Origin of the sequence: Nitrospirillum bahiense, assembly GCF_007828025.1 — a bacterium.
In the GTDB taxonomy this organism is placed as follows: Bacteria; Pseudomonadota; Alphaproteobacteria; order Azospirillales; family Azospirillaceae; genus Nitrospirillum; species Nitrospirillum amazonense.
In genome coordinates, this window is sequence record NZ_VITO01000011.1 from 135,129 (window position 1) to 191,295 (window position 56,167).

Below are 56,167 nucleotides of genomic sequence, written 5' to 3' on the forward strand. Positions count from 1 at the left end.
ATAGGCGACCAGGCCGTTGGAGGTGACGGCCTTGCCACTGGCGTTCAGCACGTTCAGCAGCGCGCCGTCCTTGCCGTTGACCGTCTCCAGATAGGTGTTCCAGTGCCAGTCCATGTCGATGTTCTGGCGGGCCTTGTAATAACCGAAGGAGACGGCGCCCGTGCCCAGGGGCAAAGTGTCCAGCGTCCTGGTGACCTTCAGGTCGTTGGTGTAGGTGCCCAGGTCGTTGAGCTTGACGTTGAACAGGGCGATGCGGGATGCCAGCCCGTTGCCGCCCACGCTGGCGGCGCCGACCGTCTGGCCGGCGTTGGGGCCGCTGGCGTATTGCAGGGTGGCGCCGGTGCCGCCGATTTCCGTCGCCAGGACGGAGGCGCGGTCCACTTCCTGCGGGTAGGGGCCGACGAAGTCGCCGGTGTTGTCGGCCACGCGGAACTTGTCGTCCAGCGTCCAGCCGGGCGCCACCTCGAACGAGGCCTCGCCGCCGAATGCCGTGCTGACCGGGTGATAGCCGTCGCCGATGTTGGTGGTCAGGCGGTTGCCGTTGGCATCTATCGCCAGGTCCTTGCGGAAGTAGGGTGATTGGAAGGCGCCGCTCAGCGCGTCGAATCCGGGCAGGGAGGAGATGTGCGGGTTGCTGCCGCTGCCGGAAATGGCCAGCGGCACCGGGAGGTAAACGGGCGAGCGGTCGTTCAGATACTTGAAGTCCAGGCGGATGAAGCCCTTTTCCATGTCGTGGGTGACGTTGGCCTTCACCTGGCCGCCGTTCATGGCGTCGTCATAGCCGACGGAACGCGGGCCCTCGCCGGTGTGGTAATAACCGCCGACATGGAAGCGCCAGCCGGGGGCGATGGGGCCGCCGTAGGCGAAATCGGCCCGGGTCTCGTTGTAATCCAGCCCCCGGGTCAGGCCGATGGCTCCCCCCTCCTTCTCGCCGGTGTCGCTGACGAAGTTGATGACGCCGCCGGGCGCGTTGCTGGCGAAGGTGGAGGCGGAGCCGCCGCGGACAGCCTCCACCCGCGCCACGTTGTAGTCGGCGCGCAGATAGGTGTCGGCGGTGCCGAAGGCGATGTCGCCGAACTGCATCACCGGCAGGCCATCCTCCTGCAACTGCAGGAACTTGGCGCCACCGGAGGCGACCGGCAGGCCGCGGACCGCGATGTTGGCGTTGCCTTCGCCGCCCGACGCCTCGGCCCGGAAACCGGGGATGTTGCGCAGGATGTCGGCGGCGCTGCTGGGCGCGGATTGGGCGATCTGGTCCGGGTTCAGCGTGCTGACTGAGATGCTGGTGTTGAACTTGCTCTGCGGCAGGGCCGTGGCGGTGATGACGATTTCATCCATGTCCAGGCCCTGCGGGGCTTGGTTCTGGGCGGGAACCTCATCGGCCAGGGCGGAGGTGAACAGGGCGGGCGTGACGGCGGCACCCAACAGCAGGGCGCGGGCCAAATGGCGCTTCATGGTGATCTCCCTAGTTTGTCTTTTTTTTGATTATCGATTGTGGGCGACCTCCCCGGCCGCCTTTGGACGCCCTTACCCAAACACACGTTACAACCGATTGCAATAGTCTTTTGGAACTTTGCTGCGTCGCTTCATTTCGCGAATGACACGGTGCGCAGCGGGCGCATTAATCTTTATTAACCAACAACTTGCCAGCCCACTTGATGGCGGATCAATGGGCGAGCCAAGGCGGCAGCAATTGTTTTTTTATACAACCGATTGCAATTTCCCGCCGGGACGGTCAAGGTGCGTCCGCTGGGGCGCGCTTCGATGCCGCCCCGGCGCCAAGGATAAGCAAGAGTTGAAGGGAGGATGGGATGAACGGCGGCAGTCCGCTGGGGTCCTGGGATGTGGCGATCATCCTGGTGTATGTCGTGGTCATCATCGCCATCGGCTTGGTGGTCAGCCGGCGCCAGCGTACGGCGTCGGACTATTTCCTGGCCCATAAGTCCAAGACCTGGCCCGTCATCGGCCTGGCCCTTCTGGCCTCCAACATCTCCAGCACCACGCTGATCGGCCTGGCGGGCGCCGCCTACGACCACGGCATCGCCGTCTTCGATTATGAATGGATGGCCGGCATCGTCCTGGTGTTCTTCTGCATCTTCCTCTTGCCCTTCCTGCTGAAGACCGGCGTCTATACCACGCCGGAATTCCTGGAACGGCGCTATGACCGGCGCTCGCGCCTGCTGTTCTCAGGGCTTACCCTGTTCCTGAACATCGCGGTGGACACGGCCGGTACGCTGTACGGCGGGGCGTTGATGTTCCAGCTGGCCTTCCCGGCCGTCCCCATGGGCGTCATCGTGCTGCTGTTGGCCCTGGGCGCCGGCATCTACACTACGGCCGGCGGCCTGGCGGCGGTCATGGTGACGGAAACCATCCAGGCTGTGCTGCTGCTGACCGCCGCTGCGGTCATCGCCGTCATGGCCTTCAGCCAGGCCGGCGGCTGGGATGCGGTGATGGCCGCCACCAAGCCGGAGATGTTGAGCCTCATCCGCCCGGCCGGCGATCCAGTGCTGCCCTGGACGGGCCTGGTCACCGGGGTGCCGCTCATCGGGTTCTATTTCTGGTGCACCAACCAGTTCATGGTGCAGCGCGTGCTGTCGGCGAAGAGCATCGACCATGGCCGCTGGGGTTGCCTGTTCGCCGGCCTGCTGAAACTGCCGGTGCTGTTCCTGATGGTGCTGCCCGGCACCGCCGCCCTGCTGCTGTTCCCGGGACTGCCTCGGGGCGACCTGGTCTACCCCTCGCTGGTGTTCAAGTTGCTGCCGGCTGGCGTGGTTGGCTTGGTGGTGGCGGGCTTCCTGGCGGCCATCATGTCGGCCACCGCCTCCACCTTCAATTCCGCCTCGACTCTTGTGACCATGGATTTCGTGCGCCTGCGCTGGCCCCATCTGGGCGAGAAGCGGCTGGTGACCACCGGGCGCCTGGCCACCCTGGCCTTCATGGCCCTGGCCGTGCTGTGGGCGCCGCAGATCGCCCGCTTCGGTTCGCTGTGGCAGTACCTCCAGGCCATCCTGGCCTACGCCGTGCCCCCGGTCGTGGCCCTGTTCCTGGTGGGGCTGTTCTGGGCGCGGGCCAACGCCACGGGGGCCTTCGCCGCCTTTGCCGGTGGGTTGGCCCTGGGCTTGGGCCTGTTCGTCTACTGCGTGGTGCTGGGCCACGGCGGCCCGCATTTCCTGCTGATGGCGCCCGTGCTGGTACTGGCCTCCGCCCTCATCCTGGTGGTGGTCAGTTTGGCCACGGGTGACGGCAAGCCGGGCACCGACCAGTCCAAAGAGGGCGCGGCGCTGGTATGGACGCCGGCCGTCTTCCGGGCGGAGACGGCTACCCTGGCGGGGCAGCCGCTGTGGATGAACTATCGCGTGCTGTCGCTGGGCCTGGTGGGCCTCACCGCGATCCTGGTGTGGTGGTTCCGCTGAGGGCGGCACCGCAGCTGGCCCGCACTACCAGCTCGGTCGGCAGCATGACCGAGCGGGCGGGGCGGCCGGCGATCTGCGCGAACAGCAGGTCCACCAGCAGGCGGCCGCCGGTGGCGGTATCCTGGCGCACGGTGGTCAGCGCGGGGTTGTAGAAGGCCGCCATCTGGATGTCGTCATAGCCGACCACGGCCACATCCTGGGGCACCTTCAGGCCCTGGTCCTGCAGGGCGCGGATGGCGCTGATGGCAATGACGTCGGAACAGGCGAACACCGCGTCGAAGGATGCGCCGCCGGCGATCAGGCTGCGCATCGCCGTCAGGGCTGCGGCGCTGGCGAAGCGCGTGGGCACGTCCAGCGCCGGATCGGGTTCGATGCCCGCCGCCGCCAGGGCCGCGACATACCCCTCATGGCGCAGGCGTATTTCCGGCACCGTGCGCTGACCCAGGAACACGATGCGCCGCCGCCCCTGGGCGATCAGGTGGGCCACGGCGCGCTCCGCCCCCGCCCGGTTATCGGATCCCACGGTCACATAGTGCTGCTCGGGCAGCTGGGCGCCCCACACCACCAGGGGCATGCCGCGGGCGGCCAGCCGCTCCAGCCCCAGGTGGGCGGTGCTCTGGCCGATGGCGATCAGCCCATCCACCCTCCCGGTGTCGACCAGGTCGGCCATGCCGTTCGTCCGCCCGGGACCGATCTTGGACAGCAGAAGATCATAGCCGTGGTCGGCAACGGCGTCGGCGATATGACCCAGCAATTCCAGGAAGAACGGGTCGGAAATGGGCTGGTCGTGTTCGTGCAGCAGGGGGATGACCACGGCGATGGTGTGCGTGTGTCCCTTGCGCAAACCCTGCGCCCGCGTGTCGACCCGGTAGGAGTGGGACTCTACCAGGGCCTGGATGCGAGCCCGCGTCTCCTCATTCACCAGCGGGCTGCCGGACAGGGCGCGTGATACGGTCGATTTGGAAACACCGGCCATGCGCGCGATGTCGTCCATCTTGACCGCGCCCATCTTGGTCCTCGCCTGGCCTTCCTGTGTCGCGGCCGTCGCGGCCGGCTTATCAGCCATGTCCTGATCCTGACAGTTCAACCAGCGGACCATACAACAGCGGGTCTGGATTGCCGACGGTCACGGCGCGTCCCACCCCAGGGCCAGGGCGCCGGCCAGCCCCGCCTCTGCCCCCAGGCCCGGCGGTACGATGAAGCCTGTTAGGCCTTCGGCCAGGGCGGGATGGTCAATGTAGCCGCCGATGTGGCGTTCGGCATGATGGCGGACGCGGTCCAGCAGGCCGGGCCGCCCGCCCACGCCGCCGCCGATGACGATGCGCTGGGGCGACAGCGCGAACAGCAGGTTGGCCGCCATCTGGCCCAGATAGTCGCCTACCAGGTCCCAGACGGGGTGGTCGTCCGCCAGGTCCGTGGCCGGCCGGCCTATGCGCGCCTCGATGGCGGGGCCGCAGGCCAGGCCCTCCAGGCAATCGCCGTGATAGGGGCAATGACCGCCGTAGGGGTCGCGGGCCGGATCGCGCCGCACCAGCAGGTGGCCGCCTTCGGGATGCACCAGGCCGTGCTGCGGGTGTCCGCCCACCACCACGCCAACGCCGATGCCCGTGCCCACGGTCACGTAGACATGGCTGTCCAGGCCCCGCGCCGCCCCCCAGCGGCCTTCGCCCACGGCGGCGCCGTTGACGTCGGTGTCGATGGCGACGGCAACCCCCAGGGCGTTGGCCAGGTAATCATGTACCGGCGCGCCCGCCCACCCTGGCTTGGGGGTACGGGTGATGCTGCCGTATTCCGGGCGGTGGGGGTCCAGTTGCAGCGGCCCGAAACTCGCGACACCCACGGCGTCCAACCCGCCCATGCGGCCGCCCAGCTCGCGCAGCGTCTCGACGCAGCGCGCCAGCGTCTCCTCCGGCGAGGTGGTGGGGATGCGGACGGTGTCGATGGGTTGGGGCCGCCCTGTACCCTCCATGACGGCCGCGCCCACGACAGCCTTGGTGCCGCCCAGTTCCACCGCCCCGATGCGCTTCATGCCCTGCCTCCCGCTTTTGAGGCGGGCATCCTGCCAAGGGCGGGGCCGTCTGACAACGATGGCAGTTGCCGGCCGCGTGGTTAGGCGGCCAGCAATTGCTGTATGTCCGGCACCGGCAGGTTGGTCAGGTCCTTGGCCACCTCAGCCACGATGACGTCACGGGTCGCCGGGGTCAGATGCTTGCGCAGAATGCCCAGGGCGCGCGGCGGGGCGGCCAGCACCATGCGGCCGACCGTGCCGGCCTGCACCATGGTGTCCAGATGCTGGGCCACATGGGCCAGGAACTCCGCCTCCGCCTGTTCCTGCCAGTCGGTTTCCTCGGTGGCGCTGCGCACGGTGCCCATGCCGAAGCGCCCGGGCTGGTCGGTGCCCAACTCGCGGGTGGGCGTGGTCGGCCGCGTCTCCGTACGCTGGACGGTCAGGTTCAGGGCTTGGGCGTCGCCGTCGTTGCGCAGGACCAGCATTTTGGCGCCGTCGCATGTCACGATCCAGCTGTGCCGGGCAATCACAATACCGTCCATGATCTCATCCCTCCCAGTCGATGCTCGTTCGTCACCCGGGCTTACGGGATCCGAATTTACGGGACCCAAGCCTGCGGGGACGCCTGCCGGGGAACGGCGGGGCGGTGGAAAGGTTCCAGCCCTTCGGGCACCCGGTGGCCAAGAGACGTGCGACACAGGGCGGAATCGACAGCTGGCCCGACAGGGTGGAAAATTTTCCGGCCATCCTCAAGGTCTGGGATTCCGCTTGTCTCCACACCCGTCCGCACGCCAGTCTGAGGCGAGAGAGCCCGCCCAAGCCTTGAAAGGGGAACCATGACCGTCGCGTCCAACGACCGCCGCCTTGATGGAATCCCGGTCCGCGTGGATCGTCGCTTCACCGGAACGGATGGTCGCTGATGGTGCGCGGGTGTCTCCTGGCCTGTGTCGCGCTGGGTATGGCGGTCATCGGCATGGCTTCCCCGGGTAGGGCCGCGCCGCCGGCGGACACGGCTGACAGCCTGCGGGCCGTGGTCGAGGCCTCGGCCGATCGCCTGGCATTGGCCCATCAGGTGGCATTGTCGAAGTGGGACAGTGGTGCCGCGGTGGAGGATGGCGGACGCGAGGCGGTCGTGATCATGAGCGCCGTCTCCCAGGGCGAAGGCCAGGGGCTGGAGCGCATCTGGGTGGCCAGCGTCTTCCGCGCGCAGATCGAGGCCAACAAGCTGGTGCAATACGGCTTGATCGCGGACTGGGCGCGAAGCGGGGCGGCGCCGGACCATGCGCCCATCGACCTGGTGCGTGATGTGCGCCCGCAATTGGACACGGCGCAGAAGGCGCTGATGGCCGCCCTGCCGGGCGTGGCCCCCTTGCGCACACGGAAGACATGCCGGGCGGAGGTGGCGGCGGCGGTGAACGATTATCTCTATCGTCGCCAACTGCCGGCGGGCACGCTGGACGCCATCGCGCTGGACCGCGCCATGGTCGGGGTGTGCGGCGGCTAGCCCTGCGTGTCGGGCGCAGGTGGGGTTCGCGCCCCGGGGGATGCGAGCGGAACCGGTCTTGCGACAGAATGATTGCCTTATCGAGCCCGGCGCGCTGCCGCGGCCCCTATGAAAGCGTATCGCCATGAAAGACCGCATTCGCGTTCGTGAGGACCGTCTCCTGTCCAAGGGCTGGTCCGAACTGCGCAGCGTCACCTTCGACTATCACCGCCGCGACGGTGACTGGCAGACCATGACGCGCGAGGTTTATGACCGGGGACACGGCGCCGTCATCCTGCCCTATGATCCGGTGCGCGGCACCGTGCTGCTGATCCGCCAGTTCCGCTATGCCGCCTACGTCGCCGGCTACACGACGCCCATGATCGAGGCGGTGGCCGGCCTGCTGGACGACACCTCGCCCGAGGAAACCATCCGCCGCGAGGCGGAGGAAGAGGCCGGCTGCCGCATCGGTGAGGCGCGCAAGGTGTTCGAGTCCTTCATGAGCCCCGGCTCCGTCACCGAACGCCTGACCTTCTTCGTCGCCCCCTACAGCGCCGCCGACCGTGTCGGCGCCGGCGGCGGCCTGGTGGCGGAGGGCGAGGACATCGAGGTGCTGGAGCCCACCCTGGATGAGGCGCTGGCCATGGTGGCCGACGGCCGCATCGTGGATGCCAAGACCATCATGCTGCTGCAGTACGCCAAGCTGAACGGGCTGGTGGGCTGACGATCCGTCAGCGGGCAAGCCGTTGTTCGTCGTCGATGAGGGTCAGCCGGCACGGGGCTGCGGAACCCCATCGCCAGAGCACCAAGTTCAGGTCCATCGCCCCGGCGCCACGGGCGTAGCTGCGGACCAGCAGGCCGTGGAAGCCTTGTGCGATAAGGCGCCGGGCGAAGGCCTGGGTGGGGGCCTCCCCAGTCTGGCGCATCCGCTCGCGCCAAGCCGGGTCGGCCAGGCCGTCGGCATCCATGCCTTCCGAGGCCAGCGCGGCGGTATCGCGGGTGTCGAAGACGGTGGCGATGTCCGCGTCATAGGAGACAAGGGTGGTGGGTTGCAGGGTGCCCACCTGGTTGGCCTCCCGCACCGCCGTCATGATGGAGAGGGCGCAATAGAGCGCTGGTGTGCCCTTGGTGTTGAAGCGGCCACCATGAAACTCCGCCCCCCGCCCGGACAGCGGCTCCCGGGCGTACACCGGATTCAGCGCACGATAGAGCAGGCCTCGATACTCCATAGGCGGGGCTAGGCGTGGATGCCGGCGTCGACGGCGTCGATATAGTCCAGCACGTCATCGGCCCGGCCGCCGCGCACCAGTTGCATCGCCGTTTGACCGGCGAAGCCGGCCAGGGGTTCGGAGCGGTACCAGGCGTAGGCGATCAGGGCCGAGCCGAAACGTGGCTCGACCTTGTTGATGACCTCCACCATTTCCCGCAGCCGCCGCTGGGTCTTGGCGGACCGCAGGCGATCCTTGCGCTGGATGGCGTCACGGCCCAAGCCGGCTGACCGGGCGATCTCCTCGCTGGTGGTGCGCAGGCTGTCGGCGATCTTGGCCGGTGCGAACAGGCCGTCGTCCGCATATTGGGTGAGTGACATGGCCGTGATCCTGATAGCCACCATATATGACGCAATATGGCGTCAATTCCTGCGGCTATCAAGCTTGGCGGTCAGTCGACATAGACCAGGAACTGTTCATACCGCCCCGCGTCCGCCCGGGCGACGATGCGCACGCCACGGCTGGCGTAGCGGGCCTGATAGATCTCCTCGGTGAAGCCGCCGCGCAGGCGGCGGGCAATGGGCTTCAGGTCCGTCACGGCCCCTAACGGGCCTAAGGTCGCGGCATAGTCCGCCAGCGCCGCCGGGCTGAAATAGGCGGCGCCATTGGCGGTCAGGTGGGTGGCGTCGGCGTGGCCATGGGCCAGGCCCTCCAGGAAGACGCGCGCGGTCGCGGTTTCCTCCGCGCTGGGTTGGGTTGCCAGCGGCAACAGGGCGCTGATCTTCTGGGCGATGCCGGCCGGGTCGCCATAGTCGCTGTTGACCAGCACGACGATGGCCATGCCCAGGTCAGGCCACACCCGGTTTTCCGCCAGGAAGCCCGAGACCTCGCCACCATGGCGCAGCAGGCGGGCGGCGCCGTCGCTGGTGACCGTCAGGCCCAGGCCATAGCGCGCGTCCTGGCCGTTGTTCAGGCGCACGCTGGTCTCCATGGCGCGCCAGCTTTCCGGCTTCAGCAGTTTCTGTCCCATCAGCGCGATGTCCCAGCGGGCCAGATCCTGCGGCGTGAGCGCCAATTGGGCGGCGCCCACCAGCCAGCCCGGCGCCTCCTTCGGGGCGGGGCGCGGCTCGCCCAGGGCATAGCGGGTGTAGCCAGCGGCGTCCTTGGGTCCCAGCGGGCCCTTGTCGATGTCGGCGGCGTCCAGGCCCAGGGGCTTCAGCACCCGGTTGGTGAGGAATGTGAAGAACGGCTGGCCCGAGGCCTTTTCCACGATGCGGGCGGCGATGGTGAAGCCGGTGTTGGAATACTGCCAGGCCTCGCCCGGCTGAAAATCCAGCGGCACCCGGGCCCAGCGGTCGAAGATGCCGTCGGCCGTGATGGGCTTTTCCATCATGGCTGGGACGTAGTCCTGCGGCCAGAAATCACGGTAGCCCGCCGTATGGCTCAGCACCTGGCGGATTGTGATGCGGTCCCCGTCGGTCAGGTTGGGGATGAATTTGCCCACCGTGTCGTCCAGCGACAGCGCGCCGTCCTCCACCAGCAGCATCACCGCGGCGGCGGTGAACTGCTTGGAGACGGAGCCGATGGCGAAGCGCTGCGCCGGCGTCGCCGCCACCGCCGGCTCCCGCCGCGCCTGACTATAGGCGTGAACGTAGGCGATGGTGCCGTCGCGCACCACGGCGATGGAGGCGCCCGGCGTGCCGCTGGCCGCCAGCGCCTGTGTCACTGCCGCGTCGATCTTGGCGGTCACGTCGGGGGCGAGGTCCGCGCCGGTGGCGGCGCCAGACAGCAGCAGTCCACTCATGAACAGGGTGGCGAGCAAGGTACGCATGAGCTTCCCGGGGTGGGCTGAAGGGACGGCCATCCTGTCACTCCATCCCGTGTTAGGAAACGGGGCTTAGTAACGCGCTAACGCGCCGGCCAATCCAAAGACCGTTGCCTTCAGCGCAAGAAAAAGGGGCGGCCCTCCCGCTCCTTGGAGAACCGCCCCTCGACCGGCATCGGCTGGGTGGGAGGATCCGCCGGTGCCCCTGTCACCGGATCAGCGCGCGGTGGCCACCGCCAGGGCCAGCAGGGCCTGGGCCACGCCCTCGCCATAGGCCGGGTCGGCCTTGGTGCAGTTGGCGATGTGGCGCTCCTGGATCGCCGCCTCCGCCCCGCTCAGGGAGCGGGCGGTGTTTTCGAACAGCAGCTTCTGTTGCGCCGGGTTCATCTTGCGGAACAGGATGCCCGGCTGCTCCCAATGGTCGTCGTCCACGCGATGGTCCCAGTGCGTGGCCGTCCCTTCCAGCGGCAGGGGCGGCTCGGCGAAGTCGGGGTGGTCCGCCCACTCGCCATAGCTGTTGGGGTAATAGTGCAGCGTGCCGCCCTGGTTGCCGTCCGTGCGCATGGCGCCGTCGCGGTGATAGCTGTGGAACGGGCACTTGGGCGCGTTCACCGGGATGTGGTTGAAGTTCACCCCCAGGCGATAGCGCTGCGCGTCGCCGTAAGAGAACAGCCGGGCCTGCAGCATCTTGTCGGGGGAGAAGCCGATGCCGGGCACGATGTTGGCGGGGGAGAAGGCCGCCTGCTCCACCTCGGCGAAGACGTTGTCCGGGTTGCGGTTCAGCTCCATCACCCCGACCTCGATCAGGGGGAAGTCCGCCTTGGGCCAGGTCTTGGTCAGGTCGAAGGGATTATGCTTGTGCGCCTTGGCCTGGGCCTCGGTCATGACCTGGATGGACAGGGTCCAACGCGGGAAATCCCCGGCTTCGATGGCGCCGAACAGGTCGCGCTGGTGGCTTTCTCGGTCCTTACCGATGACGGCCTCGGACTCGCCGTCCGTCAGGTTCTCGATGCCCTGCTGGCAGGTGAAGTGGAATTTCACCCAATGCCGCTCATTGGCGGCGTTGATCAGGCTGAAGGTGTGGCTGCCGAAACCATGCATGTGGCGATAGCTGCGCGGGATGCCGCGCTCGCTCATGACGATGGTGACCTGGTGCAGCGCCTCGGGCAGCAGGGTCCAGAAGTCCCAGTTGTTGTTGGCGCTACGCATGCCGGTGCGCGGGTCCCGCTTCACGGCGTGGTTCAGGTCGGGGAAGCGCAGGGGGTCGCGGAAGAAGAACACGGGCGTGTTGTTGCCCACGATGTCCCAGTTGCCTTCCTCGGTATAGAACTTGACGGCGAAGCCGCGGATGTCGCGTTCCGCGTCCGCCGCTCCGCGCTCGCCAGCCACGGTGGAGAAGCGGACGAACAGGGGCGTCTGCTTGCCCACCTCGGCGAAGATCTTGGCCTTGGTGTAGCGGCTGACGTCCTGGGTGACGGTGAAGGTGCCGTGAGCGCCCGACCCCTTCGCGTGCATGCGCCGCTCGGGAATGACCTCACGGTCGAAGTGGGCCAGCTTTTCGATCAGCCAGATGTCCTGCAGCAGGGCGGGACCGCGCGGCCCGGCGGTCTGGATGTTCACATTGTCCACCACCGGCGCGCCGGTGGCATGCGTCATGTGGGGTTTGGATAGGGTGTCGGACATGGGTGCGGGCTCCATGAAGGCGTGGGGGAAGCCCGGGGTAGAGGCCCCGGCGCTCACGCGTCGGATTTGGCCCGCAAGCAGGGGTGGGTTTCATTCACAACCCGCCCTGCCGTTGTTGCGCCAACCGCATCAGGCGGTGTAGCCGCCGTCGATGGTCAGGCAGGCGCCGGTGATGAAGCCGGCCTCCGGCCCCGCCAGGTAGGCCACCAGGCTGGCGATCTCGCTATCCTTGCCCAGGCGGCCGATGGGCATCAGCGTCATCAGGCGGGTCAGCACGGCCGGGTCAGTGGGCACCATGTCGGTGGCGGTGGGGCCGGGTTGGATGGCGTTCACGGTGATGCCCCGGGGGGCCAGGTCGATGGCCATGCCCCGCGTCATCGCCGCCACTGCCCCCTTGGTCATGCTGTAGACCGATGCGCCGGGAAAGGCGGTGCGGTCGGCCGCCACGCTGCCGGTGGTGATGACCCGCCCGCCGGCGCTCATGTGGGGCAGGGCCGCCTGCACCGCCGCGAAGGCGGCGCGGACATTGACCGCCACCATGCGGTCGAAGGTCTCAAGCGGGTAATCGTCCACCAGGCCATGGGTCAGCAGGCCGGCGTTGTTGACCAGGATGTCCAGCCGGCCGTGCACCTGCGCCACCTCATCCACCGCCTCGCGCAGGGCGACCACGTCGGCGCTGTCGGCGCGGATGGCCAGGGCCCGGCCACCCGCCGCCTTGATCTCGCCCACCACGGCTGCGGCCGGCGCCTCCGACGAAGCGTAGGTGAAGGCCACGGTGGCGCCGTCATGGGCCAGGCGGCGGACGATGGCGGCGCCGATGCCGCGAGAGCCGCCGGTGACCAGGGCGATCTTTCCGCCGAAGGGAAGGGTCATGATGTCCATCTCCATATGGTTACAGATGTAACAGTCTAATATTTGGCTGAGTTTGGTCCTTGAGGCTCAGGGAGCCCAAGGGGGTTAAGCAGTCACTTCAGGCTTTTCAGCGCCAGGCGGGCCACGCGCCGCAGCGCGTCGGCGCTGGCGCCGGCCCGGGCCGACACCTTCAGCCCGGCCAGGGTGGCGCCCAGGAAGGCTGCGGCCGTGGGCACGTCCACGTCCGGTCCCATTTCGCCCGCCGCCTGGGCGGCGGTCAGTTGGGTTTCCAAGGCGTGGGCCAGGGTGTGGGCCGAGGCGTCGCCGATGGACGCGATCTCCGCGTCCGCCCGGCCGAACTCGCACACGGCGCTGATACCCAGGCAACTGGGATGGTCGGACGCCACCGCCTTGGCGATGAAGGCCATGAAGGCATATTCCACCCCCGTCAGGGGCGTGGGCGCCGCCGTCATGGCGCGGATGAAATCGGCCACGTTCTCCTGGTTGTAGCGGCGCAGGGCCGCGAGATAGAGCTGCCGCTTGTCGCCGAAGGTGTCGTACAGGCTCTGTCGGCTGATCCTCATGGCGCGGAGCAAAGCGTCGGTCGAGGTGCCCTCGAAGCCGTGCTGGGAGAAAAGGGCGATGGCGGCGTCCAACGCCACCTCGCCGTCGAATTCCTTGGGCCTGGCCATGATTCCTAGATAGTTATTCCGGACTGATCTGTCCAGAATTAATCGACAAAAAGCCGCATGATTCTTCTAAGTCTCTGGATGTGAAGCGATATTGGCCGCCGCAAAAAGTGCCGCCCTGCAACATTTAACAAGGCTTAACGCCAAATCGGTGCAGGTCCGGACAATAGTGGTGCGGTTGGCGCACATACACTGCAAGGCGAATGGGGGCTAAGCCGCCGCCTGGTTGGGGTCCGTCGCGGACCTCTGGCATTCCCCCTGTGATCACCAGACCTGAGGTCCGCGGTCTCCCGACCGCCGACCCGGAACAGAGATGAGGGACGCGAGATGTCAGACGTTGCGATGAAGTACTTCTACGCCACCGCCATCCACGGGTCGATGCGGGCGGCCAGCCAGAAGATGAACGTGGCGGTGTCCTCCGTCAGCCGGCAGATCGCCCAGCTGGAGGCGGCCATGGGTATGCCCCTGCTGGAGACCGGCCGCCGGTCGGTGAAGCTCACCACCGCCGGGCAAATGGTATTCGACTACTACCAGGCGCAGATGGCCGACCGTGAGGCCTTCACCGCCCGGCTGGAGGCGTTGCGCGGCATGCGCATGGGCGCGGTGGAACTGGCGGTGGGCGAGGGCTGCACCGTCCAGGCCGTGCAGGGGGTGCTGGAGACCTTCCAAAGCCGCCATCCCGGCGTCGAGCTGGCGCTGCACACCGTCTCCACGGCTGAGCTGGTGCGCATGGTGGTGGATGACGAGGTGCACATCGCCATTGGCGCCCAGGTACCCAGCGATCCCAAGGTGCGCGTCCGCACCTCCGCCCGCCAGCCGCTGATGGTGGTCAGCCGCCCCGACCACGCCGTGGCCAAGCGTGGGGCGGTGACCCTACAGGATCTGTCCGCCCACGATCTGTGCCTGTCGCCGCGTGACACCCGCATCCGCCAGCTGCTGTCGGCGGCGGAAATGCGCCACCAGGTCTGGCTGCGCGCCACCATCACCACCAACTCCGTCCATACCATGCGCGAACTGGCGCTTAGCGGCCGCGCCGCCACCATCCTGCCGCGCGCCGCCGTGCTGGCCGATCTTGAGGACGGTTGCCTGGTGGCCACGCCGCTGTGCGATGTTGAGGCCGACACCACGACCGTTGACCTGGTGACCCGTCTGGGACGCCAACTGCCCCACGCCGCCACTCTAGCCCTGTCGCTGCTGGAACAGCAGGTGCACCGCTGGGGCCAGGGCGGCGGCTATCAGACGGGTGCCCCTGTCACCGCGCCGATGGCGGCCGTCCACGGCCGGGCCGAGCGCCGCGTGGGCCTGGAAGCCGTCGCCTGAGCCTGCGCGCCGCCATGGTCAGGAAGGGGGCGGGTCCGCCCTTTCGCGCCCGGATGGCGCCAGTGCGGATCATCCCCTCCCCCGGCTGATGCGCACCGACACGCCGTCGATGATGGCGGGAACGGGGGCAGAGGGCTTGTCCACCTGCACCGTGATGGTGTCGATGCGGGGGAATTCCTCCAGCAGGGTGCCGGCCACCGCCTCCGCCACCGCCTCGATGGTCATGAAGCGCCGGGCGGTGGCGACGCGGGTGGTTGCCGCCGTCAGCTTGGCATAACACACGCTCAGATCCCAATCGTCGGCCTTGCCCGCCACCGACAGGTCCAGCGTGCAGTCCAGCGAGATGTAGAAGCGCTGGCCCAGCTTGGCCTCTTCCGCCGTTAGGCCGTGGTGGGCGTAGATGGCGATGCGGTGGACCAGGATGTGATCGGTCATGGGGTGGTTTCCTCTCAGGGCCGGGGTCAACGCCACTGGGTCCCGCACACTGGGCCCGGCACAGGCTGCCCTTTCGCCGGTGCGCTGTCACGGCCGTTCCGTCACGCCTTGCCCAGCCTGCGCTGTGGCATAAATGTGGGCATGTGATTTGGCTGTTGCGCCGGGAAAGGGGCCGTCGCAGGGTGGCGCCCTCCGTGCTAATGGCCATCCCCCAGCGGGTTCTCCCGTAAAACCGGATCGTACGCCCATGCCTGCCGCCCCCGCCGGGACTCTTGCCGCCCACCGCCAGCGTTTGCGCCTGGATTGCCCCGTCGTCTTCCCCGGCTTCCGCACCCTGACCCCGGCGGAGGAGTTCCGGGCCGTGGCCGACTGGTGCGACACGAACGGCGTCACCCATGACCAGTACGGCCAAGGCGACCTCCTGACGGCGTTCGAGGGCACGGTGGCGGGGCTGCTGGGCAAGGAGGCGGCGGCCTTCATGCCCAGCGGCGTCATGGCCCAGCTGATCGCCATGCGGCTGTGGACCGAGGTCAGCGGCGTGCCCCGCTTCGGCATGCCCCACACCTCCCACCTCGCCCTGCATGAGGAGGAGGCCTACCAGGCCCTGTTCAACTTCCACGGCGTGCCGGTGGGGGATCGCCGCCGGCCCATCCTGGCCCGCGACCTGGCGGCTGTGTCCCAGCCGTTGGCCTGCCTGCTGGTGGAACTGCCCTTGCGCGAGATCGGCGGGCAGCTGCCGGATTGGGACGAGCTGCAGGCCCTGAAGGAGCTGGCGCGGACGCGCCAGCTGCCGCTGCACATGGATGGCGCCCGCCTGTGGGAAAGCCGCGCCTATTACGGCCGCAGCTATGCCGAGATCGCCGCCGGCTTCGCCTCGGTCTATGTCTCGGTCTACAAGGGCATCGGCGGCGTCGCCGGCGCCGTGCTGGCCGGTGACGTCGATTTCATCGCCAACGCCCGGCTGTGGCAGCGGCGCCTGGGCGGCACCCTGGTCCGGCAGAGCCCCATGGTGGCCACCGCCGCCATGCGCTTCGAGACGCGGCTGGCCCAGATGGACGCCTGCTATCGCCGCGCGCTGGACCTGGCGGCGGGCCTGGCCGGCATTCCCGGCATCCGCCTGAACCCCGCCGTGCCGCAGACCAACATGCTGCACGTCTTCTTCGATCGCCCGGCGGAGGTGGTGGCGGAGACGCGGGATGCCATCGCCGGCGGCGATGGCCGCTGGGTGGCGGGGGAAATCCGCCCCACCGACGTGCCGGGCTGGAGCGTGACGGAGCTGTATGTCGGCGATACCCTGCTGGGCCTCGACAACGCCCAGGTGCTGCCCTACTTCGCGCGGCTGGCCGGCGTTTGACGGACGGCGCCAAACGGGTCGTCGCTGTCTCAGGCGGGCTGAATCTCGCGTAAGTGCTATCCGGAAATTCAACGCCGTATTCGGGATATCGGGTTGTTCGAGAGCGACAATGCAGCACCCCTTCGCGTCTTTGGCGCGCTGGAATTGGCCGGCGGAACACGGGAGCCCCTATCCGCGTGGGGGCATGTCGATAAAGCCCATTAATTCAATGATAAACGAAACTTCTTGAGCACGCGGTCGTGTAAGAGTGAGGCCATTGTTTTGCAGGGGTACTCGCAGTGCCTCAGCCCCGCCCCAGGAAGGGCTGCCCTATCGGCAGGATCACGGATTCCAGGACGTTGATCTCCGCCGGCATCGCCGCGACGCAGTGGATCAGGTCGGCCACATGTTCCGGCTGCATGGTTTGTTCCGGGCCGAGCCGGTCCAGCCCGGGAACCAAGTTCGTCATGGCCGAGCCCGGGCGGATGACGCCGGCGGTGATGCCGTGGCCGCGGCCGTCCAAGGCGATGGCGCGCGTCAACCCGTCCAGCGCGAATTTCGACGCGGTGTAGGCGGCGGTGTCCTCGCGCGGGGTCAAGGCAGAGATGCTGCCGACCATCAGGATGCGCCCCCGCCGACGGGGCTTCATCAGCCTAACGGCTGCGCGGCTGCACAGGAACGCCGATGTCAGGTTGATGTCCAGCACCTCCCGCCACCGGGCCAGGGTCAATTCCTCCAGCGGGGTCTTGTCGGCGATGCCGGCATTGTTCACCAGCAGGTCGGGGAAGCCGAGGTCATGGCCGATGGCGGCGAACACGTTCTCCACCTGATCTTCCCGCGTCACGTCGGCGGCGTAGGCCTGGGCGCTGCCACCGGCGGCCCGCGCCTCGGCCGCGACCGCCTCCAGCCGGTCCAGGCTGCGGGCGACCAAGGCAACCTTCATGCCCGCCGCCGCCAGCCTGCGACCCACGGCCGCCCCGATGCCGGAACTGGCGCCTGTCACGATCGCCACCTGGCCGGAAAGGTCCATCCTTAAAATCCTCTGTTCACATCCGACTGATCATGCTTCTAATATGACATGAACGAACATGATATGATATCGGCAAACAATCTAGGTCCTCCGGCATCGCTGGACCAGAACGTCATCCCCTGCGACGGCTGCGTCCTGTGCTGCAAGAGCGACCAGGTGATCCTGCACCCCGAGGCCGGCGACAACCTGCTGTCCTATGTCTGGGATCTGGTCGCTTCCCCGCTCTATCCGGGGCAGGTCGTGCCCGCCCTGAAGCGCGATCCCGCCACCGGCCACTGCGTCTATCTGGCCGGGAACGGCTGCTCGATCCATGACCGGCGGCCGGCGGTCTGCCGCCGCTTCCATTGCGCACGCACGGCCCTGGCGCTGGAGCGCCTGCCGCGCGACACCGTCAAGGCCCTGGCGCGGCGGGGGGATGTGTTCGACGAGGCGCTGCTGGCGCGCGGCCGCGACCGACTGCAATACGCCCGGGAGAGGGGGTTGGAGTCGGTGCTGGACACCGACCAGCAGGTGGCGGCGTTCGAACGCATCGCGGCCATGCCCGTGCGGACGCCCCAACGGCGGCCAAGGCGGCGCTAGGCCCTGGCACCGTGGACCACCCGGATTTCGGCGTAGGAGCGCAAGCCGGCTACGCCCATGCCCCGCCCGATGCCAGATTCCTTGAAGCCGCCGAAGGGCAGGTCGGGTGTGGCACCGCCGTGGCCGTTGATCCAGACGGTGCCGGCTTCCAACTGCCGGGCGACGGCCTCGGCGCGGGCCTGGTCGCCACTCCAGACTGAGGCACCCAGGCCGAAGCGTGTGGCGTTGGCCCGCGCCACCGCCTCCTCCTCGGTATCGACGGTCAGGATAGGCAGCACCGGCCCGAACTGTTCCTCATCCACCAGGCGCGCGCCCTCGGCGAGGCCGGTGACGATGGTGGGGGCGATGAAATAGCCCGGCCGGTCCAGGGCGCCACCCCCGGCCAGGATGCGCCCGCCCCGTGCCCGCGCGTCCTGGAGGATGGCCAGCACCTTGTCAAACTGCGGCCGGTTCTGCACCGGCCCCAGGTCGATGTCCGCCTCGAGCCCGTTGCCCAGGCGCATGCGGCGCGCCTCCGCCGCCAGGGCCTCGGCCAGCGCATCGGCTATGGCCGCCTGGGCGTAGACGCGTTTCACCGCCATGCACAGCTGCCCGCTGTTGACAAAGGCGCTGGTGAACAGGCGGGGGACGATCGCGGCCACGTCCACATCGTCCAGGACAATGGCGGCGTCGTTGCCGCCCAGTTCCAGCGACACTCTCTTCAGGGTCGCGGCGGCCGATGCCATCACCTTCTTGCCGGTGGCGGTCGAGCCGATGAAGGCGATCTTGTCGATGCCGGGGTGGGTGGTCATCCACCGTCCCAGGGCGTCGCCACCCGACAGGGTGTTGACCAGCCCGGCCGGCAGGGCGCGGGCGGCGATTTCCCCCAGGCGCAGCGTGGCCAGCGGCGTGAAGGGCGAGGGCTTCACCACCACCGCGTTGCCGGCGGCCAGGGCCTGGGCCACCATCTGCATGGCCAGGATCAGCGGCGCGTTCCAGGGCGCGATCACCCCCACCACGCCCATGGGGACGTAATCCAGGCGCACCGGCCCTTGCGGCCCCTCCCGCAGATAGCCGCCGCCGATGTCCAGCGCCGCCGTCCCCTCGATCCGGTCGGCGGCCACCGCTACCTCGCGCCGCGCGGCGGTCAGGGGCTTGCCTTGCTCCCGCGTCAGCAGGGCGGCCAACGCCTCCGTCTCCGCGCGGATGGCGTCGGCGAAGGCGCGCATGGCCGCGCGGCGGGCGGCCGCGTCCACCTGCCGCCAGGAGAGGAAGGCCGCCCGCGCGGCGGCGACCGCCAGGTCCAGGTGCGCCTCGCTGGCGTCCGGCGCCGTCTCGAAGGGCTCACCAGTGGCGGGATCAATGACGGGAAACGCACCATCGGCGGCCATGCCTTCGCCGCCGATGGTGAGAAGGAAGGGCGCCGACGTCATGACTTGCCTTCAGCCTGACGCTGCTGGACCACCTCCAGGAACTTGCGGCTGGCGGATATGGCGGACGGCCAGGACGCGTAGAAGGCCAGGTGGTTGATGGCCTCGCCGATCTCTTCCACCGTCAGGCCGTTGTCCAGCGCCAGGCCCAGATGGGCCGGCAGCTGCTCCGGCCGGTACATCGAGATCAGGGCGGCGATGGTGACCAGGCTGCGGTCGCGCTTGGACAGGCCCGGCCGCTCCCACACCTCGTTGTACAGAATGCGGTCGGTGTATTCGACCAAGGCTGGCACAACCGCCGCCAATTCACTTCCCTTGCCGCTGCTTGGCCTTTGCATGCGTGGCTCCCTTCCATGCCGGGGGTCTCTGATCGCGCCGACCAAAGCCCCCTTATCGTGCGGGTTATTCGGCGCGGACGTAGTTGCCCAGGCCGGGGCGGAAGGACTTCTCGTCCAGGAATTGCTTCAGGCCCTGCTCCTTGCCGCGCTCCGGATCCACGAAATTGGTCTGGTCGACCTTGGCGGTCAGGTATTCCGACGCCTGCTCCCAGGTCATTTCGCGCGAATACTTGTAGGCCATCCGGGCCTGGCGCAGCACGGTGGGGTTCTTGCCCAGCAGCGTCCGGGCGATTTCCGCGGTCCGGGCCCGCAGCTGTTCCTTGGGCACCGCCTCGTTGGCCAGACCCAGCGCCACGGCCTTGGCGCCGTCGAACTTCTCGCCCGACATGACATAGTACAGCGCCTGGCGGTCGCCCATCACGGTGCTGATAGCCTTGGACACCACGCCGCCAGGGATGACGCCCCAGTTGATTTCCGATAGCCCGAACACCGCCTTCTCATCGGTGACGGCCAGATCGCAACAGATCAGCGGCGTGAAGGCGCCGCCGAAGCACCAGCCGTTGACCATGGCGATGGTCGGCTTGGCGTAGTGCATCAGGGTGCGCCATTGCCAGGCTCGCGTGGAGCGATAAGCGCGGTGGCGCTCGATATCGGATAGCCCGTCCGTGGCCCGGAAGAAGTCCTTCAGGTCCATACCGGCGGAGAAGGCCTCGCCCACCCCGGTCAGGACGACGACGCCGCAGCGGTCGTCGGTTTCCAGTGCGTCCAGCACCTCGTTCATCTCATGGGCCAGCCCGACGCTCATGGCGTTGCGCTTAGCCGGCCGGTTGAGCTGTACCCAGGCGATGCCGTCCTCAAACTCGACCAGCACTTCCTTGCCGCCCGGGACGGGCTTTTCGGCAACGGGCGTCTCAATTTTCGTCATATCGGATGCCATGGCTTCCACGGGGATGCTCCTCAGTCGGCGATGAACAATGCATCGAGCGCCATGACCCCCTCGCCCTCCGCGAAGACGGTCAGGGGGTTGACGTCCACTTCTTTGATTTCGGGATGGGCTCGCAGCAGGGTGCCCAGCGCCATGACGGCGTCGGCCACAGCTTCCACGTCTCGCGGCGCTTGGCCGCGGAAGGCGCCCAGCAACTTGGCGCCGCGCATCCGTCGCAGACGCTCCAGGATCTGATCACGGCCGGCGTGGGCCGGCAGCATCTCGATGGCGTCCAGAGCCTCTACCCACACGCCGCCCAGGCCTAACACCACGAAGGCGCCCCAGTCCGGGTCGTTGCGGCCGCCAATCACCAGTTCCAGGCCCGGTCGCGCCATCTCCTCGATCAGGATGCCGTCGATAGCCCCACCAGCCCTGGCCCGATCCGCGCTGTCCGTCAGGCGCTGCCAGCCGGCGCGCAGCGCCGCCTCGTCCTTGACGCCGATGATGACGCCGCCGACTTCGCTCTTATGGGTCAGCCAGGTCGCCTGCAGCTTCATGACCAGGGGGTAGGTGATGCGCGAGGCCGCCGCGACGGCGGCCTCGACGTCCTGGACCAGCGCACCTTCGGGCACCGGGATACCTATGGCCGAAAGCAGGGCCTTGCCCTCATATTCCGGCAGGGGGCCATGCCGCGACAGCGCCGGCGCCGGGGGCGGCGGCGCTGTGCGTTCCGCGGCGCGCGCATACGCCACGGCCCGGCCGTTGACGGCGCGGAAGGCTCGCAGCGCCCGCTCCGGTGAACGGAACAGCGGCGTGCCGGTTTCGCGCAAGGGCGCGACGCAGCCGGGATCCAGCGGCGATTCATCGCCCAGGATGGCGACGGTGACCGGCTTGGACGCCGTCAGGGCGACGGGGGCGATGGCCTCCGCCTTCGCGCGCTGCTGCCAGGGACCGCCGCCGGCCATGGCCAGCAGGACGGAACCGACGGCGGGATCGGCCAGCATGGCGCTGGTGGTTTTGCCGAAGACGGACGCGTCGGAGAAGCCGGCGGTGCCGACATCCAGAGGATTGCTGATCTCGCATTGCGGCGGCAGCAGCTGGCGCAAGGTGTCCGCCGTGTCCCTACCCAGGGCTGCCACCTCCAGGCTGATCTTCTCACAGAAATCGAGGCTGAGGCCCCGCACCGCGCCGGAATTGGTGATGACGCCGACCCTGCCTTGTGTCGGCTCGGGGAACCGGTAGAGGATGGCGGCGGCGTCGAACAGTTCGTCCATGGTTTCGACCAGGACGACGCCCTCATCCTCCACCGCCGTCTTCATGGCAGCGTAGTCGCTGACCATGGCGCCGGTATGTGACAGCGCCGCCGCCCGGCCTGACGCGCTGGCGCCGGGATGAACCATCAGGATGGGCCGGCCGGCCTCCCGCGCCACCCGCGCCGCCGCCAGGAAGGCGGCCGGGTCGCGGATCTGCTCGACATAGGCGGCGATCAGGCCCACGCCTTCGTCCACCAGATGGCGGATGACATGGTCGATGCGGACGACCGCCTCATTGCCGGTGGTGACCACGTGCGAAATCCGCGCGCCGCGCGCCAGCAGGGCGGACCGGATGTTGGACGCCATGGCGCCGCTCTGGGCCACCACCGCGGCATGCGGCGGGCCGGCCATCGGCTGGAAGTCCAGCGATTCAAAGCTGAGCGCCGCGCCGTTGGCGTAGTTGACGAAGCCCAGGCAGTTGGGGCCCAGCAGCGCCAGGCCGCCGGCCCGGCACATCGCCGCGATCTCCTCCTGCTCGCGACGACCTTCCTCTCCCGCTTCGCCGAAGCCGGCGGCGAAGACGACGGCGCCGCCCACGCCTCGTTCGATGCAGGCCCCGATCGCCTCGCGCACCGCCTTGTGTGGCACGTTCAGAACCGCGACATCGACGCCGTGGGGCAGGTCGTGCAGCGATTTCAGGCAGGGAACGCCATTGATCTCGGTGCGCGTCGGGCTGACCAGGTACAGCGGCCCGGTGAAGCCGGACCCCGCGATGTTGCGCAAAACTGCGCCGCCCAGCGACGTGGGCTCGGGCGAGGCGCCCGCCACGGCGACCGAGCGTGGCTGCAGCAGGCGTGTCAAATCCAATTGGGGGGGCCGCATTCAGACCTCCCCACGGCCGACGCGGAACGGGGCGACCTTGTCCATCGCCGCCTTCAGCGCGTTCTTGTACATGACCATGTCGGACTGCCAGGCGATGTAGCGGGCGCCGCGCCCGACCCAGGCCTTCAGGCCTTCGGGGCTGCTGGCCACCACGCCGTAGTGCTTGCCGGCGCGGGCGCAGGCTGCGACGACCTCATCCACCACCTTGGCCACGTCGGGATGGTCCGGCTCGCCCGGATGGCCCAGGGACTGGCTGAGATCGCCGGTGCCGATGAAGGCGACGTCCAGTTGGTCCAGGGCGCACAGCGCGTCGATGTCGCCGGCCATGCGCGCGTTCTCGACATGGACGGCGATCAGCGTGTCGCGATTGGCTTGCTCGATGTAGGTCTTGGCCGGGGTATAGGCGTAGTCGCCTGCCCGGCAGCCGGGGGCCCAGCCGCGCTCGCCCAACGGGTGGTATTTGGCGCGGCGGATGACCGTGGCGGCCTCGGCGGCCGAGCTCAGCGATGGCACCTGCACGCCGCTGGCCCCACTGTCCAGGGCGTGCAGGATGGTGGCCTCGCCGGCATCGCTGGTGCGGACGATGGCGCTCATCCCCACCAGCTGCGCCGCGCGGATCAGGTCCTCGACCTCGCCATGCGTGAAGTTCGCGTGTTCGGTATCGATGATGATGAAGTCAAAGCCGGCGAGGCCGATCATCTCCACCAAATTCGCGGACGCGAACTTGACGAACGTGCCGATGACGACCTCGCCCTTTTCCAGGCGCCGTTTGGCTAGGCTATTGATCACAAAGCACCTCCCGCCTGCGACGTCTCTTGGGACCGGACGTCTGCCGCCCGGTCATCCAATGCAAACGTGGATGGGGAATCAAATGCTGATTGATGCCTTGTCCGATAACGGCCCGGTATCGGAGGGCGCTGCCCACGGACTGATGCCGTGGCGGTATCGGAGCGCTGGCCAAAAAGAATTAGACGGCTAACGATGTAGCGGTCCTACTGTTCTCATAAACTATTGCCGGGAATTTCAAGAAAGCTCCGCCGGGCCCCCATGTCGCTTGGACGTGTAGCATCTTGAAGAGCGTGTGGGAGGCGGCGTGTACGGAAAGAACGACTTGCGGGCTTCATTGGCGCCGTCGGCGGAAAAGGCGGCCGTGACCCCTTTCAAGCCGGCCTCTTATGGCCGCTTCTATGAAGAGATGCCGGTGGAGGAGAGCGAATTGGCTTCCACCTGGCTGACGCGTGGCCAGAACCTGATCGTGGCCTACAGCGCCGTGCGTTCCGGCGCGGTGCTGGCGCGCTCAGGCCAGATCGATGAATACGCCGTGGTCCTTCCCGACGCGGGTTTGAGTGTTGAGATCACGGCCGGCGGCCGGACGGAGACGGCGCACGGGCCGTGCGTGGCCTTCATCCCACCCGGCGACAGCAGCGTCCGCGCGCTGGGCGACGGCGGCCTCTATCGGCTGATCACCACCCGGTCGGCGGATCTGGCGGCCCGTTGCGCCAACGCCGGCGACTTCGCCACGCCCGACCTGAACGTTCCGGAGTTCACGCCCTGGCCCGATCCGGTCGGCGGCTGGCGCATTCGGGTCTATTCCGGCGACGTGCCGTCGCAGCCGGGCCGCTTCGGCAGAATCTACCGCTGCACCACTATCATGGTGAACCTGACCAGCGGCCGCGTGGGTCCCCGCGACCCGGCCGACTTGTCACCCCACCATCATGATGATTTCGAGCAGTATTCCATCGCCACGGCGGGCGAATTCATCCACCACCTGCGTTGGCCCTGGACGGGGAACAGCGCGCACTGGCTGGAGGACCAACATGCCTACTGCGCGGCGCCGTCGGTCGCGGTGATACCACCACCGGCGACCCATACCTCGCAGGGGATGAGCACCGGCCTCAATCGCCTGGCGGACGTTTTCTGCCCGCCGCGCCGCGATTTCTCCGCCCGCGAGGGCTGGGTGCTGAACGCGGCCGACTATCCGGCGCCGGACCCGGCGCCATAAACAGGAACCCCAAATACGAACCGCGGCCAGCGCGGCGCATCTGAAAACGGGAGGATAGAGTATGACGGATCGCAGGATTGACGATCTGCTGGTCGGTGCCGTGGATCTGCATTGCCACAGCGGCCCCTCGGTCATGCCGCGCCGGCTGAACCATGTCGAGGCCATCAGGGACGCCGAAGCCGCCGGCCTGCGGGCCATCCTGTTCAAGGATCACTATTATTCGGTGACGCCCGTGGCCGAGCTGCTGAAGGAGACGATGAATCCCAAGATTCAACTCCTGACCGGCGTTCCACTGAATAACACCACGGGCGGCCTGAACCCCTACGCGGTGGAGCATGGCTTCAAGCTAGGCGCCCGCTTGGTGTGGATGCCCACCTTCTCCGCCGCCAACCACATCCGCCATTCGCATCGGCGCCAGTTCCTGCCCACGAAGGATCAGATGCTGCCGCCGCGCGCCCTGACCGTGGTGGATGATCGCGGCGCGCTGCTGGACGAGGTCAAGGTCATCCTGGACCAGATCGCGCAGTATGACGCCATCCTCTCCGCCGGCCATCTGCACATCAGCGAGATCTGGCCGCTGTTCGCCGAGGCGAAGACGCGGGGCGTCAAGCGCCTGCTCGTCAACCATCCCACCTTCCTCATCGGTTGCGGCCCGGCCGACATGAAGGAACTGGCCGGCATGGGCGCCTATCTGGAGCATTCGTGCTGCATGTGGGCCGGTGTCCAGGGCAAGAACTACACCGCCGACAGCTTGAACCAGGTGATCAAGGCCGGCGGCGTGGACAGCACCATCATCGGCTCCGACCTGGGTCAGGTGGGCAACCCCACGCCGGTGGAAGGGTTCCGCCATGTCATCGGCATGTGTATCGAGTTGGGCTATTCCGACGACGACATCCGCAAGATGATCAGCCTGAACGCCAGCCGGCTGGTCGGGTTGGACGAACCGGCGCGTGAGCAATCCGCCGCGGAGTGATCCTGGCCGGCGGTGGGGAACGCCGCCGGCCACAATAAAAAATCCAGACCAGGGAGGTACCGAGCATGCCGGCCAATCCGCTTGACGCCATCGCCATCACGCCGATGCGTTTGCGGCAGTACGTCATCGTTGCGCTGTGCTGCTTGATCAACGTCACCGAGGGTTACGACATGATGTCGGCGGCCTACACGGCGCCGTTGTTCTCCGCTGAATGGGCCGTGCCCAAGGCGACCCTGGGCCTGCTGTTCAGCATGGGGTCGCTGGGCTTGGCGCTTGGCGCGTTCGTGGCGGCGCCCCTGGGGGAACGGCTGGGTCGGCGCGGCGTGACGCTGATCGCCCTGGTCGCCATCACCATCGCGCACGGCCTGTCGTCGATCGCCGCTTCCATTGAGGTGCTGATGGCCCTGCGCTTCCTGATGGGGGCGGGGTTGGGCATCCTGGTCGTCAGCCTGAACGTGCTGGTGTCCGAGTTCGCCAACAACCAGCGGCGCAACCTCATGCTGTCGATGCTGCACACCGGCTTCACCATTGGCATGATGATCGGGGGGGCGGTCGCCGGCTTCCTGCTGGTGCCGTACGGCTGGCGGTCGGTCTACGTCTTCGGCATGGGCATGAACGCCATGCTGCTGCTGGCGTTGGCCCTATTCATGTGGGAATCACCCACTTATCTGGTGTCGGCGCAGCCCCGGGGCGCCCTGGCCCGCATCAACCGGATCCTGGCCGGCCTCGGCCTCGATCCGCTGGTTGAACTGCCGCCGCGGCCCGAACGGGCGCGGAAGGAGAATGGCGCGGTCGCCCTGCTGGCCAAGGATGCCTGGCGGCTGTCCGTACTGATGTGGCTGGCCTCCTTCATCTATGCGCTGGTCGGCTATTTCCTGCTGAACTGGAAGCCGACGGTGCTGGTGGAGGCCGGACTGACGCCGACGCAGGCCAGCTTCTCCGGTGTGCTGCAGGGCATCGTCGGTGCCACCGGCCACCTCACCGTGGGTGCGTTTTCCCGCCGCGTGGGGGAGGCGCGCATGACCGCCATCTTCTTCATCCTGATGGGTGCGATGCTGGTCCTGTTCGGCAGCGTGCATGCCGGGGTGCCGGTGATGATCGCGATGGCCTGCGTGCTGACCTACTTCACTGTCGGCGCCTATACCGGCGTGTTCCTGACCGCCATCGCGCTCTATCCCCAGCGGCTGCGCAATTTCGGCGTGGGCTTCGTCGTCGGGTTCGGGCGGGCCGGCGCCGTCGTCGGTCCGTTGATCGGCGGCCTGCTGCTGGGGGCGGATGTGGGGCGGGCGGCGACCTTCGCCTTCTTCGCCGCCATGAGCGCGATACCGGCGGTCGCGATGCTGCCCCTGAGCCGCAAGCCCGGCCAGCCGGCCCCGCTGACCACCGCGCCGACCTGACCATACGGCACGACACGATAATCGGGGGGATGAAGGGGCTATGAGCCAGCAAGCGGGCCGGGAACCGATCTACGACGCGCACGCGCACGTCTTCACCAATGATGCGGCGCGCTATCCCATGGACACGCGCAGCGCGCGGGAGGGCGAGGACAACCTGCGCCGGCGCATCGCCGCCGACCCCATCACGGCGGAGCGACTGCGGCAGTGGTGGGAAGCCAGCGGCGTCGTCGCCGGTGCGGCCGTGCAGTACAACACCATTTACAAGACCGACAACCGCTATCTGCTGGACGCCACGTACGCGCATCCGGACAAGCTGTCGGCCGTGGTGATCCTGGACGCCCAGGATCCGGAGACGCCAGCGCAACTGACCCGCATGGTGATCGAGCGGGGGATCGTGGGCCTGCGCCTGTTCGGTTATCCCGACGCCACCGGCGCCTACCCCTGGCTGGATTCCGAGGCGGCGCTCCGCACCTGGGCGGTCGCCGACCGCTTTGGCCTGACCATGGTGGTGATGTACGCCCCGGGCGTGGCCTCGCCCGCCCCGCTGGCCCGCGTCGGCAGCCTGGCCCGCCGATTTCCGCGCCTGCGTATCGCGCTGGACCATTTCGGTTGGCCGGGTGGTGGCGACCCTCAGCAGCTGGGCCTGGTGCCGGTGCTGGAGGCCATGCGGAAGCATCGCAACGTCTACTACAAGCTGACGACCATCAATTTCCGCATGTTCGACCAAGCCGGCGTGGACCATGCGGCCTTCGTCCGCCGCGCGGTGGACGTCATGGGGGCAGACCACGTCATGTGGGGCTCCGACGTCGGCAACACCCAAGAAAGTTACGAGAGCATGGCCGCGCAGGCGCGCGCGTCGGCGGTGCTCCTCGATGAGACGGAGCGGCGGCTGTTCCTGTGCGACACGGCGCGCAGCCTGTTCCAGCGCGGCGACAGGTAAGCGCCATGACGGTTGAGCGCCCCTTTGCCGAACCGCCCATCATCGATGCGCATGCCCACATCCTGACACGGCGCATGCCATTGCGGGACGATGCCTGGATCCGGCCGGACTATGATTACACGGCCGAGGATTTCCTGGCGGACCTGGACCGGCACGGCATCGCCTTCGGGATCGTCACCGCTGCCAGCCTCTACGGTGATTACAACGACTACACCCTGTTGGCGCTGGGGCGGTACCGGCGCCTGCGCGCGACGGTGATGCTGCAGCCCGACACCGACCTGGCGACCCTGCGCCACCTGCGGGACCAGGGCGTCGTGGGCGTGCGCATGCAGTGGAAGGTAGACCAGGCGCCGCCCGACCTGCGCAGCTATCCCTACCTGAAATTCCTCAACCGCCTGGCCGACTGCGGCATGCATGTCGAGTTGAACGCCAGCGCCGTCCAATTGGCCATCGTGCTGCCGGCGTTGGAAGCGCACGGCGTCAACGTCGTGGTCGATCACTTCGGCCTGCTGCGCGCGCCGGAGGGTATGGAGGGCGCTGGCTTCCAGGCCATGCTGCGGGCGGTCGCGGCGGGGCGGACCTGGGTCAAGATCTCCGCGGGCTTCCGCTTGGACCCGGCGATCCGCCAGGCCTGCGCGGCGCGCCTGCTGGTGGAGGCCGGTGGGGAGCGCCTGCTGTGGGGCAGCGACGCGCCCTTTGTGGGGAAGGAAGGCGCCGTGACGTACGCGGACGCCCTCGCGCACTTCCACGCGTTGGTGCCGGACCCGGCGGTGCGCCGCCAGATTTCCGACGCGGCGTTGCGTCTGTGCTTCTTCTGACGCGGGCGACCGCATCAAATCAGGGACCTCTTTTCCGAGTATGGGGTGGGCTCCACCGCGTGAGCGCCCTTTCCCCTTAAGGGCTTGGTTTGGGCGATTTTTGATGCCGAAACGGTATCGGTTTTGCCGATTGCGGCATTGGATTTTCGTCATCGTATAAATGAATATGAAAATAACAAACAATGAGCATCCCGAATGACCTTCATTCCGGAGCGGGGAGGGAACAGATGAGCGATAGGCTGCCTAACGATTCCAGCCAACTGTTCTTGGGCACAGGCGGTCGCCGGCCGCTGAAATATGGGGCCGTCAGCCTGCTGGCCATCAGTGCCGCGCTGGCGATGACCGCGCCGCACCAGGCCGCTGCGCAGAGCGTCCCGGCGGAAGCCAGCGCGCCTGCGGGGGACCTTGAGGAAATCATCGTGACCGGCACGCGCATTTCCGGCTTCACGGCGCCCACGCCGATGACGTCGCTGAGCGCGGTGCAACTGCAGGACAAGGCGGTCAGCACCGTCGCGGACATGCTGCTCGAAGTGCCGCAGTTGCGGATCAACCAGAACATCGGCAAGTCCAGCGAACCGATCGGCGCCTCCAACGCCGACCTACGCGGCTTGGGCACGCAGCGCACCCTGGTGCTGATGAACGGCAACCGTGTCGGCATCACCGATCCGGCCGGGACCATCGACACCAACATCATTCCCGTGGCGTTGATCAAGAACGTCGACATCGTCACCGGGGGCGCCTCCGCCGCCTACGGTTCCGACGCCGTCGCCGGTGTGGTCAACTTCGTCCTAGACAAGGATTTCGAGGGGGCGAAGGCCGACATCTCCTACGGATCAACGGAGCATGACGACTTCCGCCGTCCGGATGTCAATTTCGCCCTGGGCCATGGCTTCGCCGACAACAAGGTGCACATCGAGGTCGCGGGCGACTTCATGCACAATTCGGGTGAGAGCAGCCAGGCGTCGCGCTCCTGGGGCGCCAACGGCACCGTGCAGTTGACCAACCCGGCCTATACCAAGACCAACGGCCAGCCGCGCCTGTTGATCGTCGATCATGGCACCTACTCGCAGATGACGGCCGGCGGCGTTGTCGGCCTGTCGGGCGGCACCAACACACTGGCGCTTAGCCTTGCCAACAAGCTGGGCTTCGCCCCGGGCGCGGGAGTGCAGTTCGGGTCCGACGGCAAGCCCATCCCGTTCCAGTATGGCACCAACATCGGCGCCACCTTCATGCAGGGCGGCGGTGGCGGCTCCGCCATCAATGACGGCAACCTGCTGCCGGAGATCGACCGCAAGAGCGGTTACGGCCGGATCAGCTATCAACTGGCCGACAATATCACCCTGTTCGCGGACATGCTGTATTCGCAGGTCCACGCCAATTCGGACCTGGCGCCGAATCCCGACGTCGGCACCATCACCATCCGCAACGACAACGCCTTTCTGGATCCCAGCGTCAAGGCGGCGATGGCGTCGCTGAAACTGGCCAGCATCCCCTTCGGTCGCCTCAACTACGAGGATGGGAATTCCGAGTTCCGGACCGTGACCAAGAGCCGCCGCTGGACCTTCGGCGCCGAGGGTTCCTTCGGGCGGAACTGGAACTGGAGCGTCACCGGCCAGCTGGGCCGCAACACCTATGATGAGTTCGCGGACAACAACCGCATCTCGCAGCGGTGGACTTACGGCCTGGACTCGGTGATCAACCCAGCCACGGGCCAGGCCATCTGCCGGGTGAAGCTGGCCAACCCGAACCCTACGGCGGCCCAGGACCCGTATGGCGACATCCGCAACTGCGTGCCCATCAATCCCTTCGGTGCAGGCTCCATCAGCCAGCAGGCGCTGGGCTACTACCTCGGCACCTCGACCATTACCGCGGACATGCATCAGGACGTCTACGCAGCCAACATCTCGGGCTCGCCCTTCTCCACCTGGGCGGGGCCGCTGTCGGTCGCGGCTGGCGCGGAATACCGCATCGAGAAGACGGTCCAGACCTCGGACGCGAACTCCGTGCTCAGCCGCTGGCGGTCCATCAACGGGCAGCCATTCTCCGGCGAATACAATGTGAAGGAAGCATACAGCGAGGTCGTGGTGCCGCTGGCCGAGGACATGACGCTTGCCCACAAGCTGGAGCTCAACGCCTCGGGCCGTTATACCGAGTATTCGACCAGCGGCGGCGTCTGGGCCTGGAAGTTCGGCGGCAACTACGAACCGATCGAGGACGTGCGTTTCCGTGGCACGGTGTCCCGCGACATCCGCGCACCGAACAACTATGAGCTGTTCTCGCAAGGTAACCAGGTGATCAACGCCATCATCGACCCCCGCACCAACGTGGCGCGGCAGACAACGCAGATCACCGGCGGCAATCCCAACCTGCTGCCTGAGGAGGCGGACACCTATTCGGTGGGCGTCGTCTTCAAGCCGAGATGGCTGGACGGGTTCCACGCCTCTCTCGACTACTACAACATCGAGATCAAGAACGCGATTTCCACGGTGGCGGCACAGGACATCGTGAATTTCTGCTTCAATGGGCAGTCTGTGTTTTGCTCTGGTGTCATCCAGACGGGGGGTATCATCACCCGCGTCAACATCATCCCCTTCAACGCCAACTCCCAGCGGGCGGCGGGCGAGGACTTCGAGGCTGAGTATTCTTTCCCCCTCACCCTGCTGAACAACGATGGGGATGTGCAACTGCGGGTCCTGGCCAACCATGCCGATACCCTGACCACAACGGCGAACGGCGTGTCCAACGACTATGTCGGCCTCGCCGGCATCTCACCGCCCCCGGCGGGCGTGCCGGAATGGCGCGTGAACGTCGATGCCAACTACAGCTTCGATAAGTGGAGGCTCGGGGTGGGCTACCGCTATATCTCGGGCGGCAAGTTCGACACACGCTTCAACCTGACCACCTTGGACATCGCCAACAACGACATCTCCGGCATCGGGTATTGGGACGCCAACGTCTCCTACCGGCTGAACGAGAACCTGACGATTTACGGCTCTGTCGAGAATCTGACCGATGAGGCCCCGCCGATCACGCCCAACGGCATCGTGCAGCCGACCATCGCCAACTCCCCCTTCTTCGACAATCGCGGCCGCTTTTGGGTACTGGGCGTGCGTGCGCGGATGTGATCCTCCCTTGAATTCCCGTGCGCAGGGCGTCGGGGCGTTACCGCCCCGGCGCCCATTTTTTTGGTTCATCGCGCGATAAAAACGACGACATGGGATCTCGCCCATGCCGCCGGACGGGTGCGTCTGGCGTGCTTAACCCCGCTGGCGGATCAGGTCGGCCGCCTTTTCCGCCACCATGATCACGGGGGCGTTGGTGTTGCCGCCCGGGACCGTCGGCATGATGGAGGCGTCGACGACGCGCAGATTCTCTGCCCCGATGACGCGCAGGCTGGGATCCACCACCGCGCCGTCGCCCCGGCCCATGCGGCAGGTGCCGACGGGATGCTGGGTGATGCGCAGGTTGGTGCGGATGTAGGCGTCCAGCTCGGCGTCGCTCTGCCGCTCCGCACCTGGCCTGGCCTCCCGCAGGACGCGGGTGGCCAGGGGGCCGGCGCCGAACAGCGTGCGCACGGCGCGGATGCCCCGTCGCAGTTCGGCGAAGTCGCGCTCATGCGACAGCAGGTTCAGTTCTATGCGCGGCGTGTCCGCCACGTCCGCTGAACGCAAGGTCAGCCGCCCGCGGCTTTCCGGGTGCAGCTGGATCACCATGATCGAGAACATGTCCTGCAGCCGCTTGCCAAGGCCGGGCGTCCAGATCTTGGCGTCCAGCCGCACCGGCATGACCATCAGCTGGATGTCCGGCCGCTCAAGCTCCGGCAGCGTCCGTAGCAGGGCGGCGCAGCTGGTTATCTGGGAGGCGAACGGTCCCGTGCCCAGCAGCGCCCAGCGCAGGACGGACAGGGCCGCCCGGTCCAGCCGTAATTGCTTCAGGAAGGTGTCGCCGCTGGTGGCGAAGTCCATGTAGACGATGGGGTGTTCGGACAGGTTGGCGCCCACGCCTGGGCTGTCCACCACCACCCCGATCCCGTGTTCGTGCAGCTGCGCGCCGGGGCCGACGCCGGACAGCATCAGCAGGTGGGGGGAATTGTAGGCGCCACCCGCCAGGATGACGTCGCGTCGTGCCCGCGCCTGATGTGCCGCACCCTCGCCACGGTATTCCACGCCCACGGCGCGGCGGCCCTGGAACAGGACGCGGGTGACCTGGGCGCCCGATATCAGCCGCAAGTTCGGACGTTTCAGCGCCGGGCGCAGATAGGCCCGCGCGGCGCTGGATCGGCGGCCGCGACGGTCGACCGTCACCTCGCTCAGAGAGAAGCCCTCCTGCCGCTCACCGCTCAGGTCGTCGCTGTGCGGAAAGCCGGCGGCGGCGGCCGAGGCCAGGATCTGCTCCGTCAGCAGCGCGCGGTGGCGCACGGGTGTCACCTGGATGGGGCCGTCGCCCCCGTGCCAGGGGCCTGCGCCACGCCAGCTGGTTTCCATCTTGCGGAAATAGGGCAGCACGTCGTCATAGCCCCACCCGGGACAGCCCAGGTCGCGCCACTCGTCATAATCGCGCGCGTGGCCGCGCATGTAGATCATGCCGTTGGTGGTGGAACAGCCGCCCAGCACGCGCCCGCGCGGCAGCGGCAGGTGACGCCCTTCCAGGTTGGGCTCCGGCTCCGACATATAGCCCCAGTCCTTGGCCGGGTCGGCCATGGCCGCCATGAAGCCCAGCGGCATGGCGTGAAACGGGCTGGAATCCGGGCCGCCGGCCTCGATCAGCAGGACGCTGCGGCGCCCATCCTCACTGAGGCGGTTGGCCAGAACGCATCCCGCTGATCCGGCGCCGACGATGATATGGTCGAAGTCCTGAGTCACCGCTCCCTCACGCCTCCTTGGCCCCGCTTCTTGGAACGAGTTGTTGCATAATAACGGAATCTGTTCAACAATAGCAAACGACAGCGATGCCCATGGCGCCTGAACGGGCCCTTCCTGAACGGCCTGCGCCGTGAGGTAAGCTGTCCCCTCATCATACCCAGACGGTGGAAAATGCCGGATATCGTGGCGGATCAGAATGCCCTGGAGAACGCACGGCGTTTCGCGGGCAAGGAACATGGGCTGTTCATCGATGGCGTCTGGCGGGAGCCACGGTCGGGTTCCGCCTTTGAGATGCGCAATCCCGGCGACGGCACGCTGCTGGGCCAAGCCGCCAAGGGCGAGGCGGCGGACGTCGACCTGGCGGTGCGCGCGGCGCGGACGGCGCTGGAGGGTGTTTGGGCGGACACCAAGCCGGCGGAACGTGCCCGCCTGCTGTGGCGCCTGGCCGACGCGATCGAGGCTCACGCCGACGATTTCGCACTGCTGGAAACGCTGAACAACGGCAAGCCGCTACGCGACGCGCGCCTGTTCGATGTGCCGCACGCCATAGAGACGCTGCGCTACAATTCCGGTTGGGCGACCAAGCTGGGCGGCGACACCATCAATCTCTCCGGTCCCGGGACCTGGCACGCCTTCACTGTGCGGGAACCGATCGGCGTGGTGGCGGCCATCGTGCCGTGGAACGCGCCCTTCGCCATGTCGGTGGCCAAGATGGCGCCGGCATTGGCCGCCGGCTGTACCCTCATCCTGAAGCCGGCGGAGCAGACGCCCCTGACGGCGCTGCGGCTGGCCCACTTGGTGGAGGAGGTCGGCTTCCCCAAGGGCGTGTTCAACCTCGTGACCGGCTTTGGTGAAACGGCGGGGGCCGCCCTTGTGGAACATCCCGGCGTCGATAAGGTGACGTTCACCGGCTCCACCGAGGTCGGCCGCCACATCGTCCGCGCGGCGGCGGGCAACTTCAAGCGCGTGACGCTGGAACTGGGCGGCAAGACCCCGGTCATCGTCATGCCCGACGCCGACATCAAGCGCGCGATCGAGGGCGCCGCCCGCTCCATCTTCACCAACGCCGGCCAGGTGTGCAACGCGGGTTCCCGCCTGTTCGCGCATGAGAGCGTGTTCGACGCCCTGGTGGAGGGCGTGGCCGAGCATGCCGGAAAGCTGCGCGTCGGCCCGGGCCTGGATCCCGCCACCCAGATGGGGCCGGTGGTGTCCCAGGAACAGAAGGACCGCGTCCTGGGCTATATCGAAGCGGGGGTGCGGGAGGGCGCCCGCATCAGCGGGCAGGGGACCGCGGCATCGGGCCCCGGATACTTCGTGCCGCCGACGGTGCTGACGGGGACACTGCCGACCATGTCCGTGGTGCGGGAGGAAATCTTCGGGCCGGTCCTATGCGCCATGTCGTTCAGCGACGGCGACCTGGACGCCATCGCGGCCCGCGCCAACGATACCGACTATGGCCTGGGCGCCATCGTCTGGACACAGAACCTCAGCGCCGCGCACCGGCTGTCGCGCAAGCTGAAGGCCGGCACGGTGCGGGTCAATGGCGGCGGGCTGGATCCGGCACTGCCATTCGGTGGGTTCAAGCAATCCGGCTGGGGCCGAGAGAACGGCCGCGACGGCATCGAAGCCTACACGGAGCTGAAATCCATCGCCATCGCGCTTTGATATTAATGGCTCCCTCAGCCGCCGGGCGGCTGCATCCGCAGCCTTGGCTTCCTCGGTTTCCAGTCCACTGCGTTCCCCGGAAACCTCCGGCGGATGCAGTCGCATCCTACGGCGGCATGAGGGGGCCCTCATGCCGCCAGCGTAAGAACCAGCCTCATTTCAGGAACGGGCAGGGATACGGCCACCGATCTTCGTGGAGATGCGGGCGGCCGCGTCCAGCACGTGGTCGATGCAAGGCTGCAGCCGTTCCCCCGTCAGGTACTTGTCCGGCCCCAGCAGGGTAAGGGCGGCGGCCATGGCGTCACTGTAGTCGAAGATGGGGGCGGAGATGGCGGCGAAGTTGGCGTTGATAAGCCCGCTTGTCGTCGCATAGCCCTTCTGGCGCACCGTGGCCAGGTCGTCGCGGGTGGGGGGCTTCACCGCATCGGCGGCCTCGATCGCGTGCTGGCGGCTGGCCCGCGCCGGCTGCCGGGTCTGCGGTTCCGGCAGGAAGGCCAGGAACACCAGCCCGGTGGCCGAGGCCGTCATCGGCAGCACGTGGCCCAGGCGCACGGTGAAGGCGCCCTGGCGGCTGCCGTCCACCTTCGACACGATGGCCGGCCCGAATTCGGTGAGAACGGACAGGTAGGTGGCGCAGCCGGTGTGCGCCGTCAACTCCGCCATCTCCGCGTTCGCCGCCTCCACCACCGACAATTGGCGGATGGCGGACAGGCCCAACTCCGTTGCGTAGGGCCCCAGCGCGTAGCGGGCGGTCTGGGGGTTCTGCGCCACCAGCCCCTCACGCATGAAGCTGGTCAGGTACAGGTGGGCCTTGCTGGGCGGCATGTCCGCCGCCTGGGCGATGTCACGCAACGCCATCGGCTCATGCGCCATCTGCAGCACGCGGATGACACGGAATCCAACCTCGATCGATTGGACGCGGCGCTTCTGGCTGAGGGCGTCTTCGGGCGTTTTCAGCATCTATGTCTCATTGGCTTTACACCCATGCCTATCAGAGTACGGGGGTCCCGTCGACCGCGCAATACGAGGGTGGCCTGGGTGTCGGCCTTGTGATATTGACGAACTATGTTAGATATTATCAAACTATGGCGGTTGCGACGAGGAACGACATGGGAATTGCGATTGTAGGTGCCGGGATCGGCGGTCTGACGGCTGGACTGGCGCTGCTGAGGCGCGGGTTCGACGTCACGATCTATGAGCAGGCCGAGGAACTGCGGGAGGTGGGGGCGGGCCTGCAGATCAGCGCCAACGGCACGCGCGTGTTCGAGGCGCTGGGCATCCTGGATCGGGTGATGGCGTTGTCGTTCTGTCCGGTGGGCAAGGAGATCCGGCTTTGGAACACCGGCCAGACCTGGAAGCTGTTCGACCTGGGGCCGGAATCGGTGGCGCGGTATGGCGCGCCTTATGTCACCATCCACCGCAACGACCTGCATTCCACCCTGGCCGCAGCGGTGCGCGCCCTGAACCCCGATGCCATCCAGCTGGGATCGCGTTGCGTGGGGGTGGAGCAGGGGCAGGGTGGCGTGGCGCTGGACTTCGCCGGCAAGCCGCCGCAGCGGTATGAGCTGGTGATAGGCGCCGACGGCGTGCATTCCATCATCCGGCAGCGGCTGTTCGGTGAACTGCCCGCGACCTTCACCGGCATCGTCGCCTGGCGGGGTGTCATCCCCATGGAACGCCTGCCCGGCCATCTGGTACGGGACGTGGGCACCAACTGGATCGGCCCGGGCGGCCACATCGTCCACTACCCCATCCGGCGGGGCGAACTGATGAACTTCTCCAGCGTGGTGGAGAACCAGGACTGGAAGACGGAGTCCTGGTCCAGCCCATCGACGGTGGAGGCCTACCTGGCCGACTATCCCGGCTGGCATGAAGACGTCCACACCTACATCCGGGCGATCCCCCAGCCGTTCCGCTGGGCGCTGCTGTCCCGCAAGCCGCTGGACAACTGGATGGTCGGACGGGTCACCCTGCTGGGCGACGCCGCCCATCCCATGCTGCCCTTCCTGGCGTCGGGCGCGGCCATGGCGATCGAGGACGCCTACATGCTGGCCCGGGCGCTGGAGGCTTATCGTGACGACCATGCCAGGGCGCTGAAGGCCTATCAGGACGCGCGCATCCCCCGCACGACGCGTGTGGTCCAAGGTGCCGCCGGCAACGCCGAGCGCTTCCACAATCCCGCCCTTGCCAGCCCGGCCGGCGCGCAGGCCTACGTGGACCGGGAGTGGGAGCCGGAGCGGGTGGCGGAGCGCTATGAGTGGCTGTTCCGCTACGACGTCACCACCGCCCCGCTGTGACGCGCAAGGAATGAAGAAACAGGGAGAAGATGACATGGCAGAGGGTAGGGCCTGGGTCCGGCACCCCTTTGTGGTGACGTTCCCGAACTCCCCCGGGTTCAGCGAAACCTACGGGTTCGCGGGCAATTCGGGGAAGGTCAATCTGGAAGGGCAACTGCTGCGCCGGCCGGACCGCCGCGCCGACACGGTCTATGTGTTCATGCACCCCACCTCCACCCTACAGCTGTTGCCCATGCCATTGGCGCTGGCCGACGCGGGGCTGGACGTGCTGTGCGCGGCCAGCCGCTACGCCCGCAACGACAGCGCCCTGATCATGGAGAAGGTGGCGATCGACCTGGGGCAGTGGATCGCGCATGCGCGGGGGACGTTGGGCTACGACCGCGTGGTGCTGGTCGGCTGGTCGGGCGGCGGTTCCCTGTCGCTGTTCTACCAGGCGCAGGCGGAGCGGCCGTCCATCACCCACACCCCGGCGGGGGACGAGATCGACCTGACGAGTGCCGGCCTGACGATGGCGGACGGCGTGATCTTCATCGCCGCCCACCTGTCACGCGCCGAGACGCTGACTGAATGGCTGGACCCGTCCGTTATCGACGAGGCGGATCCCGACCGGCGCGACCGGGCCTTCGATATCTATGCCGAGGCGTGCCCCAACCAGGCGCCCTATGATGCCGGCTTCGTGGAACAGTTTCGCGCGCGCCAGGTGGACCGCAACCGCCGTATCACCTACTGGTGCCAGGAACAACTGGAGCGGCTGCGCAAACTGGGCGGGGCGGAGCAGGAGCGCGCCTTCGTCGTGCACCGCACGATGTGCGACGTCCGTTGGCTGGACCCGGCGGTCGATCCCAATGAACGCAAGCCCGGCTGGTGCTATATGGGCGACCCTCGGGCGGTGAACGTGGGGCCCGTCGGTTTGGCCCGCTTCACCACCCTGCGCTCATGGCTCAGCCAGTGGAGCTATGATTTGTCAAACGCGAAGGGGCCGATGAACGCCGCCAAAATCCACCGGACACCGGTGCTGCAGATCGAGAACACGGCGGATGAGGCGGTGCCCGCGACCCACAACCCTGCGATCAACGCCGCCCTGGCGACGCCGGATAAGGAATATCACCGCATCATCGGCGCCACCCATTACTACATTGGCCAGCCGGACCATCTGGCCACCTGTATCGGCCTGATCACTGACTGGAGCCGCCGCAAGGGCTTCCTGGACGCGTGAGCCTGTGAGGGGCGGCCGTCGCCGCCCCCGTTCACGTCAGCCGGTAGCCTTGGCCTGCCGGCGGGCGGCCTTTTCCCGGCTCCACCTGTCCAGTTCCGCGCGGGCGGAACTGGCGGCGTCGGCCAGGTAGGTCGGCGATTCCGTACGGGCGGTGACCTCCAGGCGCAGGCCGTTGGGATCGAAGAAGTAGATCGACTTCACGAAATGGTGATCGACCAGACCCAGCACCTCGACGCCATGATCGATCAGCCGCTGGCGCATCGCCAACACCGCGTCCACCGACCCGGTTTCCATGGCGAAATGCTGGACCCAGGCGGGGGTGTTGGGTGACGGGGCCGGCATCTCATCATCGCCCAGATCGAAAAAGGCGATGTAGGATCCGTCGGTCATGGCGAAGAACATGTGGGCGTAGGGCTTCTCCTCGCCCGTGCTGGGCACGTGGTCGGCCAGCATGCAATTGACGAGCGGAAGACCCAGTATGTCTTCGTAGAAGTGCCGGGTCTCCTCTCCATCGCGGCAGGGATAGGCGAAATGATACAGGCCCCTAATGGCGGGTGGTGTCGGCATGGCGCAGGCTCCGGGGAATGGTCTGGCCGAGTCCCAGGACGCGGCCGCACCGCCCATCATACCGCCGAGCGCCCAAGCCCTCGTCCCCCCGGCGGGAGGACAGGATCATGAAGGCGCCGGACGACATCACGACATTGGCGGGTGTGGTGGGGGCGGTGGGAACGCCAGACTTCTCCACCCAGTTCCTGGTGGCGCTGGGCATGCTCTGCGGCGCGCGCCTATCCTCCGCCTTTTCCTTTGGCGGGCGGGAGCCGCCTCGTGCCCTGTTCGCGGCGGGGGATTGCCGGGGCGTTCCCGACTTCGCCCGCGCCGCTTCACTGGCCTACGCCCGCCATCATTGGCGCCAAGACCGCGCCGCGCGCCTGGTCGTGGCCGCGCCGCGGGACAGCGTCGTTGTGATCCGGACCAGGGCCGCTGACATCGCCGACCCCGTTTACCGCAATGCCTGCTATGAGCGCGGCGGCATCGCCGAGCGGCTGAGCATCCTGTCCGCCGGCCCACGCCCCCTCATGGCCAACGGCTATCGAACGGTGTCCGACGGCGCGTCGCGGCCAGGGGATGTCGCGTGCGTGGAGCGGTTCGCGCCGGTGCTGATGGCGGCGCTGACCCGCCATGTCGACCTGTCGGCCCGCCCCCCCGGCGATGGCACGCTGTCGGACACGGCGGGCATCCTGATGGCCGCCGATGTCCGCCTCAGCGCACGCGAAGCGGAGGTGGCGGCTGGCCTGATCCTGGGCCGGACGCAGGAAGAGATCAGCGTCCAGTCCGGATTGTCGCTGGGTAGCGTCATCACCTACCGCCGCCGGGCCTATTGCAAGCTGGGGGTGATGGATAAGCGGGAATTGGTCGCCGCGTATCGGCAGCTTTCAGCGCTGCGGCTTATATAGGATCAGCCACGCCTAAACCTCACTTCATCGCGCTGATGAAGCGCAGCACGGCGGGCGAGGGATCGGACTTCCGCCACACCAGGTGCAAACGGAACGAGACGTCCAGATCCTCCACCTCGCGCAGCAGTACACCCTGGCGTGGCACCTGCCGCGTCTGCTGGGTGAAGCCCACGCCCATGCCCACGGCTACCAGGCTCAGCAGGATGGAATCCGTCGCGGTTTCCTGGACGATGTTGGGGGAGAAGCCGTTGGCCAGGCAGGCCTGCATCAGCCGGTCGAAATAGCGTGGCTGGGGTTTGCGGGCCGGGAACAGGAAGCGCTCTTCCGCCAGGTCGCGCATCCGGATGGGACGCTGGGCCAGGGGATGGTCTTCGTTGATGGCGATAACGATGTCGCTGACGCCCAGCTCGCAATGCTCCAGCGCGCCCAGATCCTCTTCGGAGAAGTGGATGTCGTAGACGATGGCCGCATCCACCGTGCCGTTGCGCAGGCCATCGATCTGGCTGCGCGAGCTCATGGGTAGCAGGTTCAATTCCACCTTGGGCTCATCCAGCCGGAAGCGCAGCAGCTTGGCCGGGATCTCGGGATGGCGCGAGGCGATCTCGCTAAAGCCGATCTGCACCGTGCCGACATGGCCGGTGGCGTAGCTTTTGGCCCGGGCGACGCTGCGCTGCAGCTTTTCCAGCAGGGCGTTGGTGTCTTCCAGGAAGGCCCGGCCGGCAGGGGAAAGGCGGACGCCACGTGGCAGCCGCTCGAACAGCTGGACGCCCAGTTCATCCTCCAGGTCCCGCACCTGGCGCGTCAGCGCCGGCTGGGCCACGCGGATGGTTTGCGCGGCGCGACCGAAGTGCTCCTCGCGGGCAACTGCTTGAAAATACCGCAGATGTCTTAGTTCCATGGCCAATTGATACCGTGACGGCATCAATTCCGCAAGCACAAAGAATTGGACGATTCTGCCCCCATAAGCAGAAGTAAAGCATCATCAATTACGCGCAAATGCGTTCAAGAAAGGTCGTGGCGGATGAATAGCGAAGCGACGAACGCTGACTCTCTGTCCGGGCCACATTTCCTGCAAGTGGGCGATGTGCGTCTGGAACTCTTGGTCAAGGGCGAAGGCCGGCCGCTTTTGCTGCTGCACGGTATGGATGGTATCGAGGCTATGGCGCCGCTGGTCGATCTGCTTGCCGCGACGCACAAAGTTTACGCCCCGTCGCATCCCGGCTTCGGCGGGTCGGACCTGCCGCGGTCCTTCTCGACAGTCGACGACATCGCCTATTTCTACCTGGATCTGCTGGACCAGTTGGACCTGCGCGACGTGCTGGTCGCCGGCTTTTCCTTCGGGGGCTGGATCGCCGCCGAGATGCTGGTGAAGAACAGCGGGCGCCTGGCTCTGGCGGTGCTGGGGGCGCCCTTCGGCATCGAGACGGCCCACCGCAAGGACCGTCGGGTCGTAGACATCTTCATGTGCGACGGCGGCACCGTGGAGCGCAAGTCGCAGGTGACGCCGGTGCAGAAGCTGGACCTGGCCGCCCTGCCGGAAGACGTGCTGGAGCGCAGGGTGCGCAATGCCGAGGCGACCATGCTGTACGGCTGGTCCCCCTATATGTGCAATCCGAAGCTGCGCCACCGGCTGCACCGCGTCGCCACCCCCACGCTGTTGCTGTGGGGGGAGGATGACGCCATCGCCCCCCTGGATTATGGGCGCGACTACGCCGCCCTGATCCCCCAGGCGGTGTTCGAGGCGATCCCGAACTGTGGTCACCGCATCTATGTCGACAGCGCCGAGGCGGCCGCCCGCAGCATCAACACTTTCGCCCTGCGCGCCGTCGCGGCGGCGGCCTGAGGAGGCCTATCCATGAAAGTCTGGCAATTCAGCGAGCAAGCTTACCACCCGGCCTTCGACGTTCCGGGGCCCATGCGGGTCACCCTGCCGCAGCATCATTGCGACCCGTCCGAGGCGGGGCGGCTGATCAATCGCTACCTGGATGAGTACGTCCTGGCGGATGAGCTGGGCTACAACATCATGATCAACGAGCATCACGCGGCGGCAACCTGCATGTCGACCTCGTGCATGACGACGCTGGCCATCCTGGCGCGCCAAACCAAGCGCGCACGATTGCTGGCCCTGGGCATTCCCATCGGCAACCGCGCCAACCCGGTGCGCGTGGCGGAAGAGATCGCCATGGCGGACGTGATTTCCAATGGCCGCCTGGAAGTGGGCCTGGTCAAGGGCGCGGCCTACGAGGTGTTCATGTCGAACCGGCAGCCCGTGCGCTTCATGGACCGGTATTGGGAGGCGCATGACCTGATCCTGGAGGCCCTGTCCAATACCGGCGACAACTTCTCCTGGGATGGTGAATTCTTCAACTATCGCGCCGTCAGCCTGTGGCCGCGTCCCATCCAGCAGCCGACGCCGCCCATCTGGATGACGGCGTCCAGCGCCGGCAGCGCGGCGCAGCAGGCGAAACTGGGCTATGTCTGCGCCACCTTCCTGTCCGGCGCCGTGGCCCGGTCGGTCTTCGCCAGCTATCGCAAGACTTACCAGGAGACGCACGGCCGGCCGGCATCGGACGATCGCCTGGGCTATCTGGGCCTGGTGTCCGTGGCCACGGACCGCGAAACCGCCTTCCAGCGCGCGGAACAGATGAAGGCCTATTTCACCACCGCCGCCCGGCTGGATCCGCAGTTCCGCAACCCAGCGGGCTTCGCCTCGGTGAAGGACAATGTCCGCCTTCTGAAGGCGGGGCCGAATGCCGTGCGCCCGCGCTTGCGCGACGGCAGCCCGTTGCCCTCCAACCCCACGATTGAGCAGTACATCGATGCGGGCCTGATGTTCGTGGGCACGCCCGATGAGGTCTTCGAGCAGATCGGCCGCTTTCATGCCGAGGTCGGCGGGTTTGGGAACCTGCTGATGATGGGGCAGGCCGGCACGCTGGGCCATGCCGAGACGGTGGAAAACCTGACCCTGTTCGCGCAGGAGGTCATGCCCCGCCTGGCCGAAATGTCGGTGGATACGCCCGATGTCCGCTATGAGGCCTTCGCGTGACCTCGGACACGCCTCTCGCGGACGGCATGGACGCCTATGTGGCGGCCTTCCGCGCGGGGCAGGCGGCGGGGGGAACGCTGGCCGGTGCCCGGTTGGCCGCCGACATGAACGCTGTGGCATTCAGCCGGCCCTGGCCGGCCGGCCTGCGGCGGCATGTCAGCTTCATCGTGGCGCGCGGGCGCGAAATCGCGGTAGCGATCCTTGACCCCGGCGGTGAGGGCCCGAGGCCCGGCATCTGCTATTTCCACGGCGGGGGCTTTGCTTTCGGCAGCATCGAAAGCTTCGATGGGGTGGCGCAAGGGCTGGCGGAGGAGACAGGGGCCGTCGTCGTCAGCGTGCAGTACCGGCGCCTGCCGGAGAATTCCTACCGGGCGGCACAGGAGGATTGCTTCGCCGCCTATGAGTGGTTCGTCGCGCACGCCGCCCAGTTGGGCGTCGATGTGCGGCGCATCGCCGTCGCCGGCGACAGTGTCGGCGCCCTGCTGGCCACCATGACTGCCGTCATGGCGCGCGATGCCGGTGGGCCTGTTCAACCCGTCTGCCAGTTGCTGATGTACGGCGCTTATGCCCTGACACCGGGGCGGCCGTCCTACGGGTGGGGGCGCGATCCGCTTCTCAGTGTGCAGCGGGTGGAGGATTTCGTGCGGCTCTACCGTCTGTCGCAGGAGGCCGAGCCGTTTCATGCGCCGCCCCTATCGGTTCCGGTTTTGAGCCGTCTGCCGCCGGCGGTGCTGATCGCCGCCGAGTACGACCCGCTGCGCGGGGAGGGGGACGAGTATGCAGACCGCCTGGCGGTCGCCGGTGTCGAGGTGCGGGTTCTGACGGCCCGCCACATGATCCATGGATTTTTGCGCGCGTTGGGCATGTCGCCGGCCGCGGCGCGCGAAATGGCCGCCGCGGCTCAGGCGGTGCGGCCCTACCTTTGGCCGGCTGACAGGGAGCAGACGCCATGAGCTCATCATGGGATACCGACGCGGCCCAGTGTGGCCGCGACCTGCGCGAACAGATATTCGGCGCTGAGGGGATGAAAAGCCTGGTTGAGGCGGATGACTTCACCCTGCCCCTGCAGGACATGGTCACCCGCATCTGCTTTGGCGAGGTGTGGAGCCGCCCCGGTCTGCCGCTGAAAATCCGCAGCATGCTGACCATCGCCACCCTGGTAGGGCAGAGCCGGCCGGCCCAGCTGCGCAACCACGTGAAGGGCGCCATCGCCAACGGTGTCACCAAGGAGGAAATCCGCGAGATCCTCCTGCACGCCACGCTCTATGCAGGTCTGCCTGCCGGGGCGGACAGCTGGCGCGAGGCGGCGGCCGCGTTGAGGGAAATCGATGCCTACTGACATCATCGCGGCGGATGCCGCCACCATCGCCCTGGCCCTGCGCAAGGGCCTGCGCAGCCTGGCCAAGGCCGTTGTCGTCATCACCTGCCGCCACGGCGGCCAACGCCACGCCATGACGGCGACAGCGGTCAGCGAGCTCAGCATGGACCCGCCTTCCATGCTGATCTGCGTCAACAAGTCCGCCAGCCTGTTCGCGCCCCTGTCCCAAGGGGCCGATTTCTGCATCAATATCCTGACGGCACGGCAGGCGGAGATCTCCGCCCTGTGCGCCGGCAAGGAGAAGGGGGAGGCACGCTTCTCCGTGGGGGATTGGCGGCAGTCCCCGCTGGGCCACGCCTATCTGGCGGACGCCCAGGCCAGCATCTTCTGTCGCAGCGTGGCGAACACGATGTTCGGAACCCACGGCCTGTTCATCGGTGAGGTGCAGGAGGTGATCGACCTCGCCCCCATCGACCCGCTGGTCTACATGGATGGCCGCTATGGCTGCTTCGCGGCGGGCTTGGGGACAGCCGACCGGCGATAGGCGAGGCGGTGGGAAATCGCTGCCTCGAGCCTAGAACATCCATGGCAGCAGGAGGGGCTGCGGTCCGAACTGCAGCGCCATGACCCAGCCGACCGCCGAGGCATCGTGATGGGTAAGTTGGGTGAGGACCAGCCAGTCCTGGGCTATGCGCTGGACCCAGGTGCCGACGTTGGAGACGAAGGCGCCGCCGAACCATTTCCGCCATGGAAGCGGCCGAAATGCCGTGCCGAAAACAACGCGATCAGGAAGGCGCCCGCTCCTAGGGCGAGGACGTCCGTCGTATCCTTCAACCCGAAATCACCCACGCGACAGACCAGCACATAGGCGACGGCCAGGTTGAAGAATCCCCAGAGCACGTTGACGGTCGATGAAGAGAGCCCTTGACCGGACGGCTTGGCGAACGGGCTCTGAAACGGCCTGCCCATCATGCCGCTGACGGCGTGGGGGATCGCGTTCGCCAGGAAAGCGCCACCGAAGAAATAGGACGCGAGCGCAAGCCACGGCATTTCAGGAGACCCTTGCCGGCAGGAGACCAATGATCTCCCGGCTGGTGCCGGTCTCGCCGAGCCGCGGGAAGATGTTCTTGATGCTGTACTCGTGCGCCTCGGGACGTATGTCGGTCATGGCGTCGAGCGCGAGGGTGACGTTGAAGCCCGCCTCGTAGGCTTGACGCGCCGTCGCCTCGACGCCGGTTCCGGTCGCCACGCCCGCGACCACCACCTGGGTGACGCCCCGCGCTTTCAATTGAGCGTCGAGATCGGTGGTCGCGAAGGCGCCCCAGCTCCGCTTCGTCGCGACGATGTCGGCCGCTTGCTGGTTCAGCTCCGGGATGAGATCAGTCCATCCGTCCGGACGGCTTCCTGTTTGACGCGGCTGCTCCGTTCGGCCCGGCGCCCCGCCGGCGACGTTGACGAGCACGACCGGCAGGCCGCGCTCGCGGAAGGCGTCGGCCAGCGCCCGCGCCCGTTCGATGACGCCATCGATGGGGTGGATGAGAGGGAGGCCGACAATGCCCTTCTGAAGATCGACGATGATCAGGGCGGTGTTCGGGTCGAGCGTTGTCAGCGCCATGGAGATATCCTCTTGAAGGTCCCGATGCAGTTGGCAGCTGTCGGCCGCGGAACTCTTTCAGTCGTCAACGAGCCGCTTCAGTAGTTCGACAGCCCTTGCGACCTCGTCCTGCTCCTGCGGGGAAAGCCGCGCCTGGAGCGTGCGCGTCAGCCAATCCTGGCGCGCGGCGCGGCCCTCTTCGACCGACTTGCGAAAGGCATCCGTGAGCGAGAAAAGGGTCTGCCTTCCGTCCGCCGGGTCCGGCGCTCCGCTCACGCGACCAGCGGCTTCCAGCGCGCCTAGCACCGGCGCCATCGATTGCGGCCGCATCCCTTCGGCGCGGGCAAGGCTTGACGCCGTGGCGGGGCCGTCCTTCTCCAGGCGAAGCAGAACCGAGACCTGAGAGGGCGTGAGGTCCCCGACATGCGCTTGATCGCGCAAGCGCCGCTTCAGCTTTCCCATCAGGGCGCGGAGGTCTTGCGCCAGGACCGATGTACGCATAGGCCCCGGATCATTCAGCGTGGCATTCATGTTGTGCTATCTATCAGATAGACAGGTAAACTGTAAAGATAATCTGTTCAGATAACCTGAATAAATGGGTCGCTGTACGCCATGTCCCTGCTCATCGGCTGGAAAAAACGCTCTCCATCAGGCCGTCCCCCAATCCGGCCGCAGTCCACCGCCGATCTCGCCTGACCGAGCTTCTGCCCTGGGATTAGAGGACACGTTCGGCCAAACTGGCGGCATGAGCAATCCGCACGACATACCGGGCATGGACGCCGGGTTGGAGGCCTTGGATACATTCCTTGCCTCCGACGATGCGCCGCCCGAGGCCATGATGCTGTCCGACCTCGACGGCTTCCTCACGGGAATCGCCATCGGGCCCGAGTTGATCATGCCCAGTGAGTGGATGCCGGTGGTTTGGGGTGGCGGCGAGCCCATCTTCGCCGATTCCACCCAGGCCCAGGCCATCCTGGGCACCATCATGAAGCGCTACAACGAAATCCTGGTCCAGGTTGAGGACGGCCTGATCGACCCTATCTTCTGGACCATGGCCGACGGCACGCTCATCGCCGCCGACTGGGCGGAGGGCTTCCTGCTGGCCATCGGCATTCGCCCCCGCGCGTGGGAGCCTCTGTTAAAGTCCAAGCGGCATGCCCATTTGCTGCTGCCCATCTTGGGCTTGTGCGGCGATGAGACGGGACAATCCGCGCTCGGTCTTGATGCCGAGGGCGAGGAGGAACTTGCCAGCCAAGCGCCCGACCTCATCCCCGCCTGCGTCGAAGAGATCGCCCGCTTCTGGCGCGCCCGCAACGGCCGCCAGCCAGCCCCTTTCCAAGCCGCCGCCCGAACATCACCCAAGGTCGGTAGGAACGACCCTTGCCCCTGCGGTTCCGGCCGCAAGTTCAAGAAATGCTGCGGGAATGGCCTGGGATAAGCCTGCGGCGTTCGTCGGTACGGCTACGGATTGGAACTGGCCGCAGCGGAAGCGAGGCGGGTGACCGAGAAGTCAGGTTTCCGGTGAACCTGGAGCCCCTGTTCATCCACATAACATGATTCATTCGTCAGCAGCGAGGGGGCGGTTCAGCGGCTAAGACGTCGGAGTGCGTTTCAGCCAACCCCGCCCATACCTTCGCCTCGCTGATTGTTTATGGCCCCTAATGTCCGCCGCGCTGGTGCCCAACGCCGAATGGGTGGCGCGGGTGGGGGATGGCCCTACGCCACCCCCTCAACAACCGACTGGACGAGGATCCGGGCGGTCCGTGGCTGGTGGGGTCGGGGTCGCCACCCAGTACCTGCCGCTGATGTTCTGAAGCCCGCCGCCACACAGCCAAGTGCGCCCGCCTGCCCTCACATCCGTGGAGATGGCCGAGTTCCTCGCCGACGAGGCGGTGGTGGCGTGGGGCCACACCCTGGCCCGGGCCTGTGGCGTGCCCGATATGGTCACCCTCTACGTCGCCCTTTGAGGGAAGGGTGGTGGCATCAGCACGACGTGCGCGCTCTATCCGGCGCTTCCCTTTTGGCGTCCGGTCACAACCGGGGGAGGGCGCCTGACCCAGTAGAATGGCGGTTTGAGATGGCGCCAACAGTACGCACTCAGTAGCATTTATAAAATCACCCCATGGTTTATTGTATCAATGGCAAACACGTTAATAAATTAGAACATCAGATCATATTGTTGACGGCTGTCGTCAATAAATATCTGAAGATTGAAAATAAAACTCCAACCGAGACGCGACCATAGTTATTCTTGGGGATCCTCACATGGAAAGATTAAGCGATCATATTTTGCCCGTGTTGCGAACCATGCCTGACGGGCCGTTTCGTGGACCGCTGCTAAGGGCTTTCGCCAACCACGCGCCGGAGTTCGCCGCCATCGAGAATGGCTTTCGCGACCTGACCGCGCGGCGGCATGACGGCGAAACCCTGCGTCGGTTCTTCGCCAGCTGGGGCCAGACCAACAACAGCGCCATGACCGTGGCCGGCATCAGCAACCGCCTGACCTTGAAGCTGCACCGCGGCGAACCGGTGCTGGACCAGCAATCCCTGCTGCAGGCTCTGGTTTCCCTGCACCGCATCATCGATGAAGACCTGGCGGTGACGCACAAGATCCTCCATTCGAAGATGTTCCACATCATGGCAACCGACATCGTCGGCGATGACGCTTGGCTGCAGACGCGCTACATCGACCGGAACGCCGCCGATTTCAAGACGTGGAAGGACCACATGTCCCTGCGCGAACCCGACATCGCGCTGGGCTTGCTGACCACGTTGGTGCACGAGATCTACACGCATGGTGAGGTCGAGTTCATCCTGCCCCTGTTCAAGCAATGGCTGGTTGAGCACTTTCATTACACGGAAGAAGACACCGCCCGCCCGTTGCGTTGGATCACCGTGCATTGCGGTGGTACCGAGAAGAACCATTTCTTCCACGCGGTCAATACTCTGACCAACTATGCGCGGGCGGTCGAGGTCGATTGGGACGCCTATGATCTGCACGGCATCGCGGGCCAGTACCTGAAAAGGAAGGCGGACGTCCTGCGGGCTCTGTTTCCCGGCCATGAATGACGGCCGGCGCCCTATCCTGGTCGAGGCGAGCGGCGCCGTTGGGGTGAAGGCGCCGCTCCCCATGGTTGGCGGATTGCGCCATGGAGAGGTATGCTCCGACCGCGTGGTCGCGCTTCCGGGGGCGTACCGGGACCAGATGCGCACGCTGGCCGGCCTGCTCGACGTGGCCTTGCGGGCCGTGGTGCGGCGGTATTTTCTCGATGCCCGCATCCGGGCCATCTATTCCCTTCCGTCCGATTTGGAAAACATCCTGCGGCTGGCCGCGCCCACGCCCTATCGCGTGGGCTGGTATCGGCCCGATTTCATCCTGGACCGGGACGGAACGGCGCGCATCTGTGAAATCGGCGCTCGCTATCCGCTGAACGGCTGGATGGTCAGCCGCGCCTGGTCGCGGGGACAGGCGGATTTTTGGGACGACCTGTGCGCACCCTATGAAGCGGGAAACACCGTGGCGCTGGTGCATGCCCAGGAGCCCAGTGGCGAGATCGATTGCCTGTCAGATCATCTGGGTCATGCCGGCGTCGGCTTCGTCGCCGTCCGGCCAGGGGACGTGAGTGTGCGTGCGGGGGCGCTGCACGCCCAGGGACACAGGCTGGATCATCTGATCCTGCAACTGGACCGGAACGAGTTGCCGATGCTGGCGCCCGACGTCCTGGCCCATCTTATCGCCCGTGGCCCCTACTTCAACGACGTGCGCACCGTGATCCTGGTGCATGACAAGCGCGTGCTGACGGTCTTGTCCGACGCGGCCATCATGTGTGACGCGATGCCGGCGGATCTCTATGGACGGTTGCGCCCCCACCTGATCGCCTCGGTTTGCGCCCGCTCGCCAGCCGAAGCCGAACGGTTGCTGCGCGAAGACGGAGATTGGATCGCCAAGCCAAGCAGCGGCGGGCGCGGCATCGGCGCGTTGGTGCGCTCCGCCTGCGGCGAGGCGGATTGGGCTGACCGGGTGAGGCGCGATTGGCCCCACCTCATGTTCCAGCCCTATCTGGAGCAACTCGACTTCAATGATCCGGATTTCGCCCATCCCATCCATATGGTGGGCATGCTGCTGTGCCGCGACGCCGTGTGCTACGGCAACGGTATGTTCCGTGGCTCGAACGACGCGGTGATCAACCTGCATCAGCAGCGCGGCAAGCTCTATCGGTGCGAGGCGGTGCCATGAGCCTCTCGGTCGTCATTCCGCTGTACAACAAGGAAGATTACATCGAAGAGGCCCTGGCCTCCCTGGCGCGCCAAACGCATTTGCCCCACGAAGTGATCGTGGTGGACGACGCCTCGACCGACGACGGCGCCGCGCGGGCGGAAAGCGGCCTGCGTCGCCTGGCCCAGCGGGGCGTTGCACGCACCGAATTGCTGCGCCTGCCTGTCAACGGCGGTCCCAGCGCCGCGCGCAATCGCGGTCTGGAGCGCGCGGCTGGTACAGTGCTGGCGTTCCTGGACGCTGATGACCGTTGGCGCGATGACTGTTGCAGCGAAATCCTGCGCTGCATGCAAGGCCACGCCCTGGAACTGCTGGTGCTGGGGTTCGATGCCCCCTCCCACGGCGATTATTTCCCGGACATGGACGCCTTGCGGGACGAGGTCGTACCGCTGGAAGGGGCGTTGCATCGGCTGCCCCGCGTGACGGCCAGTGCGAGCCATCTGGACTTTTTCATGGGGCGGGCCAGCAACGTGGCCGTGCGGCGTGGCGCCATCGGCGAAGAGCGCTTCGTGGAAGGCCGGCATGTCAACGAGAACATCGACTTCTGGTACCGGGTCGCCAAGAGCATCGTCAAAGGTGGTGGCGCCACGGTGCCGGTGGGGCTGCTGGCTGAACCGGTGATCCGTTACCGGATCCTGCCGGACAGCCTGTCCCACCGGCGGTGCCAAGATTGGCGCCAGTTGCAAATCCCGCCCAGCCTGGAGCGCTTCCGCCACAGCGATGACGCCGACGACCGCCGGCTGTGCCGCACGCTGGGGCGCCGTTGGCTGACCTTCGCCATGGAAAGCCTGCCGGACCAGGCGCAGCGTGATGCGTTCTGCGGCGCCCATGGCGCTTTGCTGACGCACTTCGACATCGACCTGCCCTTGCTATGGAGGGCGGCATGAGCCCGGATTCCGGCTGGATCGGGTCGGTAGGCGGCGATAGCCGCGCCGTGGACGACATGATGGCGCGGGCCTTCGAGAGGGCACGCCGTCATCCCTTCTGGCGCCACCTCTACCGGGACGGCGGACATTGGCGTGACGCGCCCGTATGCCAGAAAAGCGACTTGCTGGCAGCGCTGGACGGCTTTTCCCCCGCTGGCGAGGACCGAGGGATCTACCTTGTGCGCTCCGGCGGCAGCGCCGGTGGAGGCCCCCTGATCTTCCCCGTCGATATCGCGGAAAACCACGCCCAGCGGCAGGCGCTGGCCGGGCACTTGCTGGCCCGGGGCGTGTTCGCGCCCCGTTCGGTGGTGCTGAACCTCTTCGCCTACACCGGCCTCTATCGTACGGCGGCCATCGTGGATGACCTGCTGGAGCGGTGCTACGCCACCACCCTGCCCATGAGCGCGCAGTCCCCGTACAGCGACATGCGGGCGGCGGCGGCGCTGTTCCAGCCGACCCATCTGGCGGGTACGCCGTCCGTCCTGACACTGTTCGCCAACTGGTGCGAGGAGTCCGGCCAGCCTTTGCCCCAAATTCCGCAACTGCTGTATGCGGGCGAGCTGATGCGTGACAGCGTGCGCGAGCGTCTGTGCCGCACGTTCGGCATCCGCCAGATCTGGTCCCTGTACGGTGCGGCGGAAACCGGCATCTGGGCGGTCTGCGACGCCACCGCCACACCTGGGCTGTTCAGCATCCTGCCGCGCATCGTGGTGGAGATCGCCTCACCGGATGCGGACGGGTTCGGTGAGATCGTGGTGACCAATACCTGGCGTGAGCGGTTTCCCCTGTTCCGCTACAGCCAGGGGGATGTCGGCCGCATCGTGATCCGCGACGGTGAGCGCATGCTGGAGGTTCGGGGCCGGCGGCCGCGCACCTTCCGATTTTATGAGATTACCCATGACGATAGCGGTTTCGCCGCCGTGGCCGAGGGCTGTGCCGCCTGGCAGGTGGTCCTGGATCTGGGCGCCGGCGGCTGCGACCGGCTGGGACTTCATGTCGTTTGCGACGACCCGGCGATTCTGCCCGTCGTCGCCGAGCGCCTGCGCCGGCACATGAAACAGGATGAGGGCGGCGACACGACCTACGTGCGTGCGGTCACCGTTGCCGATCTTCATATCGACCCCACGACCGCCAAGACGGCGACGCTTGTCGACCGGCGCCGCTGAACCTCCAGGGGACAACTCCATGGAAAAGCTGGGCAATCTTCTTGTATACGAATGGAATTCATGGCGCGGCTATCTCATCAGCCATCTGGCGGGGGCGCACTGCGCGGCGCAATGGGATGACGACTGGACAGTGTTGGAAGCCGCCTGCGGCCCCGGCATCGACACGGTGCTGTTCCACCACTGCCTGTCGCACGCCGCCTTGTTCCCGCGCCAACGCCCCGCTTTTGAGCGGGAGCTGGCACGGCGGGGCATCCGGGTGCTCAACGCCGGCCTGGCGGACATGCGCAAGCGCACGCTGCACGGCATGCTGGACCGCGCCGGTCTCAGAAGCGCGCGCGCGGCCCGCCAAGGGCCGGACGACCAGTTCCTCTTCATCAAGACGGACCTGAACTATGGCGGCAAGGCGGAGCGGGCGCTGCCCGCCGAGTTGCAGCCGCTGTTTTCCGCCGCAGCCGACTGCCCCATCCGCGGCTGGGACGACTATCGCCTGATGCGCCGCGACGAAGTGGAGCCCGGCTGGTGGGACAACCCGGATCTGGTCATCGAGAATTTCATCGCCCATGACGACACCCTGTACCGCGTCTACGGCTGCGGCGACGCGCTGGTGTGCATCCGGGCGCACAGCCCGGACCTGATCAAGAAAGAGGATGAGCGGCCGGAAGACACATGGGTTTACATCGATCGCCGGCAATTGACCCCGGCGATCGGCGACCACGGCGGCTTTCCCCGGGATTTGTGGCGGCAACTCGCCGGCTTCGTCGCCCAATATCCTTTCGACTATTTCTGCCTGGACGTCATCCATGACGGCACCCGGCACACCATCATCGACCTGAACCTGACGCCCTATTACGCCCCGCACCCGCCCAAGGCGGGGTGGTTCGCGTTCCTGCGACGCGGCCTGCGGGAGTTGACCGCCGGCCGCGCCACCCTGATGGAGGTCGCCCGATGAAGACCGTGTCCGTCCTGATCGCCGCCTTCCGCGCGCGCCCCTGGCTGGGCGACTGCCTCGACGCCGTGTTCGCGCAAGCGCTGCCCCCCGGCTGGCGCCTGCAGGTGCTGCTGGGCGTGGATGGCTGCGACGACACGCTGGACTATGTCAGGACGGCGCCGTACCCGGCCCTGCAGGTCGTGCACCTGCCGTGTAATCGCGGCACCTACGTCACCTTCAACACCCTGATGCCCTACGCCGAGGGCGACCTCATCGCCCGTTTCGACGCTGACGACGTGATGCTGGCCGACTATCTGGCGGAACACATCGAGGTGCTGGAGGGCGGCGTGGACCTCAGCATGTCGTGGAGCGTGTACACGGACGAGACACTGCGGCCGACCGCCATCGTGCCCGCCCTGCCGGACTACCGCCCCCAGAACGGGCAACGGCGCAAAGGCACGGACGGCCAGTTCGTCGCCAGGCGGCAGATCTGGGACAGCCTCGGCGCCTTCCGTGCCTGGACCTGCGGCGCCGATACCGAGTTTGTGATCCGGGCGCAGGCCGCCGGCTTCCGCACGACGGTCCTGGAGAAGTTCCTCTACCTGCGCCGCACCCACGGCGCTTCGCTCACCACCCATGCCGCGACGAATTACGAGTCCGACATGCGCATGCGCCTGCAGGCGCTGACCATTCAGTACCGCGACGACTATGCCGCCGGCACCCGGCCGGTGGCTGTCGAGGCGGAGGTCGAACCGACCGCCCTCCTGCTTCGGTGTGCCGATCTGGGCCTGCGGGTAGCGTCCTGATCTCTCCGCTCCCGGAATCTGCGCAAAGCGGATGATATTCGCGAATGAGCTACGCCTTTGGAATAGTTTTGTCGCTGGAGTTGTAATATGCGGTTATACTTACGCCCGTTCCGTAGAGGGTGTGACCGCAGGCCCCTTCGGAAAGTTGATGTAACCAGAAGGGGAGCTGTCTTTTACGACAGCGAGGGGCTGCCCGTGAAGGTGAGGCGCTTTCAATTCGGCGACTGGCAAGTGGATGCGCAAGCCTGCGTGCTGTGGCGCGAGGATGAGGGGACGCAAGTCCAGGTCGAGCCCCGCGCCCTGGATGTTCTGGTGGCCTTATGCCTGAATGCCGGCAAAATACTGAGCGCGGAAGACTTGCTGCACCTGTGCTGGGACGGTGTCGCCGTCGGTGAGAACCAGGCGCAAAAGGCTGTCGCCCAACTGCGGAGGGCCCTGGGCGACAGCGTCAACGCCCCCCGCTATATCGAAAACCTGCGCAAGCGCGGCTATCGCACCATTGCCCCGGTCATTTTCGCGCCGCACCGCGAGTCCGATACGCTGGCGGAAACCTGGGCCCGGGAATCCCCCTATGTCGGCCTGACGCCCTTCGGTGCGGGTCACGCCTCGGTGTTTTTCGGACGCGACGCGGCCATCGTGCGGCTGCGCGACGTGCTCGCCAGCCAGTTGCCAGGCGGCAGGGTCTTCGTGCTCATCCTCGGGGCCAGCGGCAGCGGCAAGACCTCCTTGGTCCAGGCCGGCTTGCTGCCGGCGCTGATGCGCGCGGGGGCGGCACTCCACGTTGCGGATGCCACCGTCCTGGATCTGGGCGCCATCGGCGCGGTGCCGCTATTGACGGCATTGGGCGGCGCCTTGCTGGACCTGGATGGCGATGGGGAGCCGCTGTTCGCGGGCCGCAGCGCCGAGCAGTTGGGCCAGAGCCTGATCGAAGACGGGCAGAGCGCCCAAGATGGGGTCGCGCCCGCCGATGGCCGCTTCGTTCTATTTGTTGATCGGCTGGAGGCCTTGTTCAGCAGCGCCTTCGCCAGCGGCTTGCAGCGGCAGCAGTTCCTGGCCGCGCTCGACCGGCTGTCCCGTGGCGGCCAGGTCATGGTCATCGCCGCCTGCCGCAACGACTTCTATCCCGAGGTGGTGGGCGAACCGCTGTTGATGGAGGCCAAGGCGGCGGGTGGGCACTTCGACCTGACGCCGCCCAGCCGGGCGGAAATCGGCCAGATGATCCGTCTGCCGGCGGAAATCGCCGGCCTCAGCTTCGGCGGGGACACGGACGGCCGTGAGCGTCTGGATGACCTGCTGTGCGAGGCAGCGGCCCACAGCCCCGATGCCCTGCCGCTGCTGCAATACACCCTGCAGCAACTCTACTTGTTGCGCAGCCCGACGCGCGAGCTGACCCTGGCCGCGTATCGCGACTTGGGCGGCATCGAGGGGGCCATCGGACGGCGGGCGGAAACGACGCTGGAGGGCCTGTCGGCCGGTGCCCAGGCGGCGTTGCCCCGCATCTTTTCCCTCATCGTCGCCCTCAGCGCCATTGACGATGCCGTGCGCGGCGTGCTGGCCCGCTGGTCAGACCTGAGGTCCGATGACGAGCGCGCCCTGGTGCAGGCCCTGGTGGACGAGCGCCTGTTCGTCAGCCGGGTGTCGGGCGGTGAGGCCGTCTTCGGCGTCGCCCATGAGGCGCTGCTGCGGCAGTGGCCCCGCGCCGTGTCATGGATTGCTGAGCACCGTCAGGCCCTGCGCGTCCGCAGCCAGCTGGAAGGGCTGGCCCGGCAATGGGCGGCGGAAGGCCGGCGGTCCGACCGCCTGTTGCGGCGGGGCAAG

General features: G+C 67.0%; 53 protein-coding genes (2 of these 53 only partly in view). 29 read left to right on the forward strand and 24 right to left on the reverse strand.

From position 1 onward, the window contains the following. A protein-coding gene (locus FBZ88_RS17165) for a TonB-dependent receptor (protein ID WP_145618430.1) crosses the window boundary here: on the reverse strand, positions 1 to 1,455 show its 5' portion. It extends 1,020 nt beyond the left edge of the window; 1,455 of the gene's 2,475 nt are visible here — the first part of the coding sequence; the start codon lies at positions 1,453 to 1,455; the stop codon falls past the left edge of the window. Between the two features lie 356 nt (positions 1,456 to 1,811). On the opposite strand from FBZ88_RS17165, the gene FBZ88_RS17170 reads away from it, so the two are divergent. Further along, positions 1,812 to 3,413: a sodium:solute symporter gene (locus FBZ88_RS17170; protein WP_145618431.1), complete on the forward strand. Its 1,602-nt coding sequence runs from the start codon at positions 1,812 to 1,814 to the stop codon at positions 3,411 to 3,413. Here the strand turns inward: FBZ88_RS17170 and FBZ88_RS17175 are convergent. The 3 genes from FBZ88_RS17175 to FBZ88_RS17185 all read right to left on the reverse strand — a co-directional run bounded on the left by FBZ88_RS17175 (position 3,382) and on the right by FBZ88_RS17185 (position 5,963). Then, positions 3,382 to 4,479, reverse strand: coding sequence for a LacI family DNA-binding transcriptional regulator (locus FBZ88_RS17175; RefSeq protein ID WP_145618432.1), 1,098 nt, complete (start codon positions 4,477 to 4,479; stop codon positions 3,382 to 3,384). The genes FBZ88_RS17170 and FBZ88_RS17175 overlap by 32 nt on opposite strands. Before the next feature lie 60 nt (positions 4,480 to 4,539). Next, complete coding sequence (locus FBZ88_RS17180) at positions 4,540 to 5,442, reverse strand: ROK family protein (protein ID WP_145618433.1); 903 nt, start codon at positions 5,440 to 5,442, stop codon at positions 4,540 to 4,542. Positions 5,443 to 5,522: 80 nt separating this feature from the next. After that, on the reverse strand, positions 5,523 to 5,963 hold the full coding sequence (locus tag FBZ88_RS17185; RefSeq protein WP_145618434.1) for a baeRF12 domain-containing protein: 441 nt from the start codon (positions 5,961 to 5,963) through the stop codon (positions 5,523 to 5,525). Positions 5,964 to 6,340: 377 nt separating this feature from the next. Between FBZ88_RS17185 and FBZ88_RS17190 the strand changes: the two genes are divergently transcribed. Next, a complete protein-coding gene (locus FBZ88_RS17190; RefSeq protein ID WP_145618435.1) occupies positions 6,341 to 6,925 on the forward strand; it encodes a chorismate mutase in 585 nt (194 codons plus the stop codon). A 124-nt stretch (positions 6,926 to 7,049) separates the two neighbouring features. Beyond that, positions 7,050 to 7,628, forward strand: a complete 579-nt coding sequence (locus tag FBZ88_RS17195) for an NUDIX domain-containing protein (RefSeq protein ID WP_004274125.1) — start codon at positions 7,050 to 7,052, stop codon at positions 7,626 to 7,628. Between the two features lie 7 nt (positions 7,629 to 7,635). Here the strand turns inward: FBZ88_RS17195 and FBZ88_RS17200 are convergent, their stop codons facing one another. From FBZ88_RS17200 to FBZ88_RS17225, 6 genes are all read right to left on the reverse strand, one after another. After that, the gene (locus FBZ88_RS17200; RefSeq protein WP_145618436.1) at positions 7,636 to 8,133 is read right to left on the reverse strand and encodes an RES family NAD+ phosphorylase; all 498 of its coding nucleotides are present in this window, start codon (positions 8,131 to 8,133) and stop codon (positions 7,636 to 7,638) included. An 8-nt stretch (positions 8,134 to 8,141) separates the two neighbouring features. After that, positions 8,142 to 8,492 carry an antitoxin Xre/MbcA/ParS toxin-binding domain-containing protein gene (locus tag FBZ88_RS17205; protein ID WP_145618437.1) on the reverse strand — a complete coding sequence of 117 codons (351 nt, stop codon included), beginning with the start codon at positions 8,490 to 8,492 and terminating at the stop codon, positions 8,142 to 8,144. A 71-nt stretch (positions 8,493 to 8,563) separates the two neighbouring features. Beyond that, entirely contained in the window at positions 8,564 to 9,943 is a 1,380-nt protein-coding gene (locus FBZ88_RS17210; RefSeq protein WP_145618438.1) for a serine hydrolase domain-containing protein, read from the reverse strand. 210 nt (positions 9,944 to 10,153) lie between these two features. Beyond that, positions 10,154 to 11,620: a catalase gene (locus FBZ88_RS17215; RefSeq protein WP_145618439.1), complete on the reverse strand. Its 1,467-nt coding sequence runs from the start codon at positions 11,618 to 11,620 to the stop codon at positions 10,154 to 10,156. Positions 11,621 to 11,749: 129 nt separating this feature from the next. Next, positions 11,750 to 12,493, reverse strand: coding sequence for a 3-oxoacyl-ACP reductase family protein (locus FBZ88_RS17220; RefSeq protein ID WP_145618440.1), 744 nt, complete (start codon positions 12,491 to 12,493; stop codon positions 11,750 to 11,752). Between the two features lie 92 nt (positions 12,494 to 12,585). Next, entirely contained in the window at positions 12,586 to 13,164 is a 579-nt protein-coding gene (locus FBZ88_RS17225; RefSeq protein ID WP_145618441.1) for a TetR/AcrR family transcriptional regulator, read from the reverse strand. Positions 13,165 to 13,488: 324 nt separating this feature from the next. Here FBZ88_RS17225 and FBZ88_RS17230 point away from each other — a divergent pair, with 324 nt between their 5' ends. Further along, on the forward strand, positions 13,489 to 14,481 hold the full coding sequence (locus tag FBZ88_RS17230; RefSeq protein WP_145618442.1) for a LysR family transcriptional regulator: 993 nt from the start codon (positions 13,489 to 13,491) through the stop codon (positions 14,479 to 14,481). A 69-nt stretch (positions 14,482 to 14,550) separates the two neighbouring features. Here the strand turns inward: FBZ88_RS17230 and folB are convergent, their stop codons facing one another. After that, a complete protein-coding gene (gene folB, locus FBZ88_RS17235; RefSeq protein WP_145618443.1) occupies positions 14,551 to 14,916 on the reverse strand; it encodes a dihydroneopterin aldolase in 366 nt (121 codons plus the stop codon). 247 nt (positions 14,917 to 15,163) lie between these two features. On the opposite strand from folB, the gene FBZ88_RS17240 reads away from it, so the two are divergent. Further along, on the forward strand, positions 15,164 to 16,270 hold the full coding sequence (locus FBZ88_RS17240) for a threonine aldolase family protein (RefSeq protein WP_145618444.1): 1,107 nt from the start codon (positions 15,164 to 15,166) through the stop codon (positions 16,268 to 16,270). Between the two features lie 283 nt (positions 16,271 to 16,553). Here FBZ88_RS17240 and FBZ88_RS17245 read toward each other — a convergent pair whose 3' ends face one another. Continuing rightward, positions 16,554 to 17,279 carry an SDR family oxidoreductase gene (locus tag FBZ88_RS17245; RefSeq protein WP_145618445.1) on the reverse strand — a complete coding sequence of 242 codons (726 nt, stop codon included), beginning with the start codon at positions 17,277 to 17,279 and terminating at the stop codon, positions 16,554 to 16,556. Positions 17,280 to 17,342: 63 nt separating this feature from the next. On the opposite strand from FBZ88_RS17245, the gene FBZ88_RS17250 reads away from it, so the two are divergent. Beyond that, positions 17,343 to 17,858, forward strand: coding sequence for a YkgJ family cysteine cluster protein (locus FBZ88_RS17250; protein WP_145618446.1), 516 nt, complete (start codon positions 17,343 to 17,345; stop codon positions 17,856 to 17,858). Here FBZ88_RS17250 and FBZ88_RS17255 read toward each other — a convergent pair. From FBZ88_RS17255 to FBZ88_RS17275, 5 genes are all read right to left on the reverse strand, one after another. Beyond that, complete coding sequence (locus tag FBZ88_RS17255; protein ID WP_145618447.1) at positions 17,855 to 19,270, reverse strand: aldehyde dehydrogenase family protein; 1,416 nt, start codon at positions 19,268 to 19,270, stop codon at positions 17,855 to 17,857. The genes FBZ88_RS17250 and FBZ88_RS17255 overlap by 4 nt on opposite strands. Next, the gene (locus tag FBZ88_RS17260) at positions 19,267 to 19,605 is read right to left on the reverse strand and encodes a carboxymuconolactone decarboxylase family protein (protein WP_145618448.1); all 339 of its coding nucleotides are present in this window, start codon (positions 19,603 to 19,605) and stop codon (positions 19,267 to 19,269) included. The genes FBZ88_RS17255 and FBZ88_RS17260 overlap by 4 nt, the downstream gene beginning before the upstream one ends. A gap of 64 nt (positions 19,606 to 19,669) precedes the next feature. After that, entirely contained in the window at positions 19,670 to 20,530 is an 861-nt protein-coding gene (locus FBZ88_RS17265; protein WP_145618449.1) for a p-hydroxycinnamoyl CoA hydratase/lyase, read from the reverse strand. Between the two features lie 32 nt (positions 20,531 to 20,562). After that, positions 20,563 to 22,665 carry an acetate--CoA ligase family protein gene (locus FBZ88_RS17270; protein ID WP_145618450.1) on the reverse strand — a complete coding sequence of 701 codons (2,103 nt, stop codon included), beginning with the start codon at positions 22,663 to 22,665 and terminating at the stop codon, positions 20,563 to 20,565. Next, on the reverse strand, positions 22,666 to 23,454 hold the full coding sequence (locus FBZ88_RS17275; protein WP_145618451.1) for an HpcH/HpaI aldolase family protein: 789 nt from the start codon (positions 23,452 to 23,454) through the stop codon (positions 22,666 to 22,668). A gap of 361 nt (positions 23,455 to 23,815) precedes the next feature. Between FBZ88_RS17275 and FBZ88_RS17280 the strand changes: the two genes are divergently transcribed. From FBZ88_RS17280 to FBZ88_RS17305, 6 genes are all read left to right on the forward strand, one after another. After that, entirely contained in the window at positions 23,816 to 24,667 is an 852-nt protein-coding gene (locus FBZ88_RS17280; RefSeq protein WP_246138713.1) for a hypothetical protein, read from the forward strand. A 61-nt stretch (positions 24,668 to 24,728) separates the two neighbouring features. Further along, positions 24,729 to 25,640: a DUF6282 family protein gene (locus FBZ88_RS17285; protein WP_088875398.1), complete on the forward strand. Its 912-nt coding sequence runs from the start codon at positions 24,729 to 24,731 to the stop codon at positions 25,638 to 25,640. Positions 25,641 to 25,705: 65 nt separating this feature from the next. Beyond that, positions 25,706 to 27,037, forward strand: coding sequence for an MFS transporter (locus FBZ88_RS17290; protein ID WP_145618453.1), 1,332 nt, complete (start codon positions 25,706 to 25,708; stop codon positions 27,035 to 27,037). A 40-nt stretch (positions 27,038 to 27,077) separates the two neighbouring features. Then, positions 27,078 to 27,977: an amidohydrolase family protein gene (locus FBZ88_RS17295; protein ID WP_145618454.1), complete on the forward strand. Its 900-nt coding sequence runs from the start codon at positions 27,078 to 27,080 to the stop codon at positions 27,975 to 27,977. A gap of 5 nt (positions 27,978 to 27,982) precedes the next feature. Beyond that, positions 27,983 to 28,795, forward strand: a complete 813-nt coding sequence (locus FBZ88_RS17300) for an amidohydrolase family protein (RefSeq protein ID WP_145618455.1) — start codon at positions 27,983 to 27,985, stop codon at positions 28,793 to 28,795. A gap of 227 nt (positions 28,796 to 29,022) precedes the next feature. Then, positions 29,023 to 31,920, forward strand: a complete 2,898-nt coding sequence (locus FBZ88_RS17305) for a TonB-dependent receptor domain-containing protein (RefSeq protein WP_145618456.1) — start codon at positions 29,023 to 29,025, stop codon at positions 31,918 to 31,920. Between the two features lie 132 nt (positions 31,921 to 32,052). Here the strand turns inward: FBZ88_RS17305 and FBZ88_RS17310 are convergent, their stop codons facing one another. Further along, positions 32,053 to 33,657, reverse strand: a complete 1,605-nt coding sequence (locus FBZ88_RS17310) for a GMC family oxidoreductase (protein ID WP_145618457.1) — start codon at positions 33,655 to 33,657, stop codon at positions 32,053 to 32,055. 183 nt (positions 33,658 to 33,840) lie between these two features. Here FBZ88_RS17310 and FBZ88_RS17315 point away from each other — a divergent pair, with 183 nt between their 5' ends. Further along, positions 33,841 to 35,322 (forward strand): aldehyde dehydrogenase family protein, encoded by a 1,482-nt coding sequence (locus FBZ88_RS17315; RefSeq protein WP_246138714.1) that lies wholly within the window; start codon positions 33,841 to 33,843, stop codon positions 35,320 to 35,322. Between the two features lie 159 nt (positions 35,323 to 35,481). Here FBZ88_RS17315 and FBZ88_RS17320 read toward each other — a convergent pair whose 3' ends face one another. Next, positions 35,482 to 36,282: an IclR family transcriptional regulator gene (locus FBZ88_RS17320; RefSeq protein ID WP_145618459.1), complete on the reverse strand. Its 801-nt coding sequence runs from the start codon at positions 36,280 to 36,282 to the stop codon at positions 35,482 to 35,484. Between the two features lie 149 nt (positions 36,283 to 36,431). On the opposite strand from FBZ88_RS17320, the gene FBZ88_RS17325 reads away from it, so the two are divergent. Both FBZ88_RS17325 and FBZ88_RS17330 read left to right on the forward strand, forming a co-directional pair. Then, entirely contained in the window at positions 36,432 to 37,619 is a 1,188-nt protein-coding gene (locus tag FBZ88_RS17325) for an FAD-dependent monooxygenase (protein WP_145618460.1), read from the forward strand. A gap of 34 nt (positions 37,620 to 37,653) precedes the next feature. Then, positions 37,654 to 38,835, forward strand: coding sequence for an alpha/beta hydrolase (locus tag FBZ88_RS17330; RefSeq protein ID WP_145618461.1), 1,182 nt, complete (start codon positions 37,654 to 37,656; stop codon positions 38,833 to 38,835). Between the two features lie 36 nt (positions 38,836 to 38,871). On the opposite strand, the gene FBZ88_RS17335 is transcribed toward FBZ88_RS17330, so the two are convergent. Beyond that, on the reverse strand, positions 38,872 to 39,402 hold the full coding sequence (locus tag FBZ88_RS17335) for a VOC family protein (RefSeq protein ID WP_145618462.1): 531 nt from the start codon (positions 39,400 to 39,402) through the stop codon (positions 38,872 to 38,874). Positions 39,403 to 39,509: 107 nt separating this feature from the next. Here FBZ88_RS17335 and FBZ88_RS17340 point away from each other — a divergent pair, with 107 nt between their 5' ends. Continuing rightward, positions 39,510 to 40,289 carry a helix-turn-helix transcriptional regulator gene (locus FBZ88_RS17340; RefSeq protein ID WP_186464458.1) on the forward strand — a complete coding sequence of 260 codons (780 nt, stop codon included), beginning with the start codon at positions 39,510 to 39,512 and terminating at the stop codon, positions 40,287 to 40,289. Between the two features lie 19 nt (positions 40,290 to 40,308). Here FBZ88_RS17340 and FBZ88_RS17345 read toward each other — a convergent pair whose 3' ends face one another. Continuing rightward, positions 40,309 to 41,187: a LysR family transcriptional regulator gene (locus FBZ88_RS17345; protein WP_186291658.1), complete on the reverse strand. Its 879-nt coding sequence runs from the start codon at positions 41,185 to 41,187 to the stop codon at positions 40,309 to 40,311. Positions 41,188 to 41,373: 186 nt separating this feature from the next. Here FBZ88_RS17345 and FBZ88_RS17350 point away from each other — a divergent pair, with 186 nt between their 5' ends. Genes FBZ88_RS17350 through FBZ88_RS17370 form a run of 5 tightly spaced genes read left to right on the forward strand, consistent with a single transcriptional unit; the run spans position 41,374 to position 45,197 of the window. Beyond that, on the forward strand, positions 41,374 to 42,132 hold the full coding sequence (locus tag FBZ88_RS17350) for an alpha/beta fold hydrolase (RefSeq protein ID WP_186464459.1): 759 nt from the start codon (positions 41,374 to 41,376) through the stop codon (positions 42,130 to 42,132). 12 nt (positions 42,133 to 42,144) lie between these two features. Then, positions 42,145 to 43,335 carry an LLM class flavin-dependent oxidoreductase gene (locus FBZ88_RS17355; protein ID WP_088875411.1) on the forward strand — a complete coding sequence of 397 codons (1,191 nt, stop codon included), beginning with the start codon at positions 42,145 to 42,147 and terminating at the stop codon, positions 43,333 to 43,335. Further along, entirely contained in the window at positions 43,332 to 44,288 is a 957-nt protein-coding gene (locus FBZ88_RS17360; protein ID WP_145618466.1) for an alpha/beta hydrolase, read from the forward strand. The genes FBZ88_RS17355 and FBZ88_RS17360 overlap by 4 nt, the downstream gene beginning before the upstream one ends. Then, complete coding sequence (locus tag FBZ88_RS17365; protein WP_145618467.1) at positions 44,285 to 44,674, forward strand: carboxymuconolactone decarboxylase family protein; 390 nt, start codon at positions 44,285 to 44,287, stop codon at positions 44,672 to 44,674. Before FBZ88_RS17360 ends, FBZ88_RS17365 begins: the two co-directional genes overlap by 4 nt. After that, complete coding sequence (locus tag FBZ88_RS17370; RefSeq protein ID WP_145618468.1) at positions 44,664 to 45,197, forward strand: flavin reductase family protein; 534 nt, start codon at positions 44,664 to 44,666, stop codon at positions 45,195 to 45,197. Before FBZ88_RS17365 ends, FBZ88_RS17370 begins: the two co-directional genes overlap by 11 nt. Before the next feature lie 143 nt (positions 45,198 to 45,340). On the opposite strand, the gene FBZ88_RS17380 is transcribed toward FBZ88_RS17370, so the two are convergent. From FBZ88_RS17380 to FBZ88_RS17390, 3 genes are read right to left on the reverse strand one after another with little or no spacing between them, the layout of a single operon-like run. Then, positions 45,341 to 45,703 (reverse strand): hypothetical protein, encoded by a 363-nt coding sequence (locus FBZ88_RS17380; RefSeq protein WP_145618469.1) that lies wholly within the window; start codon positions 45,701 to 45,703, stop codon positions 45,341 to 45,343. A 1-nt stretch (position 45,704) separates the two neighbouring features. Then, complete coding sequence (locus FBZ88_RS17385) at positions 45,705 to 46,268, reverse strand: isochorismatase family protein (protein WP_145618470.1); 564 nt, start codon at positions 46,266 to 46,268, stop codon at positions 45,705 to 45,707. A gap of 57 nt (positions 46,269 to 46,325) precedes the next feature. Then, positions 46,326 to 46,778 (reverse strand): MarR family winged helix-turn-helix transcriptional regulator, encoded by a 453-nt coding sequence (locus FBZ88_RS17390; RefSeq protein ID WP_145618471.1) that lies wholly within the window; start codon positions 46,776 to 46,778, stop codon positions 46,326 to 46,328. 241 nt (positions 46,779 to 47,019) lie between these two features. Between FBZ88_RS17390 and FBZ88_RS17395 the strand changes: the two genes are divergently transcribed. The 8 genes from FBZ88_RS17395 to FBZ88_RS17435 all read left to right on the forward strand — a co-directional run. Then, positions 47,020 to 47,685: a UPF0149 family protein gene (locus FBZ88_RS17395; protein ID WP_425465794.1), complete on the forward strand. Its 666-nt coding sequence runs from the start codon at positions 47,020 to 47,022 to the stop codon at positions 47,683 to 47,685. Between the two features lie 869 nt (positions 47,686 to 48,554). Then, complete coding sequence (locus tag FBZ88_RS17405; RefSeq protein WP_145618473.1) at positions 48,555 to 49,316, forward strand: hypothetical protein; 762 nt, start codon at positions 48,555 to 48,557, stop codon at positions 49,314 to 49,316. Positions 49,317 to 49,419: 103 nt separating this feature from the next. After that, positions 49,420 to 50,484: a hypothetical protein gene (locus FBZ88_RS17410; RefSeq protein WP_211102707.1), complete on the forward strand. Its 1,065-nt coding sequence runs from the start codon at positions 49,420 to 49,422 to the stop codon at positions 50,482 to 50,484. Further along, complete coding sequence (locus tag FBZ88_RS17415; RefSeq protein WP_145618475.1) at positions 50,481 to 51,410, forward strand: glycosyltransferase family 2 protein; 930 nt, start codon at positions 50,481 to 50,483, stop codon at positions 51,408 to 51,410. The genes FBZ88_RS17410 and FBZ88_RS17415 overlap by 4 nt, the downstream gene beginning before the upstream one ends. Further along, a complete protein-coding gene (locus FBZ88_RS17420; protein WP_186464461.1) occupies positions 51,407 to 52,615 on the forward strand; it encodes a phenylacetate--CoA ligase family protein in 1,209 nt (402 codons plus the stop codon). The genes FBZ88_RS17415 and FBZ88_RS17420 overlap by 4 nt, the downstream gene beginning before the upstream one ends. Positions 52,616 to 52,634: 19 nt before the next feature. After that, positions 52,635 to 53,564, forward strand: coding sequence for a hypothetical protein (locus FBZ88_RS17425; RefSeq protein ID WP_145618477.1), 930 nt, complete (start codon positions 52,635 to 52,637; stop codon positions 53,562 to 53,564). Next, positions 53,561 to 54,349 (forward strand): glycosyltransferase family 2 protein, encoded by a 789-nt coding sequence (locus tag FBZ88_RS17430; protein WP_145618478.1) that lies wholly within the window; start codon positions 53,561 to 53,563, stop codon positions 54,347 to 54,349. The genes FBZ88_RS17425 and FBZ88_RS17430 overlap by 4 nt, the downstream gene beginning before the upstream one ends. Before the next feature lie 201 nt (positions 54,350 to 54,550). Then, positions 54,551 to 56,167: the 5' portion of an nSTAND1 domain-containing NTPase gene (locus FBZ88_RS17435; RefSeq protein ID WP_186464462.1), read on the forward strand. 1,641 nt of this gene lie beyond the right edge of the window; 1,617 of the gene's 3,258 nt are visible here — the first part of the coding sequence; its start codon is at positions 54,551 to 54,553; its stop codon lies off the right edge, out of view.

Bases quoted from the DNA above. Each gene is read 5' to 3' on its own strand.
- FBZ88_RS17170 (WP_145618431.1), top strand. From the start codon at position 1,812: ATGAACGGCGGCAGTCCGCTGGGGTCCTGGGATGTGGCGATCATCCTG.
- FBZ88_RS17175 (WP_145618432.1), bottom strand. From the start codon at position 4,479: ATGGCTGATAAGCCGGCCGCGACGGCCGCGACACAGGAAGGCCAGGCG.
- FBZ88_RS17180 (WP_145618433.1), bottom strand. From the start codon at position 5,442: ATGAAGCGCATCGGGGCGGTGGAACTGGGCGGCACCAAGGCTGTCGTG.
- FBZ88_RS17185 (WP_145618434.1), bottom strand. From the start codon at position 5,963: ATGGACGGTATTGTGATTGCCCGGCACAGCTGGATCGTGACATGCGAC.
- FBZ88_RS17190 (WP_145618435.1), top strand. From the start codon at position 6,341: ATGGTGCGCGGGTGTCTCCTGGCCTGTGTCGCGCTGGGTATGGCGGTC.
- FBZ88_RS17195 (WP_004274125.1), top strand. From the start codon at position 7,050: ATGAAAGACCGCATTCGCGTTCGTGAGGACCGTCTCCTGTCCAAGGGC.
- FBZ88_RS17200 (WP_145618436.1), bottom strand. From the start codon at position 8,133: ATGGAGTATCGAGGCCTGCTCTATCGTGCGCTGAATCCGGTGTACGCC.
- FBZ88_RS17205 (WP_145618437.1), bottom strand. From the start codon at position 8,492: ATGTCACTCACCCAATATGCGGACGACGGCCTGTTCGCACCGGCCAAG.
- FBZ88_RS17210 (WP_145618438.1), bottom strand. From the start codon at position 9,943: ATGCGTACCTTGCTCGCCACCCTGTTCATGAGTGGACTGCTGCTGTCT.
- FBZ88_RS17215 (WP_145618439.1), bottom strand. From the start codon at position 11,620: ATGTCCGACACCCTATCCAAACCCCACATGACGCATGCCACCGGCGCG.
- FBZ88_RS17220 (WP_145618440.1), bottom strand. From the start codon at position 12,493: ATGACCCTTCCCTTCGGCGGAAAGATCGCCCTGGTCACCGGCGGCTCT.
- FBZ88_RS17225 (WP_145618441.1), bottom strand. From the start codon at position 13,164: ATGGCCAGGCCCAAGGAATTCGACGGCGAGGTGGCGTTGGACGCCGCC.
- FBZ88_RS17230 (WP_145618442.1), top strand. From the start codon at position 13,489: ATGTCAGACGTTGCGATGAAGTACTTCTACGCCACCGCCATCCACGGG.
- folB (WP_145618443.1), bottom strand. From the start codon at position 14,916: ATGACCGATCACATCCTGGTCCACCGCATCGCCATCTACGCCCACCAC.
- FBZ88_RS17240 (WP_145618444.1), top strand. From the start codon at position 15,164: ATGCCTGCCGCCCCCGCCGGGACTCTTGCCGCCCACCGCCAGCGTTTG.
- FBZ88_RS17245 (WP_145618445.1), bottom strand. From the start codon at position 17,279: ATGGACCTTTCCGGCCAGGTGGCGATCGTGACAGGCGCCAGTTCCGGC.
- FBZ88_RS17250 (WP_145618446.1), top strand. From the start codon at position 17,343: ATGATATCGGCAAACAATCTAGGTCCTCCGGCATCGCTGGACCAGAAC.
- FBZ88_RS17255 (WP_145618447.1), bottom strand. From the start codon at position 19,270: ATGACGTCGGCGCCCTTCCTTCTCACCATCGGCGGCGAAGGCATGGCC.
- FBZ88_RS17260 (WP_145618448.1), bottom strand. From the start codon at position 19,605: ATGCAAAGGCCAAGCAGCGGCAAGGGAAGTGAATTGGCGGCGGTTGTG.
- FBZ88_RS17265 (WP_145618449.1), bottom strand. From the start codon at position 20,530: ATGACGAAAATTGAGACGCCCGTTGCCGAAAAGCCCGTCCCGGGCGGC.
- FBZ88_RS17270 (WP_145618450.1), bottom strand. From the start codon at position 22,665: ATGCGGCCCCCCCAATTGGATTTGACACGCCTGCTGCAGCCACGCTCG.
- FBZ88_RS17285 (WP_088875398.1), top strand. From the start codon at position 24,729: ATGACGGATCGCAGGATTGACGATCTGCTGGTCGGTGCCGTGGATCTG.
- FBZ88_RS17290 (WP_145618453.1), top strand. From the start codon at position 25,706: ATGCCGGCCAATCCGCTTGACGCCATCGCCATCACGCCGATGCGTTTG.
- FBZ88_RS17295 (WP_145618454.1), top strand. From the start codon at position 27,078: ATGAGCCAGCAAGCGGGCCGGGAACCGATCTACGACGCGCACGCGCAC.
- FBZ88_RS17300 (WP_145618455.1), top strand. From the start codon at position 27,983: ATGACGGTTGAGCGCCCCTTTGCCGAACCGCCCATCATCGATGCGCAT.
- FBZ88_RS17305 (WP_145618456.1), top strand. From the start codon at position 29,023: ATGAGCGATAGGCTGCCTAACGATTCCAGCCAACTGTTCTTGGGCACA.
- FBZ88_RS17320 (WP_145618459.1), bottom strand. From the start codon at position 36,282: ATGCTGAAAACGCCCGAAGACGCCCTCAGCCAGAAGCGCCGCGTCCAA.
- FBZ88_RS17325 (WP_145618460.1), top strand. From the start codon at position 36,432: ATGGGAATTGCGATTGTAGGTGCCGGGATCGGCGGTCTGACGGCTGGA.
- FBZ88_RS17330 (WP_145618461.1), top strand. From the start codon at position 37,654: ATGGCAGAGGGTAGGGCCTGGGTCCGGCACCCCTTTGTGGTGACGTTC.
- FBZ88_RS17335 (WP_145618462.1), bottom strand. From the start codon at position 39,402: ATGCCGACACCACCCGCCATTAGGGGCCTGTATCATTTCGCCTATCCC.
- FBZ88_RS17340 (WP_186464458.1), top strand. From the start codon at position 39,510: ATGAAGGCGCCGGACGACATCACGACATTGGCGGGTGTGGTGGGGGCG.
- FBZ88_RS17345 (WP_186291658.1), bottom strand. From the start codon at position 41,187: ATGGAACTAAGACATCTGCGGTATTTTCAAGCAGTTGCCCGCGAGGAG.
- FBZ88_RS17355 (WP_088875411.1), top strand. From the start codon at position 42,145: ATGAAAGTCTGGCAATTCAGCGAGCAAGCTTACCACCCGGCCTTCGAC.
- FBZ88_RS17365 (WP_145618467.1), top strand. From the start codon at position 44,285: ATGAGCTCATCATGGGATACCGACGCGGCCCAGTGTGGCCGCGACCTG.
- FBZ88_RS17370 (WP_145618468.1), top strand. From the start codon at position 44,664: ATGCCTACTGACATCATCGCGGCGGATGCCGCCACCATCGCCCTGGCC.
- FBZ88_RS17380 (WP_145618469.1), bottom strand. From the start codon at position 45,703: ATGCCGTGGCTTGCGCTCGCGTCCTATTTCTTCGGTGGCGCTTTCCTG.
- FBZ88_RS17385 (WP_145618470.1), bottom strand. From the start codon at position 46,268: ATGGCGCTGACAACGCTCGACCCGAACACCGCCCTGATCATCGTCGAT.
- FBZ88_RS17390 (WP_145618471.1), bottom strand. From the start codon at position 46,778: ATGAATGCCACGCTGAATGATCCGGGGCCTATGCGTACATCGGTCCTG.
- FBZ88_RS17395 (WP_425465794.1), top strand. From the start codon at position 47,020: ATGGACGCCGGGTTGGAGGCCTTGGATACATTCCTTGCCTCCGACGAT.
- FBZ88_RS17405 (WP_145618473.1), top strand. From the start codon at position 48,555: ATGCCTGACGGGCCGTTTCGTGGACCGCTGCTAAGGGCTTTCGCCAAC.
- FBZ88_RS17415 (WP_145618475.1), top strand. From the start codon at position 50,481: ATGAGCCTCTCGGTCGTCATTCCGCTGTACAACAAGGAAGATTACATC.
- FBZ88_RS17420 (WP_186464461.1), top strand. From the start codon at position 51,407: ATGAGCCCGGATTCCGGCTGGATCGGGTCGGTAGGCGGCGATAGCCGC.
- FBZ88_RS17425 (WP_145618477.1), top strand. From the start codon at position 52,635: ATGGAAAAGCTGGGCAATCTTCTTGTATACGAATGGAATTCATGGCGC.
- FBZ88_RS17430 (WP_145618478.1), top strand. From the start codon at position 53,561: ATGAAGACCGTGTCCGTCCTGATCGCCGCCTTCCGCGCGCGCCCCTGG.